General features: G+C 61.2%; 50 protein-coding genes (2 of these 50 only partly in view). 26 read left to right on the plus strand and 24 right to left on the minus strand.

What is annotated here, in order from left to right; all coding sequences use genetic code 11:
* Both ACVOLV_RS00265 and ACVOLV_RS00270 read left to right on the plus strand, forming a co-directional pair.
* Positions 1 to 800 carry the 3' portion of a DUF1852 domain-containing protein gene (locus tag ACVOLV_RS00265; RefSeq protein ID WP_481552626.1) on the plus strand. 184 nt of this gene lie to the left of the window's left edge, so only the last 800 of its 984 coding nucleotides appear in the window; the start codon falls outside the window, past its left edge; the stop codon is at positions 798 to 800.
* Between the two features lie 29 nt (positions 801 to 829).
* On the plus strand, positions 830 to 1,858 hold the full coding sequence (locus ACVOLV_RS00270) for a methionine synthase (RefSeq protein ID WP_481552627.1): 1,029 nt from the start codon (positions 830 to 832) through the stop codon (positions 1,856 to 1,858).
* A gap of 31 nt (positions 1,859 to 1,889) precedes the next feature.
* On the opposite strand, the gene ACVOLV_RS00275 is transcribed toward ACVOLV_RS00270, so the two are convergent.
* Entirely contained in the window at positions 1,890 to 2,450 is a 561-nt protein-coding gene (locus tag ACVOLV_RS00275; protein WP_481552628.1) for a dihydrofolate reductase family protein, read from the minus strand.
* Between the two features lie 86 nt (positions 2,451 to 2,536).
* Positions 2,537 to 3,232, minus strand: a complete 696-nt coding sequence (locus ACVOLV_RS00280; protein WP_481552629.1) for a lysoplasmalogenase — start codon at positions 3,230 to 3,232, stop codon at positions 2,537 to 2,539.
* A 265-nt stretch (positions 3,233 to 3,497) separates the two neighbouring features.
* Between ACVOLV_RS00280 and fdhD the strand changes: the two genes are divergently transcribed.
* Together fdhD and ACVOLV_RS00290 are read left to right on the plus strand one after the other, a co-directional pair.
* On the plus strand, positions 3,498 to 4,358 hold the full coding sequence (gene fdhD / locus ACVOLV_RS00285; RefSeq protein ID WP_481552630.1) for a formate dehydrogenase accessory sulfurtransferase FdhD: 861 nt from the start codon (positions 3,498 to 3,500) through the stop codon (positions 4,356 to 4,358).
* A gap of 297 nt (positions 4,359 to 4,655) precedes the next feature.
* Positions 4,656 to 6,932, plus strand: coding sequence for an FdhF/YdeP family oxidoreductase (locus ACVOLV_RS00290; RefSeq protein ID WP_481552631.1), 2,277 nt, complete (start codon positions 4,656 to 4,658; stop codon positions 6,930 to 6,932).
* A gap of 82 nt (positions 6,933 to 7,014) precedes the next feature.
* Here the strand turns inward: ACVOLV_RS00290 and ACVOLV_RS00295 are convergent, their stop codons facing one another.
* A complete protein-coding gene (locus tag ACVOLV_RS00295) occupies positions 7,015 to 8,577 on the minus strand; it encodes an EAL domain-containing protein (protein WP_481552632.1) in 1,563 nt (520 codons plus the stop codon).
* Positions 8,578 to 8,768: 191 nt separating this feature from the next.
* Complete coding sequence (locus tag ACVOLV_RS00300; protein ID WP_481552633.1) at positions 8,769 to 11,843, minus strand: autotransporter family protein; 3,075 nt, start codon at positions 11,841 to 11,843, stop codon at positions 8,769 to 8,771.
* 49 nt (positions 11,844 to 11,892) lie between these two features.
* On the opposite strand from ACVOLV_RS00300, the gene ACVOLV_RS00305 reads away from it, so the two are divergent.
* Positions 11,893 to 12,249: a hypothetical protein gene (locus tag ACVOLV_RS00305; RefSeq protein ID WP_481552634.1), complete on the plus strand. Its 357-nt coding sequence runs from the start codon at positions 11,893 to 11,895 to the stop codon at positions 12,247 to 12,249.
* A 219-nt stretch (positions 12,250 to 12,468) separates the two neighbouring features.
* On the opposite strand, the gene ACVOLV_RS00310 is transcribed toward ACVOLV_RS00305, so the two are convergent.
* Positions 12,469 to 13,275: a TOBE domain-containing protein gene (locus ACVOLV_RS00310; protein ID WP_481552635.1), complete on the minus strand. Its 807-nt coding sequence runs from the start codon at positions 13,273 to 13,275 to the stop codon at positions 12,469 to 12,471.
* A 180-nt stretch (positions 13,276 to 13,455) separates the two neighbouring features.
* Here ACVOLV_RS00310 and ACVOLV_RS00315 point away from each other — a divergent pair, with 180 nt between their 5' ends.
* Genes ACVOLV_RS00315 through ACVOLV_RS00340 form a run of 6 tightly spaced genes read left to right on the plus strand, consistent with a single transcriptional unit; the run spans position 13,456 to position 19,654 of the window.
* The gene (locus ACVOLV_RS00315; protein WP_481552636.1) at positions 13,456 to 15,441 is read left to right on the plus strand and encodes a TonB-dependent receptor plug domain-containing protein; all 1,986 of its coding nucleotides are present in this window, start codon (positions 13,456 to 13,458) and stop codon (positions 15,439 to 15,441) included.
* Positions 15,442 to 15,443: 2 nt separating this feature from the next.
* Positions 15,444 to 15,983, plus strand: a complete 540-nt coding sequence (locus ACVOLV_RS00320; RefSeq protein ID WP_481552637.1) for a DUF2478 domain-containing protein — start codon at positions 15,444 to 15,446, stop codon at positions 15,981 to 15,983.
* Positions 15,980 to 17,017 carry an ABC transporter substrate-binding protein gene (locus ACVOLV_RS00325; protein ID WP_481552638.1) on the plus strand — a complete coding sequence of 346 codons (1,038 nt, stop codon included), beginning with the start codon at positions 15,980 to 15,982 and terminating at the stop codon, positions 17,015 to 17,017. The genes ACVOLV_RS00320 and ACVOLV_RS00325 overlap by 4 nt, the downstream gene beginning before the upstream one ends.
* Before the next feature lie 11 nt (positions 17,018 to 17,028).
* On the plus strand, positions 17,029 to 18,033 hold the full coding sequence (locus ACVOLV_RS00330; protein ID WP_481552639.1) for a FecCD family ABC transporter permease: 1,005 nt from the start codon (positions 17,029 to 17,031) through the stop codon (positions 18,031 to 18,033).
* Entirely contained in the window at positions 18,030 to 18,806 is a 777-nt protein-coding gene (locus ACVOLV_RS00335) for an ABC transporter ATP-binding protein (RefSeq protein WP_481552640.1), read from the plus strand. The genes ACVOLV_RS00330 and ACVOLV_RS00335 overlap by 4 nt, the downstream gene beginning before the upstream one ends.
* The gene (locus ACVOLV_RS00340) at positions 18,806 to 19,654 is read left to right on the plus strand and encodes a class I SAM-dependent methyltransferase (RefSeq protein ID WP_481552641.1); all 849 of its coding nucleotides are present in this window, start codon (positions 18,806 to 18,808) and stop codon (positions 19,652 to 19,654) included. Before ACVOLV_RS00335 ends, ACVOLV_RS00340 begins: the two co-directional genes overlap by 1 nt.
* A gap of 45 nt (positions 19,655 to 19,699) precedes the next feature.
* Here the strand turns inward: ACVOLV_RS00340 and ACVOLV_RS00345 are convergent, their stop codons facing one another.
* A complete protein-coding gene (locus tag ACVOLV_RS00345; protein WP_481552642.1) occupies positions 19,700 to 21,427 on the minus strand; it encodes a serine hydrolase domain-containing protein in 1,728 nt (575 codons plus the stop codon).
* A gap of 405 nt (positions 21,428 to 21,832) precedes the next feature.
* On the opposite strand from ACVOLV_RS00345, the gene ACVOLV_RS00350 reads away from it, so the two are divergent.
* From ACVOLV_RS00350 to ACVOLV_RS00360, 3 genes are all read left to right on the plus strand, one after another.
* Positions 21,833 to 23,404, plus strand: coding sequence for an SDR family NAD(P)-dependent oxidoreductase (locus ACVOLV_RS00350; protein WP_481552643.1), 1,572 nt, complete (start codon positions 21,833 to 21,835; stop codon positions 23,402 to 23,404).
* Between the two features lie 218 nt (positions 23,405 to 23,622).
* A complete protein-coding gene (locus ACVOLV_RS00355; RefSeq protein WP_481552684.1) occupies positions 23,623 to 24,201 on the plus strand; it encodes a DNA-3-methyladenine glycosylase in 579 nt (192 codons plus the stop codon).
* Between the two features lie 235 nt (positions 24,202 to 24,436).
* Positions 24,437 to 25,405 (plus strand): SphA family protein, encoded by a 969-nt coding sequence (locus tag ACVOLV_RS00360; protein WP_481552644.1) that lies wholly within the window; start codon positions 24,437 to 24,439, stop codon positions 25,403 to 25,405.
* A gap of 131 nt (positions 25,406 to 25,536) precedes the next feature.
* On the opposite strand, the gene ACVOLV_RS00365 is transcribed toward ACVOLV_RS00360, so the two are convergent.
* Positions 25,537 to 26,331 carry a transporter gene (locus ACVOLV_RS00365; protein WP_481552645.1) on the minus strand — a complete coding sequence of 265 codons (795 nt, stop codon included), beginning with the start codon at positions 26,329 to 26,331 and terminating at the stop codon, positions 25,537 to 25,539.
* Between the two features lie 23 nt (positions 26,332 to 26,354).
* Entirely contained in the window at positions 26,355 to 27,158 is an 804-nt protein-coding gene (locus tag ACVOLV_RS00370) for a bestrophin-like domain (RefSeq protein ID WP_481552646.1), read from the minus strand.
* 282 nt (positions 27,159 to 27,440) lie between these two features.
* Between ACVOLV_RS00370 and ACVOLV_RS00375 the strand changes: the two genes are divergently transcribed.
* Positions 27,441 to 27,851 carry a YidH family protein gene (locus ACVOLV_RS00375; RefSeq protein ID WP_481552647.1) on the plus strand — a complete coding sequence of 137 codons (411 nt, stop codon included), beginning with the start codon at positions 27,441 to 27,443 and terminating at the stop codon, positions 27,849 to 27,851.
* Between the two features lie 285 nt (positions 27,852 to 28,136).
* Here the strand turns inward: ACVOLV_RS00375 and ACVOLV_RS00380 are convergent, their stop codons facing one another.
* On the minus strand, positions 28,137 to 28,532 hold the full coding sequence (locus ACVOLV_RS00380; RefSeq protein WP_481552648.1) for a DUF1622 domain-containing protein: 396 nt from the start codon (positions 28,530 to 28,532) through the stop codon (positions 28,137 to 28,139).
* Positions 28,533 to 28,939: 407 nt separating this feature from the next.
* Here ACVOLV_RS00380 and ACVOLV_RS00385 point away from each other — a divergent pair, with 407 nt between their 5' ends.
* Positions 28,940 to 31,327 (plus strand): arylsulfatase, encoded by a 2,388-nt coding sequence (locus tag ACVOLV_RS00385; RefSeq protein WP_481552649.1) that lies wholly within the window; start codon positions 28,940 to 28,942, stop codon positions 31,325 to 31,327.
* A gap of 67 nt (positions 31,328 to 31,394) precedes the next feature.
* Here the strand turns inward: ACVOLV_RS00385 and ACVOLV_RS00390 are convergent, their stop codons facing one another.
* From ACVOLV_RS00390 to ACVOLV_RS00435, 10 genes are all read right to left on the minus strand, one after another.
* Positions 31,395 to 31,784, minus strand: a complete 390-nt coding sequence (locus ACVOLV_RS00390) for a hypothetical protein (RefSeq protein ID WP_481552650.1) — start codon at positions 31,782 to 31,784, stop codon at positions 31,395 to 31,397.
* 79 nt (positions 31,785 to 31,863) lie between these two features.
* Positions 31,864 to 32,835: an HAD family hydrolase gene (locus tag ACVOLV_RS00395; protein ID WP_481552651.1), complete on the minus strand. Its 972-nt coding sequence runs from the start codon at positions 32,833 to 32,835 to the stop codon at positions 31,864 to 31,866.
* Between the two features lie 31 nt (positions 32,836 to 32,866).
* Positions 32,867 to 33,934, minus strand: coding sequence for a BamA/TamA family outer membrane protein (locus tag ACVOLV_RS00400; protein ID WP_481552652.1), 1,068 nt, complete (start codon positions 33,932 to 33,934; stop codon positions 32,867 to 32,869).
* Positions 33,935 to 34,095: 161 nt separating this feature from the next.
* Complete coding sequence (locus ACVOLV_RS00405) at positions 34,096 to 36,645, minus strand: hypothetical protein (protein ID WP_481552653.1); 2,550 nt, start codon at positions 36,643 to 36,645, stop codon at positions 34,096 to 34,098.
* A 115-nt stretch (positions 36,646 to 36,760) separates the two neighbouring features.
* Positions 36,761 to 37,306, minus strand: coding sequence for a DUF4136 domain-containing protein (locus ACVOLV_RS00410; RefSeq protein WP_481552654.1), 546 nt, complete (start codon positions 37,304 to 37,306; stop codon positions 36,761 to 36,763).
* Between the two features lie 57 nt (positions 37,307 to 37,363).
* Positions 37,364 to 37,924 carry a hypothetical protein gene (locus ACVOLV_RS00415; protein WP_481552655.1) on the minus strand — a complete coding sequence of 187 codons (561 nt, stop codon included), beginning with the start codon at positions 37,922 to 37,924 and terminating at the stop codon, positions 37,364 to 37,366.
* Between the two features lie 2 nt (positions 37,925 to 37,926).
* Positions 37,927 to 38,757: a DUF2092 domain-containing protein gene (locus ACVOLV_RS00420; RefSeq protein ID WP_481552656.1), complete on the minus strand. Its 831-nt coding sequence runs from the start codon at positions 38,755 to 38,757 to the stop codon at positions 37,927 to 37,929.
* 77 nt (positions 38,758 to 38,834) lie between these two features.
* A complete protein-coding gene (locus ACVOLV_RS00425; protein WP_481552657.1) occupies positions 38,835 to 39,761 on the minus strand; it encodes a formylglycine-generating enzyme family protein in 927 nt (308 codons plus the stop codon).
* Between the two features lie 147 nt (positions 39,762 to 39,908).
* Positions 39,909 to 40,493: a YidH family protein gene (locus ACVOLV_RS00430; RefSeq protein ID WP_481552658.1), complete on the minus strand. Its 585-nt coding sequence runs from the start codon at positions 40,491 to 40,493 to the stop codon at positions 39,909 to 39,911.
* A 56-nt stretch (positions 40,494 to 40,549) separates the two neighbouring features.
* The gene (locus tag ACVOLV_RS00435; RefSeq protein WP_481552659.1) at positions 40,550 to 40,972 is read right to left on the minus strand and encodes a hypothetical protein; all 423 of its coding nucleotides are present in this window, start codon (positions 40,970 to 40,972) and stop codon (positions 40,550 to 40,552) included.
* A 163-nt stretch (positions 40,973 to 41,135) separates the two neighbouring features.
* Here ACVOLV_RS00435 and ACVOLV_RS00440 point away from each other — a divergent pair, with 163 nt between their 5' ends.
* Complete coding sequence (locus ACVOLV_RS00440) at positions 41,136 to 42,302, plus strand: hypothetical protein (protein ID WP_481552660.1); 1,167 nt, start codon at positions 41,136 to 41,138, stop codon at positions 42,300 to 42,302.
* Positions 42,303 to 42,320: 18 nt separating this feature from the next.
* Here ACVOLV_RS00440 and ACVOLV_RS00445 read toward each other — a convergent pair whose 3' ends face one another.
* From ACVOLV_RS00445 to ACVOLV_RS00455, 3 genes are all read right to left on the minus strand, one after another.
* Positions 42,321 to 42,749 carry a response regulator gene (locus tag ACVOLV_RS00445; RefSeq protein ID WP_481552661.1) on the minus strand — a complete coding sequence of 143 codons (429 nt, stop codon included), beginning with the start codon at positions 42,747 to 42,749 and terminating at the stop codon, positions 42,321 to 42,323.
* Between the two features lie 104 nt (positions 42,750 to 42,853).
* Positions 42,854 to 43,531, minus strand: coding sequence for a response regulator transcription factor (locus tag ACVOLV_RS00450; RefSeq protein ID WP_481552662.1), 678 nt, complete (start codon positions 43,529 to 43,531; stop codon positions 42,854 to 42,856).
* Positions 43,532 to 43,632: 101 nt separating this feature from the next.
* Positions 43,633 to 44,637, minus strand: a complete 1,005-nt coding sequence (locus ACVOLV_RS00455) for an AraC family transcriptional regulator (RefSeq protein ID WP_481552663.1) — start codon at positions 44,635 to 44,637, stop codon at positions 43,633 to 43,635.
* A gap of 245 nt (positions 44,638 to 44,882) precedes the next feature.
* Here ACVOLV_RS00455 and ACVOLV_RS00460 point away from each other — a divergent pair, with 245 nt between their 5' ends.
* From ACVOLV_RS00460 to ACVOLV_RS00490, 7 genes are all read left to right on the plus strand, one after another.
* Complete coding sequence (locus ACVOLV_RS00460; RefSeq protein ID WP_481552664.1) at positions 44,883 to 46,427, plus strand: sensor histidine kinase; 1,545 nt, start codon at positions 44,883 to 44,885, stop codon at positions 46,425 to 46,427.
* A 99-nt stretch (positions 46,428 to 46,526) separates the two neighbouring features.
* Positions 46,527 to 48,842 carry a patatin-like phospholipase family protein gene (locus ACVOLV_RS00465; RefSeq protein WP_481552665.1) on the plus strand — a complete coding sequence of 772 codons (2,316 nt, stop codon included), beginning with the start codon at positions 46,527 to 46,529 and terminating at the stop codon, positions 48,840 to 48,842.
* A 102-nt stretch (positions 48,843 to 48,944) separates the two neighbouring features.
* Complete coding sequence (locus tag ACVOLV_RS00470) at positions 48,945 to 50,453, plus strand: arylsulfatase (RefSeq protein ID WP_481552666.1); 1,509 nt, start codon at positions 48,945 to 48,947, stop codon at positions 50,451 to 50,453.
* A gap of 184 nt (positions 50,454 to 50,637) precedes the next feature.
* The gene (locus ACVOLV_RS00475) at positions 50,638 to 50,814 is read left to right on the plus strand and encodes a hypothetical protein (RefSeq protein WP_481552667.1); all 177 of its coding nucleotides are present in this window, start codon (positions 50,638 to 50,640) and stop codon (positions 50,812 to 50,814) included.
* A 152-nt stretch (positions 50,815 to 50,966) separates the two neighbouring features.
* Positions 50,967 to 52,004, plus strand: a complete 1,038-nt coding sequence (locus ACVOLV_RS00480; RefSeq protein ID WP_481552668.1) for an AraC family transcriptional regulator — start codon at positions 50,967 to 50,969, stop codon at positions 52,002 to 52,004.
* 70 nt (positions 52,005 to 52,074) lie between these two features.
* Positions 52,075 to 52,974 carry a type 1 glutamine amidotransferase domain-containing protein gene (locus tag ACVOLV_RS00485; RefSeq protein ID WP_481552669.1) on the plus strand — a complete coding sequence of 300 codons (900 nt, stop codon included), beginning with the start codon at positions 52,075 to 52,077 and terminating at the stop codon, positions 52,972 to 52,974.
* 62 nt (positions 52,975 to 53,036) lie between these two features.
* A complete protein-coding gene (locus tag ACVOLV_RS00490; RefSeq protein ID WP_481552670.1) occupies positions 53,037 to 53,486 on the plus strand; it encodes a nuclear transport factor 2 family protein in 450 nt (149 codons plus the stop codon).
* A 140-nt stretch (positions 53,487 to 53,626) separates the two neighbouring features.
* Here ACVOLV_RS00490 and ACVOLV_RS00495 read toward each other — a convergent pair whose 3' ends face one another.
* Positions 53,627 to 54,526, minus strand: coding sequence for a LysR substrate-binding domain-containing protein (locus tag ACVOLV_RS00495; protein ID WP_481552671.1), 900 nt, complete (start codon positions 54,524 to 54,526; stop codon positions 53,627 to 53,629).
* Between the two features lie 420 nt (positions 54,527 to 54,946).
* Here ACVOLV_RS00495 and ACVOLV_RS00500 point away from each other — a divergent pair, with 420 nt between their 5' ends.
* Positions 54,947 to 55,582, plus strand: coding sequence for a glutathione S-transferase family protein (locus ACVOLV_RS00500; protein WP_481552672.1), 636 nt, complete (start codon positions 54,947 to 54,949; stop codon positions 55,580 to 55,582).
* Positions 55,579 to 56,646, plus strand: coding sequence for an LLM class oxidoreductase (locus ACVOLV_RS00505; protein ID WP_481552673.1), 1,068 nt, complete (start codon positions 55,579 to 55,581; stop codon positions 56,644 to 56,646). The genes ACVOLV_RS00500 and ACVOLV_RS00505 overlap by 4 nt, the downstream gene beginning before the upstream one ends.
* Before the next feature lie 300 nt (positions 56,647 to 56,946).
* On the opposite strand, the gene ACVOLV_RS00510 is transcribed toward ACVOLV_RS00505, so the two are convergent.
* Positions 56,947 to 57,671, minus strand: the 3' end of a protein-coding gene (locus tag ACVOLV_RS00510) for a putative bifunctional diguanylate cyclase/phosphodiesterase (RefSeq protein WP_481552674.1). 853 nt of this gene lie beyond the right edge of the window; only the last 725 of its 1,578 coding nucleotides appear in the window; its start codon lies off the right edge, out of view; its stop codon occupies positions 56,947 to 56,949.

A 57,671-nucleotide genomic window follows, 5' to 3' on the forward strand; every position in this document is an offset into this window, starting at 1 on the left:
ACCCAATGGGTGACCGCTATGCCGTCGAGCTCGAGATCATCTCTGCCGAGATGGAGGTTTCCGGTGCCGGCCAGGCAGACGCGTTCCCCCTGATCGAGATACTGAAGACAACCATCGTAGACAGCCGAACCAAGACGCGCATCGATGGAATCGTTGGAAACAACTTCTCTTCTTATGTGCGCGACTACGACTTCAGCGTGCTGTTGCCGGACTACAACAGCACCCGGACCGCATTTGCCGCGCCGGATGACTTCGGCGACCTGCACGGAAAGCTGTTCAAGCACTTCGTGAACTCGCGCGCCTACCAAGAGAACTTCAGCAAACCGCCGGTGATCTGCATCAGCGCATCCAGCAGCAAGATCTACCACCGCACCGCCAATCAGCACCCTGCGCTGGGCGTGGAATACCTGCAGAACGAGCTTTCCTCAACTGACCAGTACTTCGCCAAGATGGGCATGCAGGTCCGTTTCTTCATGCCGCCGGATAGCGTTGCACCGTTGGCGTTCTACTTCTTTGGTGACCTGCTGGGCGACTACACCGACCTGGAACTGATCGGCACCATCAGCACGATGGAGACCTTCCAGAAGATCTACCGGCCAGAGATCTACAACGCCAATTCTGCAGCAGGAAGTGTCTATCAGCCCAGTTTGAAGCATCAGGACTACTCGCTGACAAAGATTGTCTATGACCGTGAGGAGCGCAGTCAGTTGGCAATCAAGCAAGGACGCTTCACCGAAGAGAACTTCATCAAGCCTCACCGGCAGACGCTGGAACAGTGGGCCGCTGCCTGCGCGCTCTGATCACTCCAAGGATTACCAAACAACCTGCCATGAAGAAATTGTTGCCCACCTCTACCGCTGGAAGTCTGCCCAAACCCGCCTGGCTTGCCCAACCCGAAAAACTCTGGTCGCCGTGGAAGCTCCAGGACGAGGAACTGCTTGAAGGCAAGCAGGACGCGCTGCGTCTGTCCCTGCACGAACAGCTGCAGGCCGGCATCGACATCGTCAGTGATGGTGAGCAGACCCGCCAGCACTTCGTCACCACCTTCATCGAGCACCTGGACGGCGTTGACTTCGAAAAGCGCGAAACCGTGCGGATCCGCAACCGCTACGACGCCAGCGTGCCAACCGTGGTCGGCGCGGTCAGCCGGCAGAAGCCGGTCTTCGTCGAGGATGCCAAGTTCCTGCGCCAGCAGACCAAGCAACCGATCAAATGGGCCTTGCCCGGGCCGATGACGATGATCGACACGCTCTACGACGACCATTACAAAAGCCGCGAGAAGCTGGCCTGGGAATTCGCCAAGATCCTCAATCAGGAGGCCAAGGAACTGGAGGCAGCGGGTGTCGACATCATCCAGTTCGACGAACCCGCTTTCAATGTCTTCTTCGATGAAGTGAATGATTGGGGGGTTGCCGCTCTCGAGCGCGCGATTGAAGGCCTCAAATGCGAGACCGCCGTGCACATCTGCTACGGCTACGGCATCAAGGCCAATACCGACTGGAAGAAGACCCTGGGCTCGGAATGGCGCCAGTACGAGGAGTCCTTCCCGAAACTGCAGCAGTCCAGCATCGACATCATCTCGCTGGAATGCCAGAACTCGCACGTCCCGATCGATCTGATCGAACTCGTACGCGGAAAGAAAGTGATGGTAGGTGCCATCGATGTGGCCAGTGACATCATTGAAACGCCAGAGGATGTCGCCAATACCCTGCGTAAGGCATTGCAGTTCGTGGATGCTGACAAACTCTATCCATCCACCAATTGCGGCATGGCTCCGCTGTCTCGCCCGGTTGCAAGAGGCAAGCTGCATGCACTAAGTACAGGCGCTGAGATCGTTCGTCGCGAACTGTTGGCCTGAGCTACGTAGCCCGGGTAGGCGCTGCGTATTGTCAGCTACGCGCACGCCGGTAATGCATGGCCACCGCGCCGTTGCGCAACGGCGTTGATGAGATCAGCTCAAGCCGCCGCGTATTGGCCAGCCCGCGCTGATAGAGGGTCGGCCCGTGGCCGGCGATCCTGGGGTGAATGAGGAACCTGTACTCGTCGATCAGATCCAGCCTATCCAACTCGGTAGCGAGCATACCGCTACCGAGCAGCACGCCAGCCGGGGTCGCCTCCTTGAGCTCCTGCACGCGCGTGCGCAAGTCCCCCCCGAGGTGGTGGCTATTGGTCCATGGCAGGTCCTTTCGCGTTGACGACACCACGTACTTCGGCTTGGTCTCCAGCTTGACCGCCCAGTCACGCATGGCCGCTGTCGCATCCTCGTCACCGCGGGCGACAGCCGGCCAGTAGGCCTCCATCATCTCGTAGGTGATCCGGCCCCAAAGCATCGCCCCGGCCTCGTCCATAAGGCGACTGAAGAACGCATGTGTTTCATCGTCTGCGATACCTTCCTGGTGATCGACACAACCGTCCAGGGTGAGATTCAGGCTGAAAGTCAGAAGTCCCATGTGAGCCATCTCGAAGTCGGGGGTTCTACCGGATTGGCGCCCGCCAGCGTGTGCATTACAGCACCGCCCGGGTATTCATGTCGTGATTAGCCAACACCTGCATGCCCTGCAGCAACTGACAGAGCGAAGATTATCTGGGCCATATAGTAGAGCGGCAGTCCCCATAGCCGGTTGATCGCCCCCGGCGCGACGAAGCGGTTGCGGGCGACCGCGACGTCGGAGATCGCAAACATCACCGCAGCAACCGCCGGCAGCCACATTGCGGAGGCCGCACTTGCTGCAATCGCCAAGGCGCACATGGCGACAATGGCTGTCACATATGCGCCAACGGCGCCGCGATAGAACGACTTCAAGTGGTTCCAGAGCCATGCCATAACCGCGACTCCGAGGCAGCTCATGACGGCGAGCCCCGCAAATAACGCGGAGCCCGCAATGGGCTTGGACGCAAACGCCATGGCGTAAGCCACATGCGCGAGCAGGAAGCTGGCCAGTCCAAACAGGAAGATGCGGCTCTTCTGAGAGAGCAGGAAGACATCGCCCACCCAACTCAGCGCTAGCCCAAGCAGAATCCATTGACCGTAGGAGGATGCCATCGCGTCGAGCTGAAGCGCCAACGCCAGGAATGCGGTACTGGCAGCAACTTTCAGCAGGACTTTGCCGGTTTTCCAGCCGCTGTACTCGCAGAGCAGCAGCGCCGCACAGGCAGCGAGGCAAGCGATGATTGTGCAGCTAGTCGCGGTCGGCATGGTGATCGGCGTTTCCCAACGCTGCAGTGAAGTCAAGCTGAAAGTGCGGTACGGAGGCGTGAACTGTCGGCCGCGGCTACGGTGACCAGAGGCCGAACGGAATCACCGCCAGCCTGCTCGCCAAGATTGCCTTGGCCGATGCCGTCGGGGCAACAGCGCCGTTCCAGACCCAGAGATGGGAACTTGCGTATCTGTTGCACCCGCGTCGCCGTACTCATCACACGCTTGGGCTATTCTTCCACCCAAGAAGCGCATTCCAGTACTCCACATCGCTCAGCCAAGCCGACAGGTCGCCGCCCGCATGTTCAGAGTCGATCCAACGTCTGTTGACGAAAGACCCCTTGGAGTCGCCGCTCGGCGCACCGTCCGCTGGTGCAAGGGCGCACGGAGCACCATTGTCGATAGCGTGGCCGAAGAAGTGCCGGTTGCGATGCGCTACAACGGCGAGCCCTTCTCGGTAATGATGGCCACACCGTCGGATCTGGAAGACCTGGCGTTGGGCTTCTCGCTGACCGAAGGGCTCATCACCGATGCCTCCGAGTTGATCGGGGTCGAAGTACGCCCGTGCATTGAGGGCATTGAGCTGCACATGCAGGTATCCCTTGCCGCACCTGCAGCCACGCTATCAGCGACGTCCGGCCGGGCCTTGCCCGGCCGTAGCGGCTGCGGTTTGTGCGGCGCACGACTGCTGGAAGACGTGGTGCGGCTGACACCGCCGATTCAGGCGCCATCGACCTTTCCGCTTGCCTCACTTCGGTTGGCTCTGTCCTCGCTTCCCGCAATGCAGCCCTTGAACCTGGCCTCGGGCTCCACCCATGCTGCGGCATGGGTGGAGTTGGACGGGCGAATCTTGCACGTTCGAGAGGATGTCGGTAGGCACAACGCATTGGACAAGCTGGTCGGTGGCCTGCGCCGCGGGTCCGTCTCTACCGAAGCAGGCCTCGCCCTTATTTCGAGCCGGGCCAGCTATGAAATGGTGAGCAAGGCCGCCCACGCTGGTATGGCCGTTGTTGCTGCCGTTTCTGCGCCGACGGCGCTTGCCATCGATCTGGCTGACGCAGCTGGTATCTGCCTGATCGGCTTCGCCCGGCGCGATCGATTCAACGTGTATTCGCACCCGGAACGATTGCTGGGATTCGACGATTCAAATAAGGAATGGTGAACCTCCGGAAACAGCTTGCGAGAACAGCAGAAAGCACGCGCCGGGAAATCACGCGGAAACAACATTCGCACGCTCAGTGTTGCAGTCGGATCTGGAGGTACCCCGTCGCCTGGAGTGAGATCCTGGAGGTATCGTGTGCGAGGCCCGCTTGACGATCACAGCGTCTTGACCTGGTTTGACGGTGGCGGTCGCAAGCAGACGTTCGACACCCCATCGCAAGTGACAACGGCCGCCGGGAGCAGGTATCGGGTTCGCCCTCCCTTCTTCGATGTACCCCTGAGAGAGTGAGGCTTCAACATGACCGAGAAGGACATCCCCGGCATTCGCCAATACGATGCTCCGGCTGGCGGCTGGGGGGCGCTCCAGGCAACTGCCAAGGCGATCAGCGAGCAAATGGCCGCTCCGGAAGCTGCGATCACCCTGTTCCGGACCAACAAGCCTGAGGGCTTCGATTGCCCCGGCTGCGCGTGGCCTGACCGCAAGCACACTTCGACCTTCCAGTTCTGCGAGAACGGCGCGAAGGCGGTGACCTGGGAGGCCACCAAGAAGCGGGTCACCCCGGAGTTCTTGGCGGCAAACAGCGTTTCCTCGCTTCTGGAAATGACGGATTTCCAGTTGGAGGATCAGGGGCGTCTGACCCATCCCTTGGCCTACAACCCGGAGAAGGACATCTATGAGGCGGTGGAATGGGATGAGGCGCTCAGCCGGATCGGGCAAATCCTGCGCGAGCAGCCCGACCCGAACATGGTTGAGTTCTACACCTCCGGGCGCGCTTCCAACGAAGCTGCATTCCTTTACCAGATATTTGCCCGTGAATACGGGACGAACAACTTCCCCGACTGCTCCAACATGTGCCATGAGGCAACCAGCGTTGGCCTGCCGTCGTCGATAGGTATCGGCAAGGGGACCGTCTCGCTGGATGATTTCGATGCCTGCGAGCTGATCATTTCCATAGGACACAATCCTGGGACCAACCACCCCCGCATGATGGGAACGCTGCACGAGGTCGCACGCCGCGGCGCTCCGATCATCGTCCTCAATCCGCTGCGCGAACGAGCCCTGGAGCGCTTCGCCGATCCGCAGGATCCGTTGGAGATGGCGACACTCGGGGCAACCGAGATTGCCTCTTCCTATCTGCAGCCGCGCATAGGCGGCGATGCGGCCGCGCTGAAAGGCATCATGAAGGCCTTGCTGGAGATGGAGGTTGCCGAGGGCAGCGACGCCGGCATTCTGGACCGCGCGTTCATTGAAGAGCACACCCGGGGATTCGACGGCTTGGCCGAAGACCTGCGCGCAGCAAGCTGGGAAGCAATCGTGTCCGAATCTGGCTTGCTTGAGGACGATCTGCGCAAGGTCGCCCAAGCCTATGCCAAGTCGAACGCGACCATCGTCACCTACGGCATGGGCATCACCCAGCACAGCACAGGCACCAGGAATGTCCAGCAGATAGCAAACCTGTTGCTCCTGCGCGGCAACTTCGGAAAGCCCGGCGCAGGTATTTGCCCACTACGCGGGCACTCCAATGTGCAGGGAGATCGCAGTGTCGGCATCACTGAAAAACCAAGCGCAGAGATGATCGATCGAATCGAAAGGCGGTTCGGATTCCGTGCGCCAGGCGATCATGGTCACGATGCTGTTGCTGCCATGCAGGCCATCATTGAAGGCCGCTCGACCGTACTGATCTGTCTCGGCGGCAATCTGGCGGTAGCGCTACCCGACGGCGACGCCTGTTTCGCCGGCATGCGCGGGCTGGAGATGTCGGTACACATCGCGACCAAGCTCAACCGGAGCCATTTACTGGTCGGCAAGAACACCTTCATCCTGCCCTGCCTAGGCCGGACCGAACTGGACATTCAAGCCACAGGGCCGCAGGCAGTCACCGTCGAAGACTCCATGTCAATGGTGCATGCATCGCGCGGAAAGCTGAAGCCAGCCTCTGAGCAGCTGCGTTCAGAGCCGGCAATCGTTGCCGGCATCGCCAGCGCCACCCTGCCATCGAGTCGCGTGCAGTGGATGGAATTGGTGGCCGACTACGATCTGATACGCGAAGCCATCGAAGCGGTGTTCCCGGATTTCTCGGACTACAACGCCAGAATCCGGATTCCCGGTGGCTTCCGCCTGCCACTGCCGCCTACTGAACGTGTCTGGCGTACGGCGTCGGGGAAGGCGGAGTTCCTTCGCTTCCCGGGGCTGGCCGAAGACCCAAAACCTGCTGACAAGGCGGTACTCAAGCTGGCAACGATTCGGAGCCACGACCAGTACAACACCACCATCTACAGCCTGGATGATCGCTACCGTGGTGTCTTCGGTCGTCGTGATGTCGTGTTCATGAACGAAGCGGACATGATCGAGCGTGGGATTCAGCAGGGCGATCGGATTCGTATCCGGACGGCGCTGGACAACGAGGGCAACAGGGTTCTAGAGAACGTCATTGCGGTGAGCTACCAGATCTCCCGTGGGTCCGTAGCGACGTATTACCCCGAAGGAAACTGCCTTATCCCACTGAGCTACATCGACCCTGCCAGTGGCACGCCTTCCTACAAATCAGTGCCGGTGCACATAAGCCGGGCATAGTCACGTCCTGGCTTTCGTGATGCATAGTGGTTGAAGACTGTCTGGCGAGCGGTCTCAAGCGGTGTTGCTTCATGACGCTGCTTCAACTCTCTCCAGCCGGAACACCTTTCCCCGCCGCGAACGCGAGGAACTGCTGGATGGGAAGCGACTTCGCATAGAGCCAGCCCTGCCCGAACTGCACATCAGAATGCTTCAGATAGGCTTCCTGCTCCAGCGTCTCGATTCCTTCGGCAATGACCGTCAGCTTCAGGGCATGCGCCATGTTGATGATGTGGTCCGCCACGATGCTCTGCGCGGCGTCAGCGCCGATAACACGGGTGAAGGACTTGTCTATCTTGAGTGCGTCTAGCGAGAGGCCTTCAAGCAGGGAGAGGCTTGAATAGCCTGTACCGAAGTCATCAATGGTGACTCGGTAGCCAAGGGAGCGGGCGTTTCCGATAACCGCTGCCGCCGCCGCGGCATTGATGAACCCCCGTTCGGTGATCTCCAGCCAGATCTGTGTCGGCTGGAGACCCGCCTTTGCCACTGCTGCGTTCAAGCCATGCAGGAACCGGCCACTCTCCATCTCATTGGCGGGTATGTTGATAGAGAGATGGGCATCGGCACGTCCGCGCAGATACTGGCTCATTTCGGCCACCCCTACGTCGATCACCAGATCGGTCAGCGGTGAGATGAGACCGGTGGCCTCCGCCAGCGGAATGAACTGGTCAGGGAATGCCATCGGCGTACCTGGCCGCTGCCACCTGACCAGCGCCTCGGCACCGATGCACAGCCCATCTGCAAGATTGATGATCGGCTGGTAATGAACCACGAATTCCCTGTTCCTGATCGCCAACTCCAGCGTCTTCGCCGGCGACAGCTGCTGCCTCGATACCCAGATGATGAGGCCGATCAGTATCAACGAGATCGCCGCGCCGATGGGTAACAGGTAACGCCAGTCCAAGCCTGCCGTGGCTCCGGTCAGTGCAGTATCAGTCAGCGCAAAGGCGACGAGGCCAGCCGCAGGCCGGGAGGAAAAGGCGTGTCTAGCGCCATTGTCCGGATCCGCTCCCGCAAGCAGCTTCTGCATCACCTGCGGCTTGACGACCCCAGAGGCTTCGAGAACCCGCCCGTCCCGACTCGCCACGCCATACACGACCTGGGTACTGATCACCAGGTCGGTAAGCCTGCCTGGGGTAATCAGCACACCATAGTCGCCGTGGCGGACCTCGACCCGGGGCTCTCCACTGAACAACCTGGGCAACTCGGCATAGGAGAGTGTGCTGCCGTCCCCAAGATCCAGATCTGCATCGCCGGCCGGCACTGGCGGCGAGATCACGCCAAGCCGGGTGCACACCAGCTGACCATCCCGGAAGTAACCAAGATCCTCGATGCTGCGCGCATCGGCAACCACCTGGCCCATTTCCTTCAAGTGTTCGGACGAGCAGTCGGCTCTATCGATGCGGCCGGCGCGCACGAGTGCGCGCTTGGCATCATCCAGCGTACGCTCGGTGCGCTTTGCAGTGGAAGCAGCGACATCATCCAGATGCTGTTGCTGCGAGCCCAGCGCCTGCTCGCGCTGCACCCAGGACAAGCCGATCAACGGAAGAACACCCGCCGCAATTGCCAGAACGCCGGCGGCAAGCAGTACCGATTTCCGTCTCATGCAACCCCGCCGTCTCGGCACGCGTCCAATTCCGACAGCGTACCGTAAAGGCACTGTGTTGCGACGGGGCGGTGCAACTTGCTTGTGATTGACATTGCGCCGGCCCAACTCGCAGTATCCGTCCGCGCCGTTCTTCGAGTCGCAACAACAGCTTGGGGGCCGAAGGTGAAACCTTCGACCCCCAAGGGTTGTTACCAACTGTACTTCACACCCAACAGACCATTCACGTTGCGGAAGCTGTTCTCTCCGCGCTGGATCCCCAGCTCTGCCCAGGTCGACAGGCGCTTGGACAATTGCGCTTCAAAGCCGGTCTTTACCTCGTAGGTGTTTTCCGGCGTTGCATTGTCGACTGCCATACCATCGAACGTCACACGGTGTGAATCATTACCTTGGTTCCACCAGTTCAGCGCAAGATACGGCTGGACTCGACGGGCATCCACGACGCTGTGCCCAAAGACCCGCACGCCTACACGAGTACTCAGTTCACCAGCCGCAGACGTTTCAACCACGGTCCCATTGGCTTCCTGATGCGCACCTGACTTGATCTTGTAGGAGCTCGCCAGCAACTGCGCCTGCGGCTCGACATAGAGCCGGCTCTTCTCGCTCGCATAGATCTGGAACGCATAGCCAGCCTCTACGGACGCGGTCGCCGCCGAGCTGTCATAGCGCTCCTCGGCAAGACCTTCACCCTGCACCTTGTTCTGGAAACGCCCGATCTGGGCCCAAGCATCGACATACAAACCACCAGCGTCCTTCGGATTCTGGTACCAGGTGCCGTAAGCACCCAGCGCGCTACCGCGCACCTTGCCAACGGCGGAATGCTGCGAGACCAGGGAAGAAACCAGGGTCTTTGCAGTGCCGGTAGCCAGCATCACACCGACGTTGAGGCGGTCGTCCTTTGAACGGAACAGATCCGTACCTACATGCAAAGCGCTGATATCGGTGCCGGACATCAGTTGGTTCGCGGTGATGGAATCGTTCTGATCATGCGTCACACGTGCCCAACTCACATTCGCTTCCGCGGCATCCAGAACCCGATCTCCCGAACGCTCATGGAGCGATGTCTGGAACATCGCCAATGCCGCACTGCGGTTGCCAGCGTAAGCACCGACTTCAGGCCGGATGATGGGAACGATTGGATCGACCGGACCAACTGGACCGACTGGGTCGACTGTGTCGATCGGATCCACTGGATCAATCGGATCAATCGGATCGACCGGATCGACTGGATCGACCGGATCAACCGGATCAACCGGATTGACGGTCTCAGTCGGCAGCTCGGAGCGGAGATACCAGTTTCCGTCGTTCAGATCGCTGGAGATGCCCTTGTGCAGGTAGTACTCATGCAGGCCGGCAACCGCACGACCAGACTGGAGGAACTGACCACCCGACAGGCCGTCGACCTGTACCAGCAGAATGCCGCGATCGGTCTGTGCGCCGGCACCACCGGCGTTGTTCACCTTCACCAACGTCGTGCCTGCGGTGTTGCCCTTCACATGCAAGCGGTCGGTCTCGGAGTTGTCGTCACCGAGGCGGACATTCATGTCGAGGCTGACATCACCTTCGTAATCGCCATCCACCGTCAAGGTCTTGAACTGGCCATCGCTGTGATCGAACGTAATGGAACCGTTGCGGCCAACGAAGTTCGCGACCTGGGAATCAGCAGTCATACGCCAGCTGCTGTCAGCCAGTTCAATCAATTCGAAACCACGCGTCGCGCCAGCCCACGAGGAACCATTGCTCAACGTAGCGTTGGCGGTTGCGCCCTGCGCGCCAACGAGGTCACCAGACAGGTTGGACGAGGCCGCGTCGAAGATGAAGTTCGCACTGGCTCCAACGTTCGCCAGAATGCCGTCATTCACGGTCGCGTCGACATCCTGGAACTTGACATTCGCAGGCTGCACGCCGGCCACGTCCAATGTATGGCCCTTGGACTCCAGCTGACTTTGGACGATGTTGACCTTGCCACCGTTCTGCACCGAAACTGCGTGCGCATCCTGTCCCGCAGTCGTAATGCTTCCGTACTGGAAGTCGACCACACCATCACTTTCAACCTGCACACCGTGGGCACCTTCGCCAGCCGTAGCGATGCTGTTGCTGAACGTTGCAATGACACCGCCATTGCTTGCACGTACGCCCATTGCGCCATCAGCAGCGGTGGCAATGTCGACATTCATCAAGCTCACCATCGAGCCCGGACCGTCCGACCATGCGCCATGCGCGCCAACACCATTGGTAGTGACGGAATTGGCCAGACCCTCGCCCATGAGATTCATGCTCACGCTTCCACCTTCCCTGGCGACCAGTCCGTGCGCGCCAGCGCCATGGGTAACAACCGAATCGCTACCCATCGATACATTTCCACCACGTTCAGAAAGTACGCCAAACGCTTGGTCCCCGCGTGTCGTGATCGAAGACAGGTAACTCCTGATGGCTCCGCTGGAACGCGCATGCAAACCGTGCGCGCCTTCGCCATGGGTATCGACAGTGTTCCTCTCTTCCAGTCGCACCAAGCTGCCTTCACGTTGCGACAGAACACCCGACGCCCTATCACCAAGCGTCGTGATCCTGGAGCCATCAATCGAGATGTCTCCACCGTTCAAGCGCTCCTCATTCCAGCCTGCCTGCGCGCCGTTGGCGCCATTGCCATTGGTGGTGATTGATGTGTTTGTGACGCTGACCCGACCATCGTTGAACGCAAGTACGCCATCACCGGTCGTGCCTTTGTTCTCGTCCCTGTCCACCACGGTATTGATTGTTACGTTTCTAAGAATCAGGTTGCTACCCGCGCCTCCCGAGAGGGCAGCTTCGCCACGGAAATCGCCCGAGTGCATGTCGATACGGCCACCAATCATCTGCATACGGCTGCCGTTCATTACGGTGACACCCTGCCAGGAACCTGACACGGAGGTATTGGTCATGCTCACGAATGCCCCCAGATCCGCAGTAATTCCCGAACCGGTTTCTGCTTCGATGACACCGCCACGGGTTACTACCGTCGAATCAACGCCCTCGGCAAGAACCGCGTGTCTGACAGCGCCATCGGCAGAAACCCGGACATTTGTGAGCTCCGCCACGCCGCCATCTTTCGCCCTCACCGCCCAACGGGCGTTGTTCGAGGTGATGGTGGAATTCTGCAGGCGATACACCTCACCCTCCCCAATTACAACCGGCCCTTCGATGTCGACCGCGTTCGCGGCCGTAGAAAGGAGCGCGCACTTGATGGCGACGAACGCAGCGGACCTACGCAGCACTGACTTACTCATGAATACTCTCCCTGACTGAACGAGATTTGATTGCAAATTCCTGAAACCAATGAGCTGGAACGCCACGTCCCAGCGCACCGCCTCGGGCATCGAAGCGATCGGTTTCTATTGGAGTGAGACCTTATCCGGCGATTCCGGATGGCTCCATGCAAGAACTTTCAAAATCACGTCGCGGCATCATCAGAGGCTGAATACTCGCTTCAGAAACGCGCGGAAAATGCATTCCGCACTCGCAGGCAATCGCTCACGCGCCTTCACTTTTCGTAATCGACAACGATGCAGATCAGCGCGCCTCTCGCTCCGCATTTTCGCTGTTCAGATCGTGCTTTCCCCGACATTGCATGAAAGCAACGCGAGGTGGCTGTCATTCGCCAATCAACGCCAGGCCACCCGCGATGCCGCTTGAACGCGGCCACAGATCTGGTTCAACGAGCGGGCTCGTCGGCGTCACAGGGATGGAACATGGCAGCACCTACCGCACAGCGATGTAGGCGTCCGACTCGATGTCGATGGCAATGTTTCGTTGAAACCCAATCACACCTGCGCGTGCCCTGCTGGACGCGCCGTGCTCATACATCATGATTCTGCGTAGCAGTATTGACGGGTATTCGCATTCATTGGCGGATCAGATTGACACGCCAACTATCACGCTTGAAGCGTTGAACAGCACGGCGACAGGGGCACCATCCTGCAGTTCCAACACAGCAGTGCTACCTCTGGTGATCACAGCGACAACACTGCAACCGTGCCCAATGTCCACCACGACTTCATCGTTCACGGCGCCCAGCGTGATCCTCCCGACCTTGCCGCTGAACTGATTTCGCGCCGAGCACCGCGCGCCCTTGTCTTGCGCCAGTATCACCGATGACGCCTTGATCAAAGCGTACGCTGGCATGCCTACTTCAAGCCCCAACGATTCCATGCTGCCATGGGTAATGGTCGCAACGACCGTCAGCCCGGGCGCGACTTCAATCTGCACCTCATCGTTGACCGCACCAGCGGCAACAGCGCTGATCCTGCCGTGGAATTGATTGCGTGCGCTGGTGATCATGCCGATTCTCCGTATCAGTGCCATGTCTTCGTCCAGACCAGCGGGAGCCTGCTGGGATTGCAGAAAGGCGCGGTGCGCACGTTCCAGCTGCTCGAAGCGTGCAACCAGCTGGCGACCGCGTTCGGTCAGTTGGGCGCCACCGCCGCCACGGCCGCCTACGCTGCGCGCCACCAGCGGTTCGCCCGCTGCGGTGTTCATCGCGTCCACGGCATCCCATGCATTCTTGTAGGTCATGCCCATCCGCTTGGCGGCTTGGCTGATCGACCCGCAGGCGTCGATGAAGCCCAACAAGGCGAAGCGCCCGCGACCGCCCAGGCTTTGCCCGGCCACGTTCAGCCATAGGCTGCCTTGCAGCTCAAGCATGGGGTCGGTCTCGCTCATCTTGTCTGGTCCTGCCTGCAGTAGTTGCTGCCAGTGTAAGGCCCGGGCGATCTCCTTCCGGCTTGATATCGATCAAGGACGACCTGGCGCTGGCCGCTGAGAATCCCCGCATCGGTCACGAAGTTGACCTTACCGCACCGTTATATCATCTTGGATATAGCGAACCCGAGGAATGCGATCATGCGCACTTGTCGTTTCGTTCTGCCGCTGTCAGCCCTACTGCTTCCCCTGTCCGCCGCAGCTGCCGATACGGCAGCCGCCCCTCCGGTTTTCACCTTGGGCAGTGTCGACGTCCATGCCGAGCGCGGCACCTCCCCTACCGTCGCCGAGCGCAGCCTGGATGCCGACCGCATCCAGCAACTGGACCGCAACACCGTCGGCGACGCTGTCAGCGTGCTGCCCGGCGTCAGCCAGGCGCGCAATTCCCGTAACGAGGACATGGTCTACCTGCGCGGCTTTGACCCCCGCCAGGTACCGGTGTTCCTTGATGGCGTTCCGCTCTATGTCCCTTATGACGGCTATGTCGATTTCGGCCGTTTCACCACTTTCGACCTCGCCCGCATCGACGTCGCGAGCGGCGCCGCTTCGCTGCTCTACGGCCCCAACATCCTGGGCGGTGCCATCAACCTGATCAGCCGGCGGCCAGAGCGCCCATTCGAGGCCGACCTGCGCCTTGGCATCGCGGATGGCGGCGAGCGCAAGGCAGCAGTGAACCTTGGCGGCCGCCAAGGTGATTGGTACTACCAGATCGGTTGGTCGATCCTTAAGGCGGATGAATTTCCGCTTCCCGACGGTTTCGTGGATTACAAACGCGTGCCTACCGACACCGGCGATGATCGCCGCAATGCCGATCATGAGGATCGCAGGCTGTCGTTCAAACTCGGTTACGCGCCGCGCGAGGGCGATGAATATGCCATCGGCTACGCCCGTCAGGATGGCGAGAAGGGCAACCCGGTTTACACGGGCACCGCTCGCAGCGGCATCCGTTACTGGCGTTGGCCGTGGTGGGACAAGGACAGCCTTTACTTCATCGGCAATACCCAGCTTGGCCAGCACACGACACTGCGCACCCGCCTGTACCGCGATACCTACGGCAACGGGCTGGAGGCCTACACCGACGGCAGCTATCAGACCGCCCTGGACAACACCAGTTTCCCCAGCATCTACGACGACAAGACAATTGGTGGCTCGCTCACCTTGGCCAACAACGCACTGTCCCGCCAGCAGCTGCAGCTTGCGCTGCATTACAAGGAAGACCAGCACAGCGAGCGCAACCCACACTCGCCGACCAAGGACTACCGCGATGTCACCACCTCGGTGGCGATTGAAGACCGCATCGCCTTGACCGACACCGCGCACCTGCGAGCAGGCGTCGGCTATGATCGCCGTCAGGCCAAACGGGTCTATTACTGGCCTACCGGCAGCGCCGACGCCACCAATGCAGTACTTGAGTACTTGCAGCAATTGGCGCCAGACCAGCAATGGTATGCAAGTGCCGCCCGTCGCACCCGCTTCCCCACCATCAAGGACCGCTACTCGGCCCGCATGGGCGCCGCCCTCCCCAACCCGGACCTGGCACCTGAGCACGCCACGCATTTTGAACTGGGCCTGCGCGGCAGCTGGTGGCAAGGCAGCCAGCTACAGGCAGCTGTGTTCCACAGCCGCATTGATGACCTGATCCAGACTGCGATAGTTGCCTCCACGGAGTGCGGCGGACGTACCTGCAACCAGGCGCAGAACATCGGCCGCGCCCGCAACGTTGGCTTGGAGCTCGGTCTGCAACAGCATCTTGGCGACGACTGGGATCTGCAGGGCAGCTACACCTGGCTGCGCCGTACAAACCTGGAAAACCGCAACGTGGCCCTGCTCGACACCCCGCGGCAGCGGCTGTTCATGGCGGTTGCCTGGCAGTTGCAGCCGCAGCTGCGACTGCAGGCCACGCTGGAGGCCGAACAAGGCCGCAAGGTCAGCTATGCCGACACTGCACGACCGGTACGCGCCCTGCCGGGCTTCAGCACCACCGGACTGAAAGCGAGCTGGTCGTCGCGTGGCAATGTCGACTTCGATCTGGGTGTGCGCAATATCGGCGACAAATGGTATGAGCTGGCCGATGGCTACCCGATGCCCGGCCGCACCTGGTTTGCCAACGCCAACTGGAAGTATTGAGCATGAGCAGTCTTCAACCAGCACGCATCGCCGCCCTCGTGCATGACGGCAACGGCGAGCCTGATGGACTGCTGGCGGCATTCGCTGCCCGCCAGCTCGCAGCAGGCCATCGCGTCCGCGGGCTGGTGCACCTTCCGTATGAGCCAAGCGCCACAGGCAAACACATGGTGCTGATGGACGTGACCGATCCACAGTCGCGTTACCCGATCAGCCAGGCGCTGGGCGCTGCCTCCTGTGGCTGCAATCTTGATCCCCGCGGCATCGCTGATGCCAGCGTGGTACTGCGTCGCGCAGTGCAGGAACCCGCGGCGCTGGTGATCGCCAATCGTTTCGGCACCTTGGAGTCACAGGGAGGTGGCATGGCCGACGAACTGCTGGCACTGATGCTGGCCGGCATTCCCCTACTCACAGCAGTGAAGCTGCCTTATCTGAGTGCATGGAGGGACTTCACCGGCGGCATGGCGGTTGAACTCCCCGCTACGGACCACGCACTTCAACAGTGGTGGGATGGCTGTCGTTCGCAAGATCAGGAGGTGACATGAAGCGTCGCGCATTGTTGCAGGCGTTTGCGCTTGCTCCGCTGTTGCTTGCCGGGGGCAAGTTATTGGCCATGCCCGCACAACGGGTGTTGCGCTTGGGTGAATCCAAGAGCACGCCGCAGCGGGTATTTGCCGCCGGCGCACCCGCGGCGGTGCTGGTAGCGGCAATCGCGCCGCAACGGCTGCTGGGTTGGCCGATGCGGGTTTCGCCTGCAGCACTGGCGCAGCTACCTGCTTCACTGCGCAGCTTGCCGATGGTCGGTCGGCTTGCCGGTCGTGGCAGCACCGTCAGCCTTGAACGCCTGCTTGAGCTGCAGCCGGATCTGGTGCTGGATGCCGGTGATTTCGACGCAAGCTACCGCGATTCCGCCGAGCGCGTTTGGCAGCAGACTGGCATTCCGGTCGAGCTGGTAGCTGGCCGCCTGCCCGATCATCCCGCACAGCTGCGCCATGTCGGCAGGCTGCTCGGCGTTACCGCGCGTGGCGAGGCGCTGGCGCAGGCAGCGGAAGCACAGCTGGCGCTGGTACGCGAGGTACTCGTCGCCCGCCCTGCCAGCTCGCGCCCGACAGTCTATTACGGCCGCGGTAGCGATGGACTTGAAAGTGGCCTGGCCGGCTCGATCAACACGGAGGTCATCGAGTTCTGCGGTGGCCGCAATGTTGCGGCGGCGGCGGGTAAAGGAGGCCTGGCACGTGTCTCATTGGAGCAGCTGCTGGCTTGGGACCCGGACGTGATCCTCACCCAGGATGCCGCTTTTGCTGCAAGCGCTGCCAAGGACGGGCGTTGGCGCAGCCTGCGTGCGGTTCGCGAAGGCCGCCTGCACTGCGCGCCGTCGCTGCCGTTTGGCTGGCTGGATGGGCCGCCCGGCATCAATCGTCTGCCGGGCTTGCCGTGGTTGTTGTCGCGCCTGCACCCAGGCGCGTCGCCTGCGCTTGCGCCAAACGCGTTACGTGCGCGCATCAGCGCGCTGCATCAGCTGCTATGGAGCCAGCCATTGCCTGATGAGATCGCTCGCAGCCTGGATGGTCGCCTGTGACAATGCGGCCAATGCCGCGTTGGGCTTGGCATGCCGGAGGCTGGGCGCTGCTGGCGACAATGGTGTTGCTGGCATTCTCGCTTGGCAAGTTCCCCATATCTCCAGCAACCTTGATGCAGGCGATCAGCTGGCAGCTGTTCGGCATCGGCGAGCCAAGCCCGCCTGCCGTGCATGCGGCGCTGTGGAACATCCGCCTGCCACGCGTGATCGCCGCGGTGCTGATTGGCGCCGTATTGTCTGCTGCAGGGGCCGCCTACCAGGCAATGTTCCGCAATCCTCTGGTCTCGCCCGACATTCTCGGTGTGTCAGCGGGCGCAGGGCTCGGTGCGTCGCTGGCACTGTTCCTCGGCCTGCCTTTGCTGCTGGTGCAGGGATTCGCGTTTGCCGGCGGGCTGGCCGCAGTTGGCCTTGTCTGTCTGGTAGCCGCACTTGTGCGCCGGCACGAGCCGATATTGGTATTGGTGCTGGCCGGCGTTGCAGTATCAGCGCTGTTGGGCGCTGGCATCTCGCTGCTGAAGTTGCTGGCAGATCCTTACACACAGCTTCCCTCGATCACGTTCTGGCTGCTCGGTGGCTTGAACGCGGTTGTGGTTGATGATCTACGCGTGACTGCACCGCTGCTGCTGGTCGGCTTGTTACCGCTGCTATTGCTGCGCTGGCGGGTCAACCTGCTGAGCCTGGGCGACGAAGAAGCAAGTGCATTGGGAGTCGCGGTCACGCCGTTGCGCTGGACGCTGATTGCCGCCGCTACACTGTGCACCGCTGCCGCTGTGTCACTGGCTGGCATCATCGGCTGGGTTGGGCTGGTGGTGCCGCATATAGCACGTCTGCTGGTAGGCGCGGACTTCCGTCGGCTGTTGCCGGCCAGCCTGTTGCTTGGTGCCAGCTTTCTGCTTGCCGCCGACACGCTTGCACGCACTTTGGCTCCGATTGAACTGCCGCTTGGCATTCTTACTGCGTTCGTGGGCGTTCCGTGCTTCCTGTTGGTGCTTGCACGCAGCGAGAGCCGTGTATGAGCACGGAAGTCAAGCTGCTGGAAGCAAGCCAATTGGCGATCGGCCACCGTCGGCGTCCCTTGGGCACACCCCTGGATCTGCACCTGCAGGCAGGCGAAGTGCTATGCCTGCTGGGCCCCAATGGCTGCGGCAAGACCACCCTGTTCCGCACGCTGCTTGGCCTGCTTCCTGCCGTTTCCGGACAGGTTGAGTTGCAGGGGGCGCCACTGCATCTGCTCGGCCGCAGCCAGCGTGCCCGCCAACTGGCTTACGTTCCGCAGTCGGCGCCCTTCGCCTTTGCTTGGCGAGTACTGGAAGTGGTTGCCATGGGCCGCGCCGCCCATCTTGGTGTGCTGGCCACGCCAACGCGTGCAGATGAAGCGATTGCCATTGACTGCCTGGATCAGCTTGGGATCGCGACGTTGGCACAGCGTGTGGTCAGCACACTCAGCGGCGGCGAGCGCCAGCTGGTGTTGATCGCGCGCGCACTTGCCCAACGTGCGCAGGTCCTGATCATGGACGAACCCACCGCCAGTCTCGATTTCGGCAACCAGCTACGCATTCTGGACACGGTCCGGACGCTCGCTGATCGCGGCATCGGCGTGCTGCTGTCCACCCACCAGCCGCAGCATGCGCTGCAGGTGGCTGACCGCATTGCACTGATGGCCAATGGAAGCCTGCAAGCGGTTGGACCAGCGCATCAAGTAGCTACGCCAGAGCGGCTCGCGCAGCTATACAACGTCGATGCCTCACGTATTTCCACCGCTCTTCCTACCTTGCAGCAACTGTCCTGATGACCTCACTTCCAGCCCCGATCGATCATATGTCCCGTTACCGCCAACACCTGCTGGCCTGCGGCTTCCAAGCCAAGCCAGCCAGCGATTGGGATGCGCGGGCGTCTCAATCCAGCTGGAAGCGACGGCATGACGACTACAGCGAGGCCTTCCTGGCACGGCTCGACCTGAGCGGTGTGGACAGTGTGCTTGACGTGGGATGCGGCCCTGGCTTGCTGAGCATTCCAATCGCCGCGCAGGTGCAACAGGTTCACGCGCTGGACTACAGCCAGGGCATGCTTGATGGCCTGCATGCTGCCATCGGCGTGCAGCAGGTACACAACATTGAAGCACACCACTTGTCATGGGAGGACGACTGGAGTGAAGTGCCTGTCTGTGACGTCGCCATCGCCTCACGTTCGCTGATGGTGCCCGAGCTCGAACGGGCGCTGATGAAGCTCGATGCGCACGCCTCGCAGCGCGCCTACGTGACCTGCACAACGCAACCGCGTACTGGTGTCGTGGAGCTTGCAGCATTGCTTGACCGGCAATGGATCCCCATGCCAGACCATCGCTATGTGATGGAGCTGCTTTGGGACATGCGACGGGAACCCCGGCTCGATTACCTGCCGGTTTCAGCATTGGACCAGGCGCAGACTGCCGAGGACCTGATTCGTCAGACGGAGCAGTTGTTCGGCGAGCTGCAGATAGATGAGCGCAACAAGGTAGCGCAGTGGCACGACCAGTCGCCACTGAACCGGCTTGGGCTGGCACCGACAAAACGCTGGGCCTTCCTATCCTGGGATACGGGCCATGGTGCAAACGATAGCCACTATGCGTCCGATAATCCTGTTGGACTGAGCCGTTAGCTGAAAACTCATTCATGACGTCCCGTTGTGCGGCGAACAGGAATATCAGCGCATGGAGGTTTCGACGGCTTCCACACGGTTTGGCTGTTCCTGCACCCGCGCAACAATCCGCTCCGCCTTGAATCGCCGCAGGCGGCGGTTGCTGATGGTCAACCCATCCACGTTGCCAGCCAGGTCCCGGGTGAATGTGATCGTCCCGCGTGAAGCAGTGAAGCGGTCGCCACCAACCGCATCGAGTCCGATGTCGTACTGGCGTGGCCAACTGAGCATCAACTGTCCGTTCGCGACGCGCACGTTGTAGGTGGTCGCGATCTCGTCGCTTCGGTATTGCCCGGTGAAAGCGGCCAGCGCAGCAGTAACGGGCACGGCTTCGTTTAGTCGATTGAACACCCGTTCCGTGGGCCAGGAATCCCGGATCCGTAGTTCAAGCCGGGCATTGGATGTGGCGCTGGATGCAGGTGCGACGAAGCGCCATTCGTGTGCCTGTTGGCCAGGACGGAACGCACCACCACCAATTGGCACGAACGCCGCAGCTGCACCGACCTGGCGCAAAGCGCCGTCCTTCCACTCCATCCGCACCACCTCATCGGTCAACGGGCTCCAATAGGTGCCTGCCAATGCCGCCTGCTCGGCTGCTGGCATTGCCATGGCCGGTTTCAGTGCGGCAACGGTCATGCTGTGACCCAGATACACGTCGGCCACCTTGCGCACTAGCTCGCCCGGCGCAATCGTCGATCCATTGCACAGCGCTACAACCGCTAACTGCTGATCAGGGAACAGAATGGATTCCGTACGGTAGCCGCCGTCAATGCCATCGTGGCCCAACGCTCGCAGGCCACGATACCCGGCCAGTCGAAGGCCTCCGCCGTAGCCGATTTCGGTGCCGTCGTTCAATTTACCGGACGTCTGTATCAAGGCATTCAGCGGCTTGCCGCCAACGTGTGCATCAATCAGGTTCTGCTGCCACTTGAGCAGGTCGCCAACCGTACTGAACACGCCCGTGGAACCGAAATATTCAGCATTGGGAATACTGATACGCCAACCGCCCTCGCGCATGATGTAGGCGGATGCGCGCCGCGGAACGATCTCGTTGTGGTCGTCGTGGTAATGGGTGTCGGTCATGCCCAGCGGCTTGAAGATCCGCTCGTCAGCGAATGCCCGCATCGATTTTCCCGATACCCGCTGCACGATCGTCGCCAACAGCGTATAGGCGGAGTTGCCATAGACCACCTCGCTACCAGGATCAAAGTTGGTAGCGCGCTGACGCGTTATCGCCCATAGCGCGTCTGCTTGGGTATAGAGATCATCGGCGCGCCAGCCAGCAAGGTTCAGCAGCTGCCCCTGCTCCCGCAGGCCACTGGTGTGGTGCATCAACTGCGCGATGGTGATGGTCTTCCCGTAGTCCGGCATCTCCGGCAGGTAGGTGCGGATGTCGTCATCAAGCGACAGCTTGCCGTCCTGCGCCAATAGACCAATGGAGAACGCGGTGAACTGTTTGGAGAGGGAGGCGATGTAGAAAACCGAATCCGGTGTGATCGCGGCGCCGTGCTCGAGGTTCGACATGCCATAACCGCGTGCATGGTCCAGCAGCCCATTGCGCGAGATGCCTACGGCGCAGCCTGGCGTTGCCAGGCCTGCCCATGGTGCAAAGATCGCGTCCACCTGCTGGTGTCGGTCGACGGAGCTGGCATCAGTGGCGTGTGCTCTGTCAGCTGCCGCAGCGGAGGCTGCGGCGATGGCCGCCATCAACAATACCGAACAGGGGTTGCGCATCGGAACCTTCAGGTTTGGGCAGAGCAGCAGTGGCCAGCACGCTAGCATCGCAGTCGCCAACCCACCCTCTCCCAGAAGTCATTCATCTGGCTCGTTCGCTTTCTGGCACGGTTCAAAGTGCTGCTTCGCTGCATAGCGTCGGTTCAGCGCTAGCGCCCGGCACCTGAGCACGTGTGGGTTCCAGGGCGTTCCAGCCCCACAAACGCCCGGTCTTCTGGGCCTTCAGCAGATGCCGAGATGTGGTTCAGCTTCCCGTGCTGCCCCGACATTGGCGCCAACCCCCTGATATCTGGGACAATTGCCGTCGGCCGGCGTTCCCGGCCCGTTACAGCATGGACCCGCATCGAGGCGGTCATCGCTCTGCTGTCCATTCATGGCTTACTGCCGCTATTCCCGGATCGTCATTTGAACGCCATCGATACACCTGTTGCCCCTGCCCTGCCCCTGGCCGATCGCCTGCGCGAAGCGCTGGATCTGCTGGAGGCGATCGAAGCCGATCGCGGCATGCTCGACGCGCTGCCCGAAGCAGACCGCGTGCGCCTGCACCAGGTCGTCGCCAAGGTATTCCACCCGGAACCGAAGGCGCGCCGGCAGATGCTCAAGAAGCAGGCCCGGGAGCGCCATCAGGAGAAGGTGCGCAAGTCCGAAGCATTGCTTGAACAGACCGGCATCCGCGCCCTGCGCCGCAAACCGGTATTCAGCACGCCGAACTACTTCCCGCCGCATGCCGCCGGCCTGCACGATGCCAGCAACGGTGAAGGCGCTGCCGTAGTCGATGAGCCGGTGCATTCGCCCGAACTACGCCATTGCTATGTCTGCAAGCAGAAGTTCACCCAGCTGCATCACTTCTACGACCAGATGTGCCCGGCCTGCGCCGACCTGAACTACATCAAGCGCACCGAGACCGCCGACCTGCGCGGACGTGTGGCACTGCTGACCGGTGGCCGCGTCAAAATCGGATATCAGGCTGGTTTGAAACTGCTGCGTGCCGGTGCCGAGCTGATCGTCACCACCCGCTTCCCGCGCGACTCGGCGGCACGATATGCCGAAGAACCCGACTTCGCCGTGTGGGGCCACCGCCTGCAGGTATACGGGCTGGATCTGCGCCACACGCCCAGCGTGGAAGCGTTCTGCAGCGAGCTGCTGGCCACGCGCACCCGCCTGGACTTCATCATCAACAACGCCTGCCAGACCGTACGCCGTCCGCCGCAGTTCTACGCGCATATGATGGCTGGCGAGACCGCTGCCGTGCAGAGCCTGCCGGACACCATCCGCAAGCTGATCGGTAATTATGAAGGCCTGCGCAGCGCTGACCTGCTACCGGTCGCAGCCGCCGCGCTGCCGTCGCCGCAAGCGATCGGCACTGATGGGCTGACCCGCGCCGCCGAGTTGTCGCAGGTGCCGCTGCTGGCCGACGAACTGTTGGGCCAGCACCACCTGTTCCCGGATGGCCGCCTCGATCAGGACCTGCAGCAGGTGGATCTGCGCGACAGCAATTCCTGGCGTCTGCGCATGGCCGAAGTACCGTCGGTGGAGCTGTTGGAAACGCAGCTGGTCAATGCCATCGCACCGTTCATCATCAATGCGCGCCTGAAGCCGCTGATGCTGGCCACGCCCGAGCGCGACAAGCACATCGTCAACGTGTCGGCGATGGAAGGTCAGTTCTACCGCAACTTCAAGACCACCCGTCACCCGCACACAAACATGGCTAAAGCCGCGCTGAACATGATGACGCGCACCTCGGCAGCCGATTACCAGAACGACGGCATCCACATGAACAGTGTGGATACCGGTTGGGTGACCGACGAAGATCCGGCGGGCCTGGCAGCGCGCAAGGTGCAGGAAGAACGCTTCCACCCACCATTGGACATCGTTGATGGCGCCGCACGCATCGTCGACCCGATCATCCACGGCTTCAACACTGGCGAGCACGTCTGGGGCCAGTTCCTGAAGGACTACGCACCTACCGATTGGTAAGGCTGCAGCAGTTTGAACCGAGATCTCGACGCTCCCTCCCGCTGCAAATCCTCTCGCCAATGGCTCGGGCCCGGCTACCTTCATCCTGTCGTAAGGTATGCCGGCGCCCTACTGACGACCCGGACCGCTCGCAGATACTGAATCGCGACACCATGATCTGCGTCGGCACTGACTGCGGAATGGATTGACAAGTGAAGAAGAAGTCCTTGCCTGTAGGTATGTCGGTGCTGCCGCGTGAGTTCTACCGCCGTCACCCGACATCGGTGGCTCCGGACCTGCTCAACAAGCTACTCCTGCGCGCGGATGGTCGCTGTGCGCGCATCGTTGAAGTTGAAGCCTATGCTGGCAGCGAGGATCCTGCTGCCCACTCGTATCGCGGAAAGACAGCTCGCAACGCAACGATGTTCGGCCCGCCAGGACATCTATATGTCTATTTCACCTATGGCATGCACTGGGGCAGCAACGCGGTCTGCGGGGAAGTCGATGAAGGCGTGGGAGTGCTGCTGCGCGCAGCGCAGCCGCTTGACGGCCTGGATCTGATGCAGCGTGCCAGACCTGCCGCGAAACGCTTGATCGATCTGGCCAACGGCCCTGGCAAGCTTTCGCAGGCGTTCGGCATCAACCGCGAATTTGATGGTGCGGATCTCGTTAACGGCGATCATGGCATCCGCATCGTGTCTGATGGCACGCCTCCGCCAGCGTCGCCGGCAATAGGTCCACGCGTTGGGATATCCAAAGCCGTGGACTTGCCGTGGCGCTGGTCAGTGCCGGGGCATCCGTGTGTTTCAAGGGGTTAGTCACCGTATTGGTCAACTGTCTGGCGAACGACACCTATGCGGCGCGATCCTCGCAGAGACACTGAACATCGCGCAGCTATCTCAACCGCAGGCCCATAGAGCCACGACTTGCCATTGACCCGGTAATTTTACCGAACTTACCTGCGAGTCTTTACGTATTGCCTGCGGTTTGTGCATGCCGAATTCTAGTCATCGGTGCTTGAAGCGCCTCCCCTCCCCGCGCGGACCGGTGACCATGAGCAGATTCCCTCCTCCCACTGCTATCGCCGGAGTGATTGCTGGCGTGGTTTCCCTGTTTGGCTTGGCCTCACCGGCGCACGCGGTTGAGGGCGGGCTGGGTCGCTCCATCACCGGCCTGCAGGTCACCGACTACGCCGGCGTGGTTCCGCCGAAACCCGGTTGGAACATGGCGCTGGGCTATGTCCATTACTCCGGGCAATTCGACGCCGATCGCGAGCTGCCGATCAGTGGCGTCGCCACCTTGGGCATGGACGCCAGCTTCGATCTGTACTCGATCAGCGGTGTGTATGTGTGGCCGACCAAACCCGGACGCTGGAACTTCGCTTCATTGTTGACCGTGCCATTTGCCAACATCGACCTCACCGCGCATGTCTCTGCCGGACGTCTGACGGGCCAGGTCAACGACAGCCTCAAAGGTGATCTCTACGACATCAGTTTCTCACCGGTGACGGCGGGCTACCATTTCGACGAGACCCACCATCTGTCGCTGGCACTATCGATATCCGCTCCGGCAGGCAGCTATGACCCGGATCGATTGGCAAACCCCAGCCTCAACGCCTGGGTGTATACGCCCACGGTTGCCTACACCCAACTTAGCAGTCATGGCACGGTGGAATGGAGCACGTCCGCGGGCATTGATTTCTCAACCCGCAACAATGCGACCAACTACCGCAGCGGTGCCGTATTCCACGTCGACTCACAACTGGTCAAGCGCTGGCCCAACGGTTGGGGGCTTGGCGGAGTTGGTGGCTGGATCGAGCAGATCGGCGATGACAGCGGGCCGCTTGCCGACCGCCTCAATGGCTTCAAGGGCCACTCACTCGCTGCTGGCGCCGTCGTCTCGTATACGCACAAGCATGAAGACATGAGCGTGGCGGTGTCATTGCGCTGGCTGCATGAATTCGATGTCAGCCGGCGGCTGGAAGGCGATCCGCTGATGCTTACTGGGACGATATCCTTCTGATCGGGTCCGTCCCGTACACGCCAACGGAGCACTGGCCGATCGCGCCGTTGGCCATGACAGCACACGCGCACGACAGGTCACCGAGCAGGACCTCGCCTAGGAGCGTCAGGCTTCCCGCTGCGCTGATTGGCTCAGCGTGGATACAGCAAGGTCACAGTGAAGCGCAGACCCCAATCCGGGCCGCCACGCGGCGTCTCCATATAGCCGCGAACGCCGCCCTGGAAGCTGATCATCTGACTGCCAATCTTTGTCACCTTCGAATAGCCGATGTTCAACGGCACGCTCCACTGACTCGCTTTCCAGTCATAGGAAGACTCCATATTGAAGGTCAGCGTACGGCCGCCGGGGAACGCGCGCGAAAGGAAGGGCTGCACGAAGCTTGTGCTGATATCGGAGCGCCGGCTACCTACGCCGGCCACGTCGACAATATGGTTGACCAACGCTCCGTAGGTCCACTGGTGATCCTGTTTGAGCAGAACGAGCGTTGGCCCCGCGCCCCAGGTATCAGCACTCAGATCGTCGGTGCCGGTCGGTACCAAAAGCACAGGACCAACACCCCAGACCAGACCTCCAGGGCCAGATTCTTTCGGGGAGAAAAAGAAGCTCTGGGTGATATCACCCATCCCGGCCTGGTCTGTGCCCGGAATTACGTTGTCCTGGTAGACCAAAGGAAGAATGGTGCGCGAAATGACGTTCCAATCCTCGGAGATGGAGAACGGCGCAACCGGCTGGACGTTCAGCTGATGCCGGTAGCCTTCATCACCCCAGGTTTCATCATAGTTGTACTGAAGCGGCACGCTGATCAAGGCGGCGACGGGATTGGACAGCTTTTTGGCAAGTTCGTCTGCATCCTGGGCGGCGGCCATCCCAGGTATGACCGGGGCTGCCGCAAGGACAAGGATCAAGAAAGGCTTCATCGTCTGCATTCCTCTTGGTTCCAATGTGGCTTTCAATGCACGCTGCGCTGCAGGTCCAGCATTGGCTCCTGCGGAACCATGGTCATGCCTGTGGTCGGGCGATCCAGATCCAGCACCAGGCTCACTGCCAACGAGAACGCCAGCAGCAGCAGCGAGGTAGCCTTCCGCTGTTGCGCGCGCTCGTAACCGACCAGGCCGGCAGCCAGAAGTGCAAAGAACAACAGCATGCGCAGGATTCGTGGTGGAATGTGGTCTTGTCGCGCCGCATAACGTTCCGCAGCCAGGTCAATCGACTCATTGGTGGTACTGATCAGCAACGACGCACGCGGCGTGTCGTGGAAGCTCGCCACCCCTTGCGTCATGGCGTTCCAGAGCTCGTTTTGCGCGGAGACCGTGCGAGCGTACCGCCGCACCTCTTCATCGGCGCTACCTGCCCTCGCGAACTCCACCCGGACATCGATGTAGCGCCGCAGCACATCCCGCACCCGATCAGCTTCGCCGACCGGCAAAAGATCGGTCCGTAACCAGGTCGTACCGAGTGCATTGGCCTCTTTGACCACGAGTTGACGGCGTTCGTCGTATCGTCCAAGCGCTATCGAGAACGTAAATCCGATCAACAACGCCAGAAGGCCAAGTACCGACGTCATTGCGAAAGCGTCGCCGTCTGCCATCTCGTCCGAGGCAAGTTCATCTTTTGCAAAAACGGGCTTGCTTGAACGCCAAGCATCTCGTTGGCGTCGAATCAGTGCGCCGATCTCCCGAGCACCCAACAGCAACAGAAGAAACAGTATCGTCAGTAGCCACAATGGAAGATAGGGGTAACTGGTTGAGAACATGTTTACCTCATTCCGATCTGGCCTTGGCGCGAGGCGCAACTATCTGATTGCGAGGGCTGCCTTTGCTGGCAGGACGCGATGGTGTCATAGCATGTGCCATGCAGTTGGCACTTACCTCAGTAAAGCCATCAACTTCCTCCCGGTATTTCTACTGGCAGAGCGCCGTACTCACTTGAATCTTGGCTGGTAGATTTACTGGGGAAAGCTAAGCATTGCCACGCATGCACAAGCTGCGACTACGCGCCACAGTTCGGGGGCACTGAAGACGTCAGCGAGGACATCATGAGTCAGCCTCCCCTCCCCCCCGAACCAGCCAAAAAGCCCACTACGTCCACCGTTCTTGCCCGTGGCCGCACGCACCTTGCCAACGAGCGCACGCATCTGGCTTACCTTCGCACCACGGTTTCGTTGATTGGCTTTGGAATCACCATCAATCGGTTCAGTGGCTACCTCATCCAGAATGACGATGTGCCAAAGGGTGACCACCTGCTGCTGCGCAATGCCGAGAGCGCGGGCTTCGGAATGGTTGTACTTGGCCTCGCCCTGCTGGTCTGGTCGCTACTTCGCTATAGAGATGTCAGCAGGGACATCGATCGTGGGGTGATGGTGTCGCGTCATCGCGCAACCACCATCGTCACCCTGGGCCTGCTATTTCTCGGTGGCGTGACTGCCGTCTGGCTGTTCATCAGCTGAGGAGCATGACGATGAAGATCTGTCCGATACGGGTGACGCTGTCATTGCTGTTGGCCACATTGATTTTGATTGCCGCGCCGCTGATACATGTTCATGCAAAGTCCGCGACTGGCTCGGCGCCTGCTTCTGCCGAGCCCGGAATACCACGCAGCTCGGGCAGATGACAGGCCTGATGCAAGCACTGCACTGGCAAACGAAAGCTGCTGCCGGGCCATGCTCCAACTACGGTTGATTGGAAGCCAGGGCGCACTGGTGATCTGGCGCTCCAGGCACTTGTAAGCGCCGTTATTCCGGCTCGGCATGCCCATGGTGCTGACGCTCACGAATCTCCTCCATGTCCCTCTCCAGGAAGTAATTGAGGAATGTCCGTACCACCGCGATCGCCGCAAGCTGGCCAATCGCGTCCCATGTGGTGTAGATCGATGATTCGATGATGTCTGCGGCCAACTGGAACGTAAGCGCGGCAACCAGCCATCGTCCATAGTCGAGCCAGATGTCACGCCGCTGCACATTGGTTCCACCTTTCGCCAGTATCTTCATGACCTTTACGAACGCAATCGCCGTTGCGGCGACGATGAGGATCAAGGCGAGCATGTCGATCACGGCGACTGTTGGCTCTGTCAGACGTATCAGCCACGCTCTCAACGGCAGCACTTCCTGCTCCCTTGCGATAACAGCCACTACGTTCATCTCCAACCCTTCTCATTCAAGGTTTCATTGCACGAGAACACGCTGCACGCAGCGCTTGTCCATCCGACCCAAGGCGATGCTCACCGACTGTCATCCTCGTACCGGCAATCATTCCCGCTGACGCTCGCCAACCAACGTTGCTCGAAGCTTCGCTCGTAGATGGCCCAGGCGCATCAGTAAACCTTCCCTCCATACCTGCGTAGTCTTACTTGGAGCAGTAAATGTACTGAGCTGGCCTAGGCCTTTTTTCTGTAGCCGGCGTACCGGCGCAGGAACATATTTCAACGGGTAATCCCTGCCCTGCAGCAACGTCGCCCCGTCGCTTCCGCAATTGGTTCTTCGGGTGCTCTGAACGTATCGGCGGCAGTTCAGTACCGACTCCCTGGAGAGAGACACTCATGGCCAGCAAACGTTCCGGCGCAGCGTCCAGCACTTCGTCCGCCCCAACTCCCAACATCCTGCCGCGTCCGGACTTCAAGTTCCCCGGTGCGGTTGGCCGGACGTACCTGGAGTCGGATCCACCACAGTTTCCGCAACCAGTAGCCGCGCCCGATGGGGCGCCGAACATCGTCCTGCTGCTGATTGATGACTGCGGCTTCGGCCAGTACGGCACCTTTGGCGGCGGGATACCCTCGCCAACCATGGACAAGCTGGCCGCCGAAGGCCTGCGCTTCAACCGCTTCCATACCACTGCGCTGTGCAGCCCAACCCGTGCCGCGCTGATCACCGGGCGCAATCATCACTCCGCCTCGTTCGCCGGCATCACCGAGCTGGCCACTGGATACGATGGCTACACCTGCGTGTTGCCCAAGAGCTGCGGAACCGTTGGTGAAGTGCTGCGCCAGAACGGCTACATGACCGCGTGGATCGGCAAGAACCACAACACACCGCCGTGGGACACCAGCCAGGCCGGGCCATTCGACCGCTGGGCAAATGGTCTGGGGTTCGACTATTTCTATGGTTTCAATGCGGGCGACATGAACCATTGGGATCCGATTCTCTACGAGAACCGCAACCTCGTCCCGAAATCTACCGATCCTGATTACCACCTCACCACTGACATTGTCGACAAGGCCATCGCCTGGGTACGCCAGGTCAGCAGCCTGGCTGCCAACCACCCCTACATGCTCTATGTCGCCACCGGCGCTACGCATGCGCCGCACCATATATGGAGTGAGTGGGCGGACAAATTCAAAGGGCAGTTCGATGGTGGCTGGGACAAGTACCGTGAGCTGACCCTGGAGCGGCAGAAGAAGCTGGGCGTCGTTCCCAAGGACACCAAGTTGACCACCCGCTCGAAAGGATTGCCGGCATGGAGCTCGCTCAATGCTGACCAGAAGCGCCTCTACGCGCGGATGATGGAAGTGTTTGCCGGCTACGCAGCGCACTGTGACTACGAGCTTGGTCGCGTTGTCGATGCCTGCAAGGCACTTCCCGGCGGCGACAACACGATCTTCATCTATATCGCCGGCGACAACGGATCCAGCGCCGAAGGTGGCCTTGAGGGTTCACTGTGCGAGAACCTGTTCTTCAACGGCATCAGCGAGAAATGGACCGACAACATCAAGGTCATTGACGAGCTCGGCGGCCCCAAACACTTCAACCATTTCCCTTCCGCCTGGGCGCATGCAATGAACACGCCGTTCCAGTGGACCAAGCAGGTTGCCTCGCATTTTGGCGGCACCCGCAACCCGATGATCATCTCCTGGCCCGCCAGAATAAAAGACAAGGGCGCACTGCGCAGCCACTTTCTGCACACCATCGACCTTGTGCCGACGCTGTATGAACTGTGCGGGGTCACTGCACCACGCGAACTCAATGGTGTTGCACAGAAGCCAATTGAAGGCATCAGTTTCGCCTCGGCATTGTGGGATGCGAAGGCTGTGGAGACCCGCAAGACCCAGTACTTCGAGCTCGGCTGCAACCGAGGCCTGTATCACGATGGCTGGATGGCCTCCTCGCCTTCGTTCGTACCGTGGGAGCCGAACCGCGGCGAATGGGATCCAGACAGCGCACCGTGGGAACTCTACAACGTGGAGGAGGATTTCTCGCAGGCCAACGACCTTGCACGCAAACACCCGGAGAAACTGCGCCAGCTGCAGGACGCCTGGTGGGTTGAAGCCGCCAAGTACAACGTACTGCCGTTGGACTGGCGGGCGAGCGCGCGCTTGAATTCCGAAGCCATGGGCCGCCCAAGCCTGGTACGTGGCCGCGAGGAGATCACCTACTACCCCGGCACCATCGCCGTGCCGGATGGTGCCTCGCCGCCGATGCTCAACAAGTCCTGGACCATCACCGCCGAAATCGAGGTGCCCAAGGGACTTGCCGAGGGCATGATCGTCACCCACGGCGGGCTGGAAGGCGGCTATGGACTCTACCTTCGCGACGGAAAGCCGACCTTCGTCTACAACTTTCTCTCCCAGGAACGCACCACCTTCGCCGCCACACAGGCGCTGCCACCCGGCAAGACGAAATTGGTGGTCGACTTCAAGTACGACGGTGGCGGCATGGGCAAAGGCGGGACGATCACCCTCAGCGCCAATGGCAAAACCCTGCTCAAGGGACGCCTGGAACGTACGGTGCCGGTGCAGTTCTCGCTGGGCGAAGGATTGGACATCGGGATGGATATCGGCTCACCGATCGACTTCACCTATGAGCTTCCCTTTGTCTACACCGGCAAGATCAAACAGGTGCAGATCCGGCTGGGGAAGCTCGATATCGCTCCCAAGAAGAGCAGCGCTGCAGCGCAAAAGCAGGCAACGGCGAAGAAGGCCGCCAGAGCCTGATCGGCACCCACCAACACAGAGCGCTGTGCAGTTGCGCAGCGCTCTGTGCTTGTTCAACCTGTCGGCATCACTCCCTGCTCAAGTGCAGGCTCAGCCCTTCAGCGGTGTTCCGCACCAGTACCAGGTCGATATCAGGGTTGCGTCCACGGACCTTGACCAGCACATCCTCGCCGTCATCGATCTCGGTCTTGTACAGCGACGTCCCGTACTGCTTGCGAATTGCATCGCGGATGAGATGCGCCACGCGGTTCTCGTGGGTGCCCGCTGGTATTGGCACAAGCAGACTGCTCGCCTGCGCTCCTTCGGGTGTCAGTGAGAACTCGAGTTCACCGGCAACATTGGCGCTATGGTTGACCGCGATCCGCCACTTGTTGGACGGCTCGGCGCCGGCAGGCGGTGCAATGGCCACCACCGCGCCCAGCACGCCGAGGAGCAGATAACCAGCTTTGATTTTCATGAGCCACCTCGTCAGGTTGTCCATCCGGGGAAACGGCAAAGGTAAGCAGCACGCCTCCATCCGGTTATGAGCCGAGCACTCATTTGTCCGGATAGATGCGCTTCCATTCGTTCTTCATGTCCACAACGACCCATTTGCCAGTGGCTGCCGCATCCAGTGCCTTGTCCAAGGTGCCGATTTTCGAATTGCGATCGTAGGCCCATTCACGCTCGGCGTCGGTATGGTGAACCAATCCGGCAAAACGCGGCCCCTGCCCTGCGCTGGTCCATTGCAGCATCTCCAGATCGCCATCGGAATTACCGAAGGCGAACAGCGGGCGGCGCCCGATGAAGCGCTGGATGGCGACCGGCTTGCCTGCATGGTCATCCAACAGGCCCAGTTCGGGCAGTTTCATCAGGGTCGGCACGCCATCGCGCAGCCGGTATTCGAGCTCGCCGTAGCTGCCTATCACCTGGTTCGGCGGGATGCCGTAGGTCTGCTCGGCCCACGGCCGCATGAACTCCTGGCCGCCACCGGAGACGATATACGTGGTGTAACCATGCGCTCGCAGGTAGTCCAGCAACTCCCGCATGGGCTGGTAGATCATGTCGGTGAAGCGACGCTGGCTGGTGGGATGACGTGCGTGCTTGGCCCAGTCCAGTACCTGGGCATGGAACTCCTCCACACTCATGCCTGCGTGCGTGGTTGCCATGAGCTGCATCAAACCCTTCTCACCGCTTGCCAATGCCCCTTTTATGTCGCCGGCGAGGATTGACCGACTGGGTTCGGTGTCCTTCATTTCCGGATGCTGCGCAGCCAGTGCCCGCACCCGCTCCATCAGGAAGAACACCTGGAAGTACACCGGCTGCTCCGCCCATAGCGTGCCATCATTGTCGAAGGTGGCAATACGCTGCAGCTCCGGCACGAAGTCGGCGGAGCCGACGCTGGTAGTGCGGTCGACGAATGCGATGATCGCCTTGCGCGATGGACCGTCCTGCCACGACGGCAAGGGCTCGGCGGCCCAGGCGTAGGCGTGCATCAGCAGCGCCACAATCACGAATCCGCATCGCATCGAGAATCTTTTCACCACGCTCTCCTTTTCATCAGCGCCAGGCACTGCCCATCTGGATGTAGAAGGTCTCGTCCTCCGGCCCCCAGGCGTAATCGATGCCGGCATACATGCCCAGCTGGCGAACCAGCAGGTAGCGGAAACCCGCCCCTTTACTGACCTGGCTGGATCCGTCCACAAAGCTGTTATGACGGCCCCAGGTGCGGCCAGCACCGACAAAGCCAATCAAGGCCCAACGATGGCTGATGTTCCAGCGCAGTTCGGTCTCCAGCGTGGCCGCGCGTCGGTCCTGGTAGCGCGCCGAACCAATGCCGCGCAGGTCGATGTATGGCAAGCGATAGAAAGGCACCTCGCCATTGGCCCAGCGCATGTCTGCACGCAGGCCCAGCACCGTGCTGCTACCCAAAGGCAGGTAGCCGTACGCATGCCCTCGGTAGCTCTGGAAGTTGCTGTCGCTGCCGAAGGCTTCGTCATAGGCGTTGCCTTCGACCATTCCCAGCCAACCCCGCGAAGGAGTGAATGTGTTGTCGCGGCTGTCGTACTCCAACGACAAGCCCAGTCCCGAGGTCTTGCTGGCAAGTTCCTTGTCAGTGAAGAACGTGCGATCGCTGTCTGGATTGAACGAAAGCTCCAGATCCATGTAGATCCAGGCCAGGCCAAGGTACAGCTCGCGCTTGCCGAGACGGCGGAATACCTGCTGGAACGAGGCAATGCCATCGGCGTTATAGCTGATCTCACGGGGTGGAAGCAGCTTGTTGCCTGGCGTGTGGAAATCAAGATTCACAGATGCCTTGCCAACACCACCTCGATAGCGCCAACGGTCTTCGTCGAAGTGCAGCTCCGCGCCGGCACCAAATGCCTCGGTACCGTTGGAGGTGCGCATTGCCATAACACCATAGATGTCCGGTGCAACCATCGCGGGTTGCTCGCTGCTGCCTGGTACGACCGCAGGCCGCGCGTTGGGGCGGAAGAAAATGAGCGCGGCGCCACCACCATTGCCAACTGCAGGATCGGTGATGATGATAGGCACCGGCAGGAAACCGCCCTTGCGCTCCAATAGCCAGCGCGATGCGTCGAGCTTGCCGTCCTGCGGATCATGCATAAGCTCCCAGAATCCTGGCTTGTCATCTGCGATTTGCGTAGATGCGGCTGTGGTCACATCACCGCCAGTAGCGGCCGCTGGGTCTGCCGCAACCGCGTGCAAACTGGCAGCGCACGGTAGCAAGCCCAGCAGCTGCAGCCACAGTGGCAGCCGTGCAGGCATCAGTGGCGGAATCCACCGCCATGCATCCGTCCGCCGCCCAGCCCTGGCCGGAAGCCACCGACAGGTCGGCCGCTACCGCCGCCACTGCGCGGCACATTGACATGCGTGGGCTGGCGGGCGCTGATGCGTTCGTCACCACGTTCGCGCGCGGCGCGGTCGCGGTCCAGTGATTGCCGGGTCTGTCCGCTCAGATTCTTCGAGGTGTCCGGACGGGTGAGCTGGCTCCAGTCACCGTCATTGTAGTGATACACATGGCCATCGTGACCGGCATAGATGTTGTCATTGACGTCGACGACACCGCCATGATGCAGCGTGCCGGTATCGGCGTTGTAGTGGAAACCACCAGCGCCCTTGGCTTCATTACCCGCCCGGTCTTGCGTATCGAAGGCCGCGCCACCGGCAGCACCATGCGGTCCGGCAAGCGCACCACCCGCTGCCTCGGTCACCCGACCGGTACGGTCGTTGACCACGGTTCGTGCGCCTGCCGCTGCTGCGCGATCTGTATAGGGATTCACCGCCACCGCGCCACCACCAGCAACCACGCGACCGGTCTGCGGGTTGTAACGGATACCTTGCGCAGCGGCTGTGGTCGTGCCGGTATACAGATTGGTGTTGATACCAGCGCGGCCAGCACCACGGCCACCTGTCGCCTCGTTGTAGAAGCCTCCGCGTGCGCCGCGACCGACATTGCCTGTCCATGGATCAGCCCAGGCAGCAGCGGTGCCGCGCACAGCGGCGTTGCCCCAATGCCCGTAGACGTTCCATGCGGCCGCACCGCCGCCCCACCACCCCCACGGCGTGGCTGGCCCGTACCACGGTCCCCACCAGGGGCTGTAAGGCCCGTACCAACCGTCGTACCAGCCCCAACCCCAGCCAAACGTCCAACCAACCCAGGCGTTCCAGCCGAAGTACACCCCCATGCCATAGGTCAACGGGCAGCCATACCAGTAAGTACCGATCCAGGGACTGCAGGGATATGCAGTGCCGTACACCACCACGTTGTCGGACACCACGGTGCCGTAGTAGCCCGGCGTATAGCCAACCTGTACCTGGTCGTTGTCATGTGAGTAAATGCGAACGTAGGTGACGTAGTGCAGCGGTGAGCGCGTCGGGATGCTGTAGATCACCGCCGGTACCGACGTCGCAACCGTCCACGGACCGGTTGCGGTATTGGCGACGAACCAGATGCCTTTGTCGACCGCATAGAAATGGCTGGCATCCACCCGCAGCACTGGCGTTGCGGTGTTACGTGCGTACTGCAGCTTGGTCCCTTCGATTGGCACGAAGCTCGGTGCACCGTCATAACTCACGTCGAGATTTACGCTGCCGCGCTGCACGCTGGCGGTCTGCGGAATACTGTTGGCGATGAGTGCTTCGCGCGCCTCCGGTGTACCAGCAATCGATGCCAGCACGCCGCTCTTGGGGTGATCCGGCGGAATCTTGACGAAGCCCGCAGGCAGTTGCCGTGAGGCGACGTACGACCACGGGCCGTGGCTGCTCTGCGCACTGAACCAGCGCCCTGATACCAGAACGTACCAGCGATGTCCTGCGGCACCATCGACAAACACGTCGGCACCGGTATTGGTGATATAGCTCAGCTGGGTACCAGGGATCGCTGCGAACGCCGGCTCGCCCTGTACCGAGATCAGCTCGGCTGGACTGCTACGCACGTAGACGTCCGGCCACTGTCCAGCGTCCAACAAGCTTTTCAGTGCTGCCGGTGGCTCAGCCATCGCATCCACCTGGCGGCTATCGAGCGCTGCTTTGGCCGCCTGCTGCAGCGTTGCAGCAGGCGTGGCTTCCGGGCTCCAGGGTCCGGCAAGTGTGGCTGCGCTGGCCCAGTGGCCTCCGAGCGACAGGTAGTAGCGTCCTTCACGCTGCAGCAGCAACGAGCGGCTGTTGATCACCCGCTGCACGCCAGCCGCGTTGCCAGGCTTGAGCACGGGTTTACCGTCCACCAGCACCAGCACCGCCGGCGTGGTGCTGAAGATGATCTCCGGCGGATCATTGCGCACCGGCTGGAACGGTGTTGGTGCGGCAGCGCCGACAACGGCCAGTGCCGACTCCAGTTGGTCCAGCGACACCGTCAGGGTCGGCGTTGCCAGCAGTTGCTTGCGTGCGGCAGCCAGATACACCGCCTGCCTATCAGTGGCGGTCGGAAAATTGGCATTGCTGATCACGGTGTCCGACAGCACCACGGCACGTGCCTGCTTGTCTACCTGGGTCCGTGCACTGAAGTCCAGGGTACCGTAGTCGGCGGTGGGCAGCTTTTTGCCATCCGCACCCGTGTGTTCGCCGGTATCCACCGACATTACCATCTGACCACGCAGCGTCTCGCCTTGCCACGACTGCAGTTGTGGCTGGTGCAGGTGGAAGTTGATTCCGTCAGCAGAGTATGCGCGCGGAAACGGTCGCGCATCGACATTGTCCGTCGTGGTTGCGCGCGGCGGTGATTGTTGGCCAGCGGCAACAGCCGGATTGCTGACCGCCATGATTGCAAGCAGCAACCAGCGTGCCGCTGTGCTTCCACCAAACCATGCGCTGCGCATATGCCACCCCGATACGGACATCAAGATGCTGAGGGATAAAAACGACGCGGGCCCGGAACCGGCCATGAGCCAGTGGGAGAGGGCCAGGCCCGCGCCAAGACAAACCTGTCGTGCTTCAAGGCGTGGAAGAACCACCTGGGAACTCGGCGAACATTTTGTTCAAGCCCGCCTCAACCGCTTCGTTGACCTTCTCTGGCGAGCTGGGAACCGTGCCACTGGCTGTGCCACGCCAGATTGCCTGCTGGGTGCGCGCATCGAACATGTCCAGCACCAGCGTGCCCACGTCGTAGGTATGCACTGTCGTGCTAGCCGAACCCATGCCCATGCTGCCGCCCCAACCGCCGCGCCAGCCCCAGCCCCCCATGCCGGTACCGGTGTAGAACGTGTCCAAGGTCTGCTTCTGCGAGGTAGCCACATGCCCGGCCAGGGCAACATCGCCGCTGCTTTGACCCTGAGTCCAACCTCTGGCGCGCAGCCGCGCATCGATGCCGTCCACGATCCGTTGCTGGACCAGTGGCGAGACACCGGAAGGCTTCTGTGCCCAGTAATAGGAATGGTAGTTGGTAAAATCCGCATTGCTGGCCTGGTCCGTCTTGACCGTCGGTGTCGACGTACAGGCAGCCAGCGTCAGGGTGGCCAATGCCATGGTGAGTATCTTCATTGCAGTTCTCCAGTCGGGGTTGGCCGTGGCCTGCGTTGGCAGACATACGGAAAGCAATCAGCGTGGTGGATTGACGACGATGTACTGCACATTGGTTCCGGCGTACTGCGGCTGGTACCAGGTGCTGCCGCATTGCTGGTAGGCGATGCCGTTGATGACGGTGGTGACGCAGTTGGGCTGCAGCGAAGTGACAATGGAGCCGATCACCGCCGAGGTGACGGCAACACCAGCAGTAACCGCCGCTGCCGTCGCGAACGGATGGTCGTCCCAATCGTCCCAGTGATCGTGATGATCGTCATGCACGTCAACGTCGACATTGACGTTGCGGTTGATATCGCGGTTCACGTTGCGGTTGTGATTCATGTTGGCGTTGTTGTTGGTACCGCCACCACGGTTGATGTCGTGCCGCGGCGCCTGGCCACCGGCCTGCCTGTTGTGCGCAGGGCTGGTCGCCGGCCGGTTGACGCTGGTTCGCGCGGTCGCGCGGGCTCCGCCCCGGTGGCCTGCGGCGCCACCGCCACGCGCCGCCTGCGCTTCCACCGCTGCGCCAACTGCGAAGGCCAGCAGCAGTGCGCTCGCAGCAGGGATGGAGAATCGCCATTCGATAGGTGCACGCATACTCATTTCTCCTCTGGCTGCATGGCAACCGCATCGACAACGAGGATGCCAATACGCGCAGCGTCCTTCGGCGGCGTGAATGTGTACGCTGTGGACGCGATGGGAGCACGGACATCCCATTTCAAGCGCGCCGTGTACGCCGGTTGTGCGGGATCATCCTGGCTGATGATCACGATCTTTCGCGGCAGGTTGTCGCTTTTGCCGATCCACAGCTGCCAATCCACATCCGTTTGCTGGAAAGCGTATTGCTCGACCGGCGTGCCATCCACGCTCCCAGCGCCTATGTGGTTTGCCGATATGAGCGTGGGGCGCGGCGCTGCGGCGTTCCCCCATTGAAACAAGTCAGCCAAAGGCAGATCGATGCCGTAGTTGTTCCACAGTTTTCCGGCGAGCTCACCCAGGGTCGCGTTCACTCCATCGACGCTGGCGTAGTATTTCAAGCGCGGCGAATACAGCGTCATCGTGTTGCCATCGTAGAAGAGCTGGCGATGGGCACGCGCACTTTCGATATCCACGAACAGATGCCTGGGCGGCTGCACCTGGTACTTGAGCTGGCTATCCAGTTCGATCTTCTGGCCGTTGTCGAGCACTACTTCGGTACTGGCGTCTGATGCAAGCGTGAACTGCTTCAGTGCCCGCAATGCGGCGCCCATTCGTTCCAGCGCGGCTATGGCATCGGCATCCACCGCCGGGCTCTGGGCCGAGGCAGGTGCATCTGCTGGCTTGGCAGCCTGCAAGGTCGCAGGCAGCGCCGACAGCAGCAGCGCGGCGGCGGCAATGATGCCAAATCGTTTGTTCGTATTCATGCGTTTTGCTCCGTTTACGAGGCTCACATTCGCTGCGTTCGCCAGCAACCGTCACGTCATTACGTCAACCCCGATGCTTGGGGTGGAGGCAGTTGCGTCAGCAGTTAGCCGCGCACCACGCACCTGAATCCGAGGTGCGACGTCGCCGTGTCGATGCATTGCGCCATCCGTGCTGCAGGCCGATAGCGCCTGCAGTAACTGGGCGCACAGAGATGCGAGCCACCTTTGGTAACCCTGCGCGGTATGGCAATGGCACCGTGCGGGTCATGGCTGTGCTCTTGCTTGCCGCCGCGCGGATTGTCGATGGCGCAGCAGGGCTTTCCCTGCAGTTCGTGGCGGGAGCCGTACCAGTCGTCGGTCCACTCCCAGACGTTTCCAATCATGTCCAGCAAGCCGTAGCCGTTAGCCGGGTATGCGCCTACCGGCGATGTCCACTCGTAGCCGTCGTGCTTGTCGTTGCGCCAAGGAAACTCCCCCTGGAAGGTATTGGCCATGAACCTTCCGTCCGGAACCAGCTCATCGCCCCAGGCGAATTCGCTATCGGCCCGCCCACCGCGTGCGGCAAACTCCCACTCAGCCTCGCTGGGCAGATGCTTGCCGGCCCAGGCGGCGTATGCCGCTGCGTCTTCGTGCGCAACCTGCACTACAGGATGCAGGTCCAGGCCTGCAATGGAGCTGCCAGGACCACGCGGGTGGCGCCAGTCAGCGCCCGCGATGTACTGCCACCACTGATAGTGGTTTGAATGATCCACCGGCCCTGGCGGCGGCACGAACACCACCGATGACGGCACCAGCATCGCCGGGTCCGCACCCGGATAGTCCTCCGGATTGGCAGGCCGTTCGGCCAAGGTCACGTGCCCGGTTGCCTCGACAAACTGCCTGAACTGGTAGTTGGTGACCGGGCTGACATCAATGCGGAACGGCGCCACCCGCACCTTGTGGGCAGGACGTTCCTCTGGATAGTGATCGTCCGAACCCATGACGAATACACCGCCAGCTATCGCTACAGGAACTTCACTTGCTTGGCACATCCAGGCTCTCCCTGCAGAAGTGTTGCCATTCGTTCGATGGCGTGGAGGAATCCTGCTCTAACCATGTGCTGATCTGTCGACTACACCGCGGCCAGCACCAATCAAACCGAGCAGTGGCACAGCAGCCAGCAGGATGACGAGCTTCACTCAGGCAAACGGCGCCACGTTGAAGACCATGCTGACAATCGCAAACAATCCGAGCAGCCATAGCAGGCCTGCGGTGATCAAAGTCGCAGATATCGGATACGGGCTCTCACCATGCAACAGACCTTGCTGCACCATCTGGTTGCGCTCCTGCCGCAGCGCTCTCATGAAGTTCAAGTGATAGACAACTCCAAGCGTCAGCGCCAGGATGCCCAGCGCGACCATTGCCACACCGAAATTACGCGGCGCATTGGACGCCAAGCGTAGGTCCGTGTCGTGAATAAGTTTGCTGAAGACCTGGAAGATCGTGAAGCCGAAGCTGATCAACGACAACGCCGTGCGCATGATCGACATCAGCGTCCGGTCAGCACTCATGCGGGTACGCTGGAAGGACATTCCCGTACGACGCATCGACATCTCGCTGCGATCGCTGGACAGATCCGTCCGATACTCGGACAGGTCGGTGCGATGCTCAGATAGCCCGGTCCGGTGATTGGAAAGGCCCGTGCGGTATGCCGAGTAAGCTACCGATGCTTCGTCGCTATTGTCCCGGCTAACATCCGGAATCGGTGGGATAGGCTGGGACACATTGCGGTCTGGCCGCGCGTGTGCGTCAGCATGTACGACAGCTTTGTTCCTATGCTTCATGAGTGACGCCCGCCAGCGTTGCGTAGGTTCCACCATTTGGCGATGCGGGCGATCGGCCCACGCAGCAGCAGGTAGGGAATGAAGGCCAGCAATATCGAGATGGCAAAGGTCTCCAACGGGTACTTGAAGGCGCCAAATACCTTGAACTGGTAGATCACATCCATTGCCACGCCGAGCAGCAACACCCGTGTAACCGCGGTCACGCCCTCGCGGAAAGACTGCATGCGCTCGTCGTGCGGCGCTGCCATCAACCCCATCATGTAAGGTGAGCGGCCGAGCTTTGCATCCTTGATCCCGTCGAAAAGCGCAGTGAGGAACGCCATCGTTGGCTGCAGGTAGAACCGGAAGGTCATCGGCCCATCGGTTCTTTCGAACATGTCGCTGGCAAACCGATGCAGGTAATCCAGGAAGCCATCCACGGGTAACACTCCTCTGGCTGAGTGGGCAGCATGGTCGCGGCAGGCAATGCAGACAATCACGATTACTACTGATGGTGGTTCAGTATTTTTACTGCTGGTTGCCCACCGCCCGGTCACTAAGCTGGCTGCACCGCGTCAGACCGTCGCGAAGAGGCCGCATACGATGACTTCCGACGACTTGTCGCTGATGCGTGGCGGGTTGGTGTACCGGACCATGCATCGGCTCGGCCTGCTTCGCGGCAGGCACTCGCTGCCACCGCTGCTGGCGACGCTGCTGGTTCTGCTCGCTTGCTTGCCCTTGGCGCTTATCTCTGCCTCCGAAGGAACCTTGCTACCTGGCAAGGTAACAATGCCGTTGAGTGCCGACGCTTCGGTCTATGCACGTTTCGCCTTGGCACTGCCCTTGCTTGTGCTTGCGGCCGCGCCTGCGGATCGTCTGCTACGCAGCGCCGTGCGCCAACTGAACCGTGCCGGTTTGATCCCGCACAGCCAGCGTGAGGCCTTCGATGCCCTGGTCACTCGCGCACGTGCCTTGCGCGATTCGCACATCCCGGAATGGATGTGCCTGCTGGTAGCGCTGATACCTGCCTTTCTGAGCGCACCAATCGTCACCGAGCTGCATCAGATCAGCGGCTGGCACAACAGCGCCGATGGCAGCGCATCGGCCGCCGCGTGGTGGGCGTGGTGGGTATCAATGCCGCTGTTTCGTCTGGTAGGCCTGATGTGGATCTGGCGCTTCCTGATCTGGACTGTCCTGCTGTGGCGATTGACCCGGTTGGACCTTGACCTGCGCCCACCGCATCCAGATGGCGCCGGCGGGCTTGGTTTCCTTGGATTCGCGCAGCAACGTTTCTCCGCACTGTCGCTGGCTGGCGGCATTGTGCTGTCAGGCAGCTGCATCAATCACTTTGTCTACGCCGGACAGACACTCACCGATGTCCGCTATCTGCTGGCCGCCTACATCATTGGTTCGACTGTCGTGTTTCTCGCGCCGCTGGCCTTGCTGTCGCCCGCGTTGATCCGCGCCAAGCGTCATGCGTTGCTCAAGTACAGTGCATTGGGCCACCGCGCAATCCGCAGCTTCGACCTGTATTGGAAGCGCGGGCGGCCAGAGGAGGAGACACCGCGCCTGGTGGATAGCCCGCAGCCATCGGCCCTGGCCGACTTCGGCAGTGTGTATGCCAGCCTTGCCAATATGTCGCTGATACCGATCTGCCGCGGCAACGTACTGTGGATGCTGCTGACCGCAGCGGTCCCCTTGCTGCCGCTGGTGTTCTTCGCCATGTCGGTTGACAGCCTGGTGCGCAAGCTCGCCTCGATCCTGTTCTGAGGCCAGCAGCAGACAGCGTCAGGACTGATGATCCGCGTGCTCGGCATCCATGCGCTTGCTGATCGATGCGGACATGAACGGCCTTCCTGCAAGCACTTCGCGCATGCCAAACAGCAGCTCTTCGCCCGCATCGGCTTTCAACACATAGCCGCAATGCGGGTGCACCATCGCACGCTGCACCAGTGCTGGATCATCGTGCATGGTGATGAAGACAACATACTCGACCACGCCTTCGGCAAGCAGCTGCTCAGCCGCCGCCAGCCCATCCAAACCAGGCATGGTGATATCCGTGACCACCACCTTTGGCCGCATATCGCGTGCCATCGACAGCAGGGAGTGCCCGTCCTCGACCCAGCCAACCACATCGAATTCAGTGGCTAGCAGCATCTGCAGCGGCCGGGCTACCGCCATGCTGTCTTCTGCCAGCAGTACCCGAATCGGCTTCATTGTTTTCACCGACGTAACCGTCGTCGGTGCGATGTTGGCCTGCGCTCGACCTTGCCGCCACAGGAAAACAACCAGCCGGCTGCAAGTAAAACTACTTGCTTCTATCAGGCCAGTTGCTGTCCCTCGTCGCGGAAGGCCTTGATCAAACCAAGCTGATGCGCCCTTCGCACCAACTCCAGCGTTCCGTGCACCCCCATCTGCTGCATGATCGCGTACTTGTGCGATTCCACAGTTCGCACCGACACCCCGAGCTCGTAGGCGATCTGCTTGGAGCGCAAGCCCTGCGCAACCCAGTCAAGAATACGCCGCTGTTTGTCGGTGAGCGTGAAGCGGTCAACGCGCCCGGCCGAGGTCAGTGCCATCGCCGCCAGCCCAGAGGCCAGATACACCCGTCCAGCCAACACTTCGTCCATGGCATGCAACAGCTCATCGCCCGCTGCTGTCTTCAGCACGTAACCACCTGCGCCGGTACGCAGCGCCTCGGCAACGATGGCGCAGCTATGGTGCATGGTCAGGAACACGAAGGGAGTGCTGTCACCCTCAGCGCGCAGCTGACGCATCGCATCAATGCCGGTCATGTCATCCATGCTGATATCGGTGACCACGATGTCCACACCGCCCGCTCGCACTGCGCGCAGCAGTGCCTGGCCGGACAGGACCAGGCGTACTTCAGTGAATCGGTCGCGCAACAGGCGGACGACCCCCTCGCCCACCATCGCGTGATCATCGGCGACCAACACCCGCAGGCCCGGCACCGCATCTTGCATAGAGCGTGTTTCCATTCCTGCACCTCCACCAGATAGCGAAAGCGATAACCGGAAAGCGCCACGCAGTCAGCGCAAGCCCTCTTATGTAGGCCGCATGGTATTAGGCGGGCGTGCACTCAGTGTGATTTTTTTGTTTTATTGCCTGCCGTGTGCGTATCACTGGGACGCTCGCCGAACAGATCTCGGTACTCGCTGGCGAAACGCCCCAGGTGCGAGAAGCCCGAGCGAAGTGCAATCTCGGTTACACGAGCGCTGGGCTCATCCAGCAGTAGCTTGCGTGCCTGGTTCAAGCGTGCCACTTGATACCAGCGCTTGGGCGTCATTCCGTAGATGTCGCGGAATACGCGCTCCATCTGCCGCTCGCTCATCGACAATGCCGACTCCAACGAGCGGCTGCTGAACTGCTGGGCATCGTGACTGCCCAGGTACGCCTCGGCCCGCTGCAGGAACCGCTCTTTCTGTTGCAGGCGGTCCATGGTATCAACAGCCTCGCCAGCACCAGACGCACGCTCCAACGCAGTGACGAACGCATCCAGTAGCAGTTCGCCCAGCATGTCTGCTTCGGCGACCGGGGTTGAAGGACCCCATTGTGATGCCCGGTGCAACGCAAGCTGCACTCGCATCCTCAGCTTCAGGTTGCGATCTGCAGTGCGGGGACACAGCCTCCAACCATGCTGGGGCAGCGCAAGTTCACGCCTGAGGCGACAGAAAATCGCAGCCTGCAAGCTGCTGCGCGGAATACGCAAGACCGCCCACTGCCACAAGGGGGACACCGACCGCACTGCCAACTCGCGGTCTTCGGCGAAGATCATCAACTGCCCTTCCTCGACGCGGCGGCCGTTGAGCCACATCGGCTCACCACAACGGGTAGCCAATGCCAGGCCCATCATGTCCGGGGAAAACATGCCTTTGGCCAACACCTGCTGGGTGTAGGTGCCGCGATCCAGACTGAATGCTGGAAACACCAGACGCTGCGCGCGTGCTTTGAAATAGCCCGGGCCGAGCAGACGCTGCTCAAAACTTGTGTCCTTCACCACCCCCAGCAGTGCATCAGGGTTGAAGCCGTCAATATCTAGGCAACCGTAGTGCATGCCGTGCACCGCAAGAATCGTGGTGTCCATCGCTCACCTGTCGGAAAGTGGATAGCGGGTCATATCCGTGCGCCGTATAACGCAGGGTGAAACGGGGGCGGGATCAGTGCTCCCATCGCCGTTCGCGTAGCGGCCTGCCCTTTCAGCGGCGGCACAGCATGTGCGATGCAGCGATGGCGCCATGTGAAGATGGAGCTACGTGCATGGGCGTGCGCAGCATTTGGGTGCAGTTGTCAAAGATAGAGTCACACCGTGCCACGACCCGGTTTGCCGGCATGGCAGCCATTGCTGCGACCGCCCAGCTGGTCTCGGTGGAACCTTGGATTTCAGGCCGCGGTGGCCATGCGTTGTGGATACCGGGCGCAGCGTTGATGTGTGCGCTGCTATGGCGCCCCTACCGGGAATGGCTGGCGTGCTTTGCCGGGGCCCTGCTTGGCTGCGTCGGCGTGCTGGCACTGCGTGGCGCTACCGCTGCGGAGACCAGCGCGCTGATCCTTGGCCTGTTGATACTGGTCACTGCAGCCACTTTGTTGATACGCCAGTTCGGCCTGCTCGATGTCGTCAGGGTCGACTTTCCACAGGTTGCCACATTCTGGGTGATCGCGGTGCTGGCGCTACCGCTGACCAGCACCGGCTGGACCTTGCTGGTGCTGCGCAACACACCGCTGCCCGACTTTGCCGGCACCTGGCAGAACCTGCTGCTCGCCAACGCGCTGCCCTACCTGTTGATCGTGCCGACCTTCATTGCCCTGGTGCGCATGCATCGGCGGGGCCGCGCAAATCGGCTGTTGCCGCCGCTGCACGCATTCCTGGCATTGGCATCGCTGCTGTTTTTGTGGATTGCATGGATGCTGCCGTGGGCCTCGCCGATGGCCGAACCGGTACTGATGTTGGCATCCACCCTGTTGATGGCGGGGTTGTTGCTGGTACTCGGACCTGCCGGGGCATTCCTCGGTTTGTCCTGCTCGACCGTGCTATGCATGGCGATCAGTACCCACGGCCTTGGGCCGCTGGCCTTGGGTGATGGCGAGCGCACCACCCTGGCGGTGCAACTGTGGGCCTTCGGTGATGGCATCACCCTGCTGCTGCTGAGTGTGCTGGTGGAGCAGCGGCAAAGCGCTCGCAGCTCGCTGCAGGCGGCAAGCACGCGGCTTGCTGACATGACGGCACAGATGCTGCGTGTTCAGGAAGAAGAGCGAACCCGCATCGCACGTGATCTGCACGACGATATAAACCAGTCTCTGGCTGCCATTTCCATCCAGCTCAGCTCGCTCAAGCGCGCGGCACCGGCCGTGGCCCGCGAGCAGATGGAGCGTCTGCAGGAACAGGTACTGGAGGTGTCCGGCGATGTTCGCCGGCTATCGCACGACCTGCACCCAAGTCTGTTGCGCTATACCAGCCTGTCCAGTGCCCTGCGTGGCCTGTGTGGCAGTTCCTGCAGGCATGCCAGCACCCGCGTGCACTGCGACATCAATGATGAGCAAGTGCTGGACGAGCAGCAGAAGCTCAATCTGTTCCGCATCACCCAGGAGGCAATCCACAACGTCAACCAGCATGCGCACGCGCACAACGCCTGGGTGCGACTGCACTTCGGCAGTGGCCAAGGGTTGCTGGAGATCGAGGACGACGGGGTCGGCATCGACCTCGAAGGCCGCGGCAGCCGTCGCGGACTGGGCATGATCAGCATCGAGGAACGCGCTCGCCTGCTGGGTGGCAGCTCACACCTGCAACGGGCGGGCGACAGCGGCACCCTGCTGTCGATCATATTTCCCATCCGTCGACCAGCGGTGGTCGATTCCGCCAGCAGCGAAACTACCTAGCGCCGCCCAGTAGATTTACCGCTGCCTGCATTGATGCCGGCTCGCACAATGGCACTTCGACCGTTGGCGCTGCGGCAGCGGTGTGCGTTGGAGCCTTCCATGCCCGACCCTGCGCTCAAGCATCGCCAGTGCTCGCCTGCTCCCCGCAGCGGTATATTGCAGCGCCATGAATGGCGTTGGTTGCTGGGCATTCTGCTGCTGATCTGCCTGTCCAGCGCGGTGGCAGCTGAAACTGCCTCTGTGCCTGCAACCTACGCTCCTCCCCCGGATCCGCAAGCACAGTGTGTTGGCTTGGTGCTTGGCGGCGGTGGCGCGCGCGGGGCAGCGCATATCGGCGTACTGCAGGTGATGGAGCGCGAACACATTCCGGTCTGTCAGATTGCCGGCACCAGCATGGGCGCGATTGTTGGCGGGCTCTATGCCAGTGGCTATACCACCGACGAACTGCAAACCCTGATCGAGACCCTGGATTGGGCGGATCTGTTCATCGACGATGCCCCCCGCCGCGATCAACCGATGCGGCGCAAAGATGCAGACTTCCGTTATCTGTTGAATCTAGAGCTCGGCATCCGCGATGGCAAGGTGGTGATGCCCGGTGGACTGGTACAGGGACAGAAGCTGTTGCTGCTGCTACGGCGCCTGACCCTTTCCACCTGGAATGTGGACGACTTCGCTGCCTTGCCCATCCCTTTCCGTGCCGTTGCCGCCGACATCGGCACCGGTCAACGGATTGTCATGGCAAGCGGCGATCTGGCACTGGCGATCCGCTCCAGCATGTCCGTACCTGGTGCGTTCGCCCCGTTGCGCGTGGACGGACATCTACTGGTTGACGGCGGCATGGTTGACAACGTCCCGATCGATGTCGTCCGTGACATGGGCGCGCACCAGCTGATCGTGATCGACGTGGGCTCCCCCTTGCGCACGGAAGCCTCTCTCACCAACCCGGTGGCGATCATGGACCAGATGATCGGCGCTCTGATGATCGAGAAAACACAGCGGCAGCTGGCCTCGCTTGGCCCGGAAGACGTGCTTGTTCGCCCCGAGCTCGGCGACATCAGCGCCGCACAGTTTGACCGCGGCAAGGAAGCCATCGCCGCCGGCGTAGCCGCCGCGGAGGCAGCATTGCCACAGCTGCGCAAGCACGCCGTTGATCCTCAGCGCTACATGGCCTACCGCGCACAACAGCGCAAGCGTGACTTTGATCCCGGTCTGGTCAGCTTCCTGGAAATCGCCCCCAGCCAGTCGGTCGCCGCGCAACAGCGCCTGCAGCGCGCCGTGCAGCGCGAAGTTGGGCAGCCGCTGGATGTCGAACGCCTGCAACAGGACCTGGGCGTCGCCTATGGCTCCAACCGCTTCCAGCAGCTGGACTACCGGGTAATGGAACGCGACGGCGAACGCGGCCTGCAGATCATCCCCACCGACCGGCCCTGGTCGGTGTTCGGCAAGGTTGGCTTCCAGCTCAGCGACAATTTTGCCGGCCGCAACAGCTACATGATCTCGGCCGAGCTGACGGTTGCCGACATCAACCGCTGGGGTGGTGAATGGCTCAACGTTCTACGCGCCGGGCATATAAGCGGCCTGCATTCGGAGTTCCATCAGCCACTGGGCGCAGCCTCCAATCTCTACCTGCAACCGAGCCTGCAGGCCGAAGCCGAGACGCTGCCGCTGTGGGCAGGCGACCAGCAGATCGCCGAGTACCGGATCAAGCGCCGCGCACTTGGCCTGACCGTTGGCTACACCCCGACCCCCACCTTTCGGATCAGCGCGGATATCGCACGCGGTCGTGACAGCAGCGACGAGCTGATTGGCAATCCGCTGGATTTCCAGCGCGACAAGCAGGATTTCGCAGCGCTGACCCTGGGCGCCACCTGGGACTCGCTGGACAGCATCAACTTTCCAACCCGCGGCTGGCGCCTGGATGTCGACTACGAAGTGTACCGGCAGGGGTTTGGCGCTGACGTGGACGGCGACGTGCTGCGTATTACCGGCGACTGGGCACATGCCTGGGGCCGCTATCACCTGCTGCTGGGCGCACACCTGGGCAGTGCAGTGGACGACGATCACTTCTTCCGAGCGCAGAGCTTTCTCGGTGGTTTCCTGAATCTCTCCGGCTACGACGAGCGCGCCCTGTTCGGTAACCAGAGCGCCTTGCTGCGTGCAGTGGTCTACCGCCGCACGGGCGATACAACCCGTCTGTTCTCACTACCGCTATACCTCGGCGCCAGCGTGGAGACGGGCAACGTCTGGCAGACCCGGGCTGCGGTGGACGGCGACGACCTGGTCCTGGCCGGCAGCCTCTTCGCCGCAATCAACACACCGCTCGGACCGATGTTCCTGGCATATGGCTACAACGACCAGGGCCAGTCCTCTTGGTACCTGACATTCGGCTCGTTGCTGCAACCGATGAGTAAATAGGTGCGCAGCTAGGTAGTTTTACTGCCGCGTTCCTGCTGCTTTTTCGGGTTCGTCAGCGTGCTGCGATCAGTAGGCTTCTCAGTTAAAACCCGGAGCCAAACCATGGACGCCAAAAAGCCGAACATCCTTTTCATCATGGCCGACGACATCGGCTGGTTCAATGCCAGCTGCTACAACGACGGCATCATGGGCTACCGAACTCCCAATATCGACCGCATCGCCAAAGAGGGTGCGAAGTTCACTGACTTCTACGGCCAGCAGAGCTGTACGGCCGGCCGTGCAGCGTTCATTACCGGGCAGTCGCCGATCCGCACAGGCCTGACCAAGGTCGGCATGCCTGGCGCCACGTTGGGACTGGGAAAGGATGATCCTTCTGTCGCCAACGTGCTCAAGAGCTATGGCTATGCGACCGGCCAGTTCGGCAAGAACCATCTCGGCGATCGCAACGAGCACCTGCCCACCGTGCATGGGTTCGATGAGTTCTTTGGCAATCTCTACCACCTGAATGCCGAGGAAGAGCCGGAGTACGAGAACTACCCGAAGGACCCTGCGTTTCGCAAGCGCTTCGGGCCACGCGGTGTGCTCAAGTGCAAGGCGACGGACAAGGACGATGCAACCGTAGACGAACAGTTTGGCAAGGTCGGCAAGCAGGTGATCGAAAACACCGGGCCGCTTACCCGCAAACGCATGGAGACCGTGGACGAGGAATTCGTAGGAGCGGCACTGGATTTCATCGACCGCAGCAATAGTGCGGGCACGCCCTGGTTCTGCTACGTCAACCCAACCCGCATGCATGTATTCACCCATCTCAAGCCGGCATCACATGGCAAGACCGGGTTGGGGCTGTATCCGGACGGCATGGTCGAGCTGGACGGCTACGTTGGCGAGCTGCTGAAAAAGCTCGATGACCTGGGCATCGCCGACAACACCATGGTGGTGTTCACCACCGATAACGGTGCTGAAGTGATGACCTGGCCGGACGGTGGCGCCACCCCGTTCCGAGGTGAAAAGGACACCAACTGGGAAGGCGGGTGGCGCATTCCCTGCGTATGGAAATGGCCGGGGGTGATTGAGCCGGGCCGCGTCATCAACGATATCGCCTCATTGCAGGACTTCATCCCGACCTTTGCAGCAGCCAATGGCGATGCTGACCTGGTCCAGAACCTCAAGAAAGGGCATGCACTGAACGGGCAACAGTTCAAGGTGCATATGGACGGCGAGAACCTCTTGCCGTTCCTGCGTGGGAAAGAAACAGAATCGCCACGCAAGGCCTTTATCTACTGGAGCGATGATGGTGAGTGCATGGCTGTGCGCATTGGGCGATACAAAGTGGTGTTCCTCGAACAGGTAGCCACCGGAATTGAAGTCTGGCGAACGCCGTTGCGCGAGATGCGGGTTCCAAAGTTCTTCGACCTGCGCTCGGACCCGTTCGAGCGCGGCGAGGAGAGCATCAAGTACAACGAATGGCTATTGCAGCAGAACTTCCTGATGTACGCGGCCCCACCGCTGTTGGTCAAATGGTTGGAGAGCTTCAAGGAATTCCCACCAAGGGCCAAGTCTGCCAGCTTCACCATCGACCGGGTGGTGGAATCGATGATGCCGAAGTCCTGAGCGCCAGCTTCCGCGCGGACTTCTGCTGGAGTTTGCCGGCAAGGCACAAGGACCGTTGACGCTGCGCGGCCTCTTCCAGGTCTGCGCAGCGCCTGGCAGCGGCCCACGCCAAGAGTCGTACAGCTTGCTGTTCGACATGCAGGCATGAACTCCACTCCACAGCACCCAGCACAAGAGAGCCTCGATGAAAGACCATCCATGGTTCTGGGTCATCAGCCTGTTCGTCGTACCACTGGTGGCTGCGTTGGTGGTCAGCCTGGTGGTACGCCATCGCGGCCTCACCGCCAATGCCGTACTGACATGGTTTGTACTGGTGTGCTGGTGCGCTGCGGTGGGAGTAATCCTTGTCAAGGTTCAATGAGACTGCTGAGGCCTGTTGGCGTGATCTCCACCGCCAAACGCCAGTCAAAGCGCCCACCTCCTGCACGATCCATCCAAGGCACCGGCGCTGGGAGCGCGCGCCGCAGTGCAGGCGTAACTTGACTGAATGGGTTTTTTCTCAATACTCCGCTGATGCTGAGCCAACACTTCCTGTTTTTCTTCGCCATGCTCGGCGCCTTCAATGGCCTGATCGCGGCAACCCTGCTTTGGTGGCGGGCCAAGGGCGAGCCCACCCAGCGCTGGCTGGCACTGCTGATCCTGGTGGTCGGTGTGCGCACCGGCAAGTCGGTCGCCTTCTACTTCTGGCCGGACATTCCCAGGGTCGTTCTGCAGCTCGGGCTGACCGCCTGCTTCCTGATCGGGCCTTGCCTGTACTTTCTATTACGCTCGGCACAACGTAACAGCGCCGGGCTGGCTGGTGTCGACCGTTGGCATGTTGGCGTACTGCTGGTGGTAGTCACCGCAGTCAACCTGTTCCTGCCCTACCCCAGCCATCCCGAGCTGTGGCGGTGGACCCTGACCCCGGCCATCCACTACATCTGGCTTGGCTACCTGCTGCTTGCCAGCGCGCAGTTGTACCGCCACCGCAGCGGTGTGATGACGACGCCATCGGGCAAGCTCCTGCTCGGCGCGCTGGTCGGGGTCTGGCTGATCTGGGCGGCTTACTTCACTTCCGGCTATACCTCTTACATTGTCGGGGCGCTGTCCTTCACCTTCGTCATGGCTGCCAGCGTGCTCGTCTATCTGCGCCTGCGCTCCGGCCAGGCACCGATCGAGCCCTATCAGGATCGGCGGATATCCGATGCCGATGCCGCCCCGCAGCTGCAGGCGCTCGCCGAGCTGATGGGCAGGGAGCGTCTGCACCTCGATCCGGCCTTGACCTTGCCGCGACTCGCGCGCCGGCTGGGCATACCGCAGACCCGCTTGTCGCAACTGCTCAACGACAACCAGCAGACCTCCTTCAAACAATACCTGGCCCAACTGCGGGTGGTCGAGGCCAAGGGGCTGCTCCTGCAGCGGCCGGCGAAGCCCCTGGAGCTGGTCGCCGAACAAGCCGGCTTCCAGTCGATGTCGACCTTTCACAGTGCCTTCAAAAAACATGAAGGCATCACGCCTGCGGCCTTCCGTGCGGCGGCAAGCGACTCCGGGAATCGATTCCAGCACTCCTGAATTACGCCCCAAGACATTGATCCGAAAGGGATAACCTAGCCTGCTGACTCCACACCACGAGTCAGCACCGATGCCCATATCCCGCTTCATCCACCCCCTGCTGATACTGCTGCTGTTCGTCTGGTCGGCGGCCTCTCCAAGCGCCCACGCCAGTGGACGCGGCGTTCTGAGCACCGCACCGGCCAGCGCATCGGCAACAGCAACCGCCGTGGCCATCTCCACCAGCAAATCCGCAACGGCCGCCGGCACCGATGCCAGCCAGGGCCGCATCCTGTTCATCATCGCCAGCAGCAAGGTCCACGGCAGCTCGACGCTGCCGGCCAGCGTCAGCTTCGGCGAAGTGGTCAACGCCTGGGATGTCTTCAACGCTGCCGGCTACGCCATGGACTTCGTCTCCCCGGACGGCGGCGCAGTGCCGATCCTGGACAGCTATGTCAGCAAGGACATGGAGCCCCGCCTGCAGGACACCCGCATCATGGACGGCCTGCGCAATACGGCCACCCCGGACCGGATCGACCCTGCTCGTTATCGCGCCGTCTATTACGTCGGTGGCAGCAATGCCATGTACGGCGTGGCCGAGGATCGCCGCTTGCAGGCCATCGCCATGCACGTCTACGAGCGCAACGGCGGGGTGGTATCGGCGGTCTGTCACGGCACCGCAGGGATCGTCAACCTCAAGCTGGGCAATGGCCAGAGCCTGCTCGCAGGCAAGCGCATCACCGGTTTTCCGGAGGAACATGAGGATCGCGATGCAGCCTACTTCAAGCAATTCCCGTTCCTGATCCGGGCGACCGTGCAGGCCCGCGGCGGGATCTTCCGCGCCGTGGACAGTGAAGCACCCTACATCGAGGCCGACCAGCGCGTGCTGACCGGCCAGAACTACGCCTCGGCGACGCCGCTCGCACAAGCCGTGGTTGACCTGCTCCGCGCCCAGGCTCGGCCTGCCACCACCAACGCGGCCAGCAATTGATCCCCGCAACGGCAACCTATCGCATCACTGATGCCGCTTCATCCAACCTACCCAGGACACCCATGAACATGTCAATCCGATCAGCGTTCTTTGCAGCAGCATTGCTCCTGCTCCCCACCTCCGCCATGGCACAGAACGCAAATCGACCTGCTGTCGACCAGGTAATGCAGCAATTGATGCGTGGCTTTGAAGCCGGCGACGCCGCTGAGATACATAAAGCTTTCCGCAAAGATGGCGTGGTTACCGGCTATTCGACAACCGACAGCAAAGTGAGGACGATCAGCGGCGAGGAATGGGCATCGGGGTTTCCAGGCAGGCCCGCTGCCGATGAGGATCAGCGCCACCGCAGCTACGAGATCCTCGACGTCACTGACGAGATCGCAATGGTAAAGGTATCCCTGGACTACCCCGGCTGGGACGGCGTGGATTACCTGGCGCTGTTGAAGATCGACGGCAAGTGGATGATCGTCAGCAAGTCATGGGGCGGCAAGCGCAAGCCCGCGAAGTCTTAAGCCGCACTCGCACTACCAACAGTGACCGGCGAGCAGCGCGTCTGGACTTTTCCAGACGCGTTGCCAGCGCATCGGCGGCGGCGGCGGCGGCGCGACGCGCGGCAGCGGGTTGCTGCCATGGACTTGCTGGGTGCAATCTCTCAACGCGAAGCATCCTGAGTTTGGGCCTCACGCTGCAACCAGGCCAGGAACGATGCAACTGCCGGCGTCTCATCTGCGCCAGGCAAGGTCACCGCATAGTAGGCAAATGCAGCAGGCCAGGGCCGCGCCAATGCGACCGAAAGGCGCCCGCCAGCCACTTCATCCTGTACATACACATCACGCACCAAGGCTATCCCCTGCCCTGCCTCCGCGGCGCGGATCAGCAGCACGTCATCATCGAATGCCGCGCCACGCTCGATGCGCGGATCATCCGCCACTCCCAACGCCTTGAACCACAGACGCCAGTCGCTGCGATCCGAATCCTGCAGCAATGGATACTTCAGGCAATCCTTCGGCGCTCGAATGCGTGGTCCATCTGCCAGCAAACGCGGACTGGCCACTGGCAGCAGAACCGGTGATGCCAAGTGCCGGGACACCAAGCCCGGGTAGACCCCCAGACCATGACGAATGGCAACATCCACGCGATCGCGACGCAGGTCGACCAGTACCGACGATGCTTCGACGCGTACTTCGATATCCGGATGTGCTTCGGTAAATCGCCCCAATCGCGGCACCAGCCACGACGCAGCGAAACTCGGCACGGCACTGACCGTCAATGTCTGCCGCCCATTGATGGCCTCCAGCATCGCCATGCTGTGCTGGATGGAATCGAAGGCACGCAGCAACGACGGATACACCTGCGCGCCAGCAGGACTTAACGTGACCCCATTGCGGTTACGCACGAACAGCGTCACCCCAGTGCGCTCACTCAACAACTTCAACTGCTGGCTGATGGCACCCGGGCTGACACCCATGACCTCAGCAGCGGCCTTGAGACTGCCGTGGCGGCCGGTCTCGACGAACGCGCGCAACGCCAGCAGGGGAAGGACTGCGCCCATGAAGATTCTTCCTGATTCCGTGTTGAAGCATCGTCGACCAACGACGCGATGCGACAGACAGCATGCGGCATTTCTGGGCATAAGAAAACCTAATGCGTATGCGGCCAGCAGACATCTCAGCACAGCAGTTGAGCGCACTAATTTCTACATCAAATAATTCGAGGAGTCTCGTAGCACGCGTCCGTTAAAACATTAGTTGTTCTAACTATTGGTCGACGTATTAATCGTTTTTCAACAGGTTCACCCAAGCCTAGACTGCGCGCATCCAAGCCACCTGATCCTCGTTGCCATGGATCTGCAAACCTCTGCGCCGGCCATGCCGGCTGGGGAAGGCAGCCACGCGTTGCGAGCAGAGACCTGCTCCCCTGTGCGTACCGCTGCGCATTCGTCAACACCCCACTCCTCCGACAAGGCCCCGTTGTGTCCAAACCAACGCTCCATCTCTACAGCGATAGCTCCCCAAACGGCTTCAAGATCTCCATCGCACTGGAAGAACTCAGCCTGCCCTATCACCTGCACCACGTCCGTATTGACAATGGCGAGCACCAGCATGCGGACCACCTGAAGCTGCACCCGCATGCACGCATCCCGGTGCTGGTAGACGAGGCTGCGGGGGTGACGATCTTCGAATCCGCGGCCATCCTGCTGTATCTGGCTGAAAGCAGCGGACGCCTGCTGCCGCGCGAGGCTGCTGCTCGATGGGAAGCGATCACCTGGTTGATGTTTCATTCCGCAAGCGTTGGGCCGATTCTTGGCCAGCGGGTTCACTTCGAGTTGTTTGCCGAAACCGCATCGCCGGCTGCCATCGAACGCTACCGTCAACTTAGCAACGACTTCTTCGCCACGCTGGACGAGCGTCTGAATAACCGCAGCTGGCTGGCCGGAGACGAGTTCTCCATTGCAGACATCGCAGGCTTCGGGTGGACCCATATCGCGCGCATCGTCGATATCGATTTCAGCGCCTACCCGAACCTGAGTACATGGCACCAGCGCGTTGCCCAGCGTCCAGCCGTGCAACGCGGCGTACTGATCCCTGAAGCCGCAACCGGCGCTTGAACGAGAATCCAGCAATGCATTCATTGAGTAACCTCACTCCGCCCCAGGCAAAGCAAACCGGCGCATCTGCTACTGCGTTCGCCCACCATCCCGGTTACCAGCGCATGTTCCGGGAAGATGCCTTGAGCTTGGGCATCTTCCTGCCGCTGCGCTTCTATCGCGGCGATATGCAGGTACTCGCCGGGCAAGCTGAATGGGTGAGCCAACTCGACCGCGCCGGATTTGCTGCCGTGTGGACGCGAGATGTCCCGTTGTTCGATCCGCTGTTCGGCGATGCCGGCCAGGTATTTGACCCCTTCACCTATCTGGCCTTCCTCGCAGCACAGACCGAGCGCATTGCGTTGGCAACGGGCAGCGCGATCTTCTCGTTGCGCCACCCCATCGATCTCGCAAAGTCGGCATCGACCATCGACCAGCTGTCCGGAGGACGTCTGGTGATGGGCATTGCCTCCGGTGATCGACCGGTGGAGTTTCCCGCGTACGGGCTGGAGCACGCCAGTCGTGCGGAACGTTTTGCAGATACGCTCGACTATGTCCGGCAACTGATGCAAGCCGGGGAACTGAACATCAACTCGCCGCTAGGCAAAGCACAAGGCGTGCAGCTACTGCCCAAGCCCGCCACGGGCAAGGTGCCGATGTTGGTAACCGGCAGCTCCCGGCAAACCTTGCAGTGGGTGGCGGCACATGCCGATGGGTGGCTCACCTATCCTGACGCTACCCACGATGCAGCTGGCCCGAAGCGGTTAGCAGCAAAGATTCGCGCGTGGCGCGCATTGATTCCCGACGGCGGCTTCCGCCCGCATGTCAGCAACGAATGGTTGGATCTGGTCGAGGACCCCAACCACCCGCGAACGCCGATCGACGGCGGTTACACGTTGAGGACTGGTCGCAACGGTCTGATCGACCTGCTCGGCGAATGGCAGCGTGCGGGCGTCAATCATGCGGCATTGGGCATCCAGTTCAGTAAACGAACCGTTGGAGACGTCCTGCAGGAACTGTCCGAGTATGTCCTGCCGCTGTTCCCAGCCCACGAAGCAATCGCTGCGGGAACGCCACGCTGGTAGTTTCAGCAGCGCTGGCTCGTCGCAGATAGGTGCAGCACCGTTGCTGCGTCCACCGGCCATGGAAGCAAGCACCAGCCGTGGGCACTACAGCGAGGCCCTGAGGTGGGTTGTCCTGAAGGTGCCGGATCACGACGAGCCTGGCGGGCGTCTCTCGCCAGGGATATGCACTGGCGGCCGGCGCGCTGGGATTTTGGGGGACCCAACGCGAAGCAGCGTCGCCCCCCAATCGGGGCGACACCGACTTGTTCTGGTTCAGTTGCTGAACACAGTTTTCTCCCTCGTGGAAGCAGTGTCAGGAGGTCAGTTATCGAGCATCCGGTGCAATACGTCATCACCATCGTTGTACTTGGCGACGAGCGCCGGCACGTCGGCAGCGCAGATTGGGCGGCTGATCAGATAGCCCTGGATGACATCGCAATCCATGCCCGCAAGCATCGCCTGCTGCTCAGCGGTCTCTACGCCTTCAGCCACCACCTGCAGGCCAACAGCTTTCGCCAAGCCGATGATGGCGCGGACAATCGCCTCGCCCTCGGGACACTCGCTCATCCCACAGATGAAGCTGCGGTCAACTTTCAACTCCTGAACCGGGAATCGCTTCAGGTGCGCGAGACTGGAGTGGCCAACGCCAAAGTCGTCAAGCGAGACACATATACCCTCGACCGCCAGCTTGCGCAGGGTAAGCAGACTCAGTTCTGCATTACGCATCGCGCCGGACTCGGTGACCTCGATGCAAAGATCGCGAGGAGAAAGCTGATTGCGCTCCAGCGCGTCCAGCACATCAGCGAAGAATGAGATCGAATTGATCTGGAACACGGATGCATTGACAGATACAGGCCAATCAATCGCATGCTCCTCGCGCCAGAGCTGCATCTGTCGGCAAGCCTCATTCAGTACCCAACGACCGACCTCCACGATCATGCCGGTCTTCTCGGCGAGCGGAACGAAATGATCCGGCGGAACCTGCCCATGCTCTGGATGGTTCCAGCGCAGCAGTGCTTCCATACCTACTATCCGCCCGCTCTGGA

The sequence above is a fragment of the Stenotrophomonas sp. STEN023 genome, from assembly GCF_056760135.1.

Bases quoted from the DNA above. Each gene is read 5' to 3' on its own strand.
- ACVOLV_RS00475 (WP_481552667.1), top strand. From the start codon at position 50,638: ATGAAAGACCATCCATGGTTCTGGGTCATCAGCCTGTTCGTCGTACCA.
- ACVOLV_RS00355 (WP_481552684.1), top strand. From the start codon at position 23,623: ATGTCGGTGCTGCCGCGTGAGTTCTACCGCCGTCACCCGACATCGGTG.
- ACVOLV_RS00270 (WP_481552627.1), top strand. From the start codon at position 830: ATGAAGAAATTGTTGCCCACCTCTACCGCTGGAAGTCTGCCCAAACCC.
- ACVOLV_RS00375 (WP_481552647.1), top strand. From the start codon at position 27,441: ATGAGTCAGCCTCCCCTCCCCCCCGAACCAGCCAAAAAGCCCACTACG.
- ACVOLV_RS00345 (WP_481552642.1), bottom strand. From the start codon at position 21,427: ATGCGCAACCCCTGTTCGGTATTGTTGATGGCGGCCATCGCCGCAGCC.
- ACVOLV_RS00455 (WP_481552663.1), bottom strand. From the start codon at position 44,637: ATGGACACCACGATTCTTGCGGTGCACGGCATGCACTACGGTTGCCTA.
- ACVOLV_RS00290 (WP_481552631.1), top strand. From the start codon at position 4,656: ATGACCGAGAAGGACATCCCCGGCATTCGCCAATACGATGCTCCGGCT.
- ACVOLV_RS00390 (WP_481552650.1), bottom strand. From the start codon at position 31,784: ATGAAAATCAAAGCTGGTTATCTGCTCCTCGGCGTGCTGGGCGCGGTG.
- ACVOLV_RS00295 (WP_481552632.1), bottom strand. From the start codon at position 8,577: ATGAGACGGAAATCGGTACTGCTTGCCGCCGGCGTTCTGGCAATTGCG.
- fdhD (WP_481552630.1), top strand. From the start codon at position 3,498: ATGTTCAGAGTCGATCCAACGTCTGTTGACGAAAGACCCCTTGGAGTC.
- ACVOLV_RS00275 (WP_481552628.1), bottom strand. From the start codon at position 2,450: ATGGGACTTCTGACTTTCAGCCTGAATCTCACCCTGGACGGTTGTGTC.
- ACVOLV_RS00300 (WP_481552633.1), bottom strand. From the start codon at position 11,843: ATGAGTAAGTCAGTGCTGCGTAGGTCCGCTGCGTTCGTCGCCATCAAG.
- ACVOLV_RS00395 (WP_481552651.1), bottom strand. From the start codon at position 32,835: ATGCGATGCGGATTCGTGATTGTGGCGCTGCTGATGCACGCCTACGCC.
- ACVOLV_RS00385 (WP_481552649.1), top strand. From the start codon at position 28,940: ATGGCCAGCAAACGTTCCGGCGCAGCGTCCAGCACTTCGTCCGCCCCA.
- ACVOLV_RS00490 (WP_481552670.1), top strand. From the start codon at position 53,037: ATGAACATGTCAATCCGATCAGCGTTCTTTGCAGCAGCATTGCTCCTG.
- ACVOLV_RS00410 (WP_481552654.1), bottom strand. From the start codon at position 37,306: ATGAAGATACTCACCATGGCATTGGCCACCCTGACGCTGGCTGCCTGT.
- ACVOLV_RS00370 (WP_481552646.1), bottom strand. From the start codon at position 27,158: ATGTTCTCAACCAGTTACCCCTATCTTCCATTGTGGCTACTGACGATA.
- ACVOLV_RS00330 (WP_481552639.1), top strand. From the start codon at position 17,029: ATGCCGCGTTGGGCTTGGCATGCCGGAGGCTGGGCGCTGCTGGCGACA.
- ACVOLV_RS00400 (WP_481552652.1), bottom strand. From the start codon at position 33,934: ATGCATGATCCGCAGGACGGCAAGCTCGACGCATCGCGCTGGCTATTG.
- ACVOLV_RS00340 (WP_481552641.1), top strand. From the start codon at position 18,806: ATGACCTCACTTCCAGCCCCGATCGATCATATGTCCCGTTACCGCCAA.
- ACVOLV_RS00485 (WP_481552669.1), top strand. From the start codon at position 52,075: ATGCCCATATCCCGCTTCATCCACCCCCTGCTGATACTGCTGCTGTTC.
- ACVOLV_RS00440 (WP_481552660.1), top strand. From the start codon at position 41,136: ATGACTTCCGACGACTTGTCGCTGATGCGTGGCGGGTTGGTGTACCGG.
- ACVOLV_RS00405 (WP_481552653.1), bottom strand. From the start codon at position 36,645: ATGCGCAGCGCATGGTTTGGTGGAAGCACAGCGGCACGCTGGTTGCTG.
- ACVOLV_RS00450 (WP_481552662.1), bottom strand. From the start codon at position 43,531: ATGGAAACACGCTCTATGCAAGATGCGGTGCCGGGCCTGCGGGTGTTG.
- ACVOLV_RS00445 (WP_481552661.1), bottom strand. From the start codon at position 42,749: ATGAAGCCGATTCGGGTACTGCTGGCAGAAGACAGCATGGCGGTAGCC.
- ACVOLV_RS00480 (WP_481552668.1), top strand. From the start codon at position 50,967: ATGCTGAGCCAACACTTCCTGTTTTTCTTCGCCATGCTCGGCGCCTTC.
- ACVOLV_RS00335 (WP_481552640.1), top strand. From the start codon at position 18,030: ATGAGCACGGAAGTCAAGCTGCTGGAAGCAAGCCAATTGGCGATCGGC.
- ACVOLV_RS00315 (WP_481552636.1), top strand. From the start codon at position 13,456: ATGCGCACTTGTCGTTTCGTTCTGCCGCTGTCAGCCCTACTGCTTCCC.
- ACVOLV_RS00320 (WP_481552637.1), top strand. From the start codon at position 15,444: ATGAGCAGTCTTCAACCAGCACGCATCGCCGCCCTCGTGCATGACGGC.
- ACVOLV_RS00325 (WP_481552638.1), top strand. From the start codon at position 15,980: ATGAAGCGTCGCGCATTGTTGCAGGCGTTTGCGCTTGCTCCGCTGTTG.
- ACVOLV_RS00365 (WP_481552645.1), bottom strand. From the start codon at position 26,331: ATGCAGACGATGAAGCCTTTCTTGATCCTTGTCCTTGCGGCAGCCCCG.
- ACVOLV_RS00360 (WP_481552644.1), top strand. From the start codon at position 24,437: ATGAGCAGATTCCCTCCTCCCACTGCTATCGCCGGAGTGATTGCTGGC.
- ACVOLV_RS00460 (WP_481552664.1), top strand. From the start codon at position 44,883: ATGGCAGCCATTGCTGCGACCGCCCAGCTGGTCTCGGTGGAACCTTGG.
- ACVOLV_RS00425 (WP_481552657.1), bottom strand. From the start codon at position 39,761: ATGTGCCAAGCAAGTGAAGTTCCTGTAGCGATAGCTGGCGGTGTATTC.
- ACVOLV_RS00305 (WP_481552634.1), top strand. From the start codon at position 11,893: ATGAGCTGGAACGCCACGTCCCAGCGCACCGCCTCGGGCATCGAAGCG.
- ACVOLV_RS00310 (WP_481552635.1), bottom strand. From the start codon at position 13,275: ATGAGCGAGACCGACCCCATGCTTGAGCTGCAAGGCAGCCTATGGCTG.
- ACVOLV_RS00495 (WP_481552671.1), bottom strand. From the start codon at position 54,526: ATGGGCGCAGTCCTTCCCCTGCTGGCGTTGCGCGCGTTCGTCGAGACC.
- ACVOLV_RS00465 (WP_481552665.1), top strand. From the start codon at position 46,527: ATGCCCGACCCTGCGCTCAAGCATCGCCAGTGCTCGCCTGCTCCCCGC.
- ACVOLV_RS00415 (WP_481552655.1), bottom strand. From the start codon at position 37,924: ATGCGTGCACCTATCGAATGGCGATTCTCCATCCCTGCTGCGAGCGCA.
- ACVOLV_RS00470 (WP_481552666.1), top strand. From the start codon at position 48,945: ATGGACGCCAAAAAGCCGAACATCCTTTTCATCATGGCCGACGACATC.